A 57,671-nucleotide genomic window follows, 5' to 3' on the forward strand; every position below is an offset into this window, starting at 1 on the left:
AACACAACCGCCCCACCCACAACCGCTAACCCCCACCCCACCGACCAGCCAAAACAACGCTGACCAGCACAAACACCAACCGAGCCTTTACACGCCAGGACTACCTACAACCCACCCCGCCGCATCTGCGGCCGGGTTGGGCGTGCGAGCCGAAGTGGGACGGTTCTCCGGACACCTGAAGTTGTCTCATCGGATGACACCCTCGGCATGTCCTGCGTTCTACCGACTCGCAGCGGAATAGAAAGAAGATCATTATTTGCTGGGTTGATGACCTATAGCTGGGAGGTCACGTGCAGTTGTTCTTCGCGACCAGCGGAGATGGCGAGCTGGTGGTCTTCCACGAGGGCCGCCTGAACTTCGCGGCACTTCAGCAGCGGGCCCGGCGGCGCGGCCGGGGCGCGATCAAGGCCGCTAGGACGCCGTCGGGCCATCTGGTGGTGTTCGACCTGCTGGAGGCGCCCGGCGGGGAGGGGCTCTTTTCCCACCCCTGCCGGCATGGCAGGCTCCCCGCCATGACGAAGACGACCGACGCCGAGACCCGGCAGCAGGTGCTGGAGGACGCCGAGGCGCTGCTGAGGGCGAAGTACGACGGCGGCCGCGACTGGCTCGACCCGGTCCGCGTGATGCACGCCGTGCGCGCGGCCGCCGACCGCTACGGCCTCGACGACGCCGAGCAGGCGGAGGTGCCGGCCGACGACATCCTCGCCGCGCTCACCCAGCTCGACGAGGCCCGCGCCGCGCTGGACACCCTGGAGCGCGACCTCACCCGCGTCGCCCGCCGGCGCGGGGCCTCCTGGCAGCAGGTCGCCGACTCCCCAGGGGATCCCGCTCCAGCGCCGAGAGCCGCTTCGTGCGCCTGGAGAGCGACGCCGCCAGCTACCACCGCGACGCTACCCCGACCGCCAGCGGGCCGAGCGGGCCCGCGACCGCGCCGGGGACGCCTGGGCGCGGGCCAACGCGCCCCGGCTGCGCGCCGCCGTGCGGTCCCTGGCCTGCCTGGGCGACTCCTGGCCGCAGCTGGCCCGCACCCGTCCCCGCCGGGAAACTCGCCGCCTGGCACCGCGAACTCGACGGACCCTCCCTCGCCGCCCGGCTGCGCGCCCTGCGCCTGAACCTCGACTCCCCCGAACTGCCCGCCGGCACCCAGGCCGCCGCCCGCGACGAAACCCTGGCGGTCTTGGCCGACCTGCGCGCCGCCCGCCAGAACGAGGCCGGTTAGAGCTGTTGGGGCCAACAGATCCGACCGTGTCTGATCAGGTATTACCCAGTCCTCCGGGCTCCCGTCACGGTCGATCACTGGTGAAGGACGGAGGGCGGGAACGCCTCGGAGGTGTGACCTGGGCCCGGCGAACCGCCCGTCCCCAGCAGCATCAATGCCTTTTCGCTGGTCACGACCCTGGAGCGGGTCCCGTGAAGCGTCACGTCGGCAGCAGGTTCCCGGCGGCGAAGGCCCCGGCGTATCCGGCGCCGAGTACCACGATGCGGTGCTTCATGGCGATGCTCCTGTCTCGTTCGCGTGCCCCTTGAACGAGACGGCGCCCCGATTGCTGACAGAAGCGGAGCATGATGTGGGTCACGTACCGAGAGTGAGCGGTCGAGCCTCCGTCAGGCGCGCGAAACGGCTCGGTGGTCACCGGTCACCGTTCCTGGACGCTGGTGGATTCGCCGATGGCAGCCCGCCACGGCTCACCCAGACTGCGGTCTCAACCCATTGGGACACGCATTCACGGAGGCGACCCGTGCGCATGCTTGCTCGTTTATCCCGGCGGTCCGCTGCCGCCGCCGCGCTGGGGGCGCTGCTCTACGGCGGCCTCCTCGGCACCCCGACGGCCCCGGCCGCGGCCTCACCCGCCGCGGTCGCGAGCCCCACGGTCACCGTCCCGCCCGCCGGCGGTCACGGCTTCCCGTTCCTCGCCGCGGCGGAGGACCTCGGCTCGTTCGGCTACACCGAGAGCGAGTACTTCATCTCGGGCACCGCCACGTCGTACGCCAAGTCCGGCCTGTGGACCTCGGACGGCCGGTGGAACGTCCGCGCGTCCGGCACCGCCCCGTACAAGAGCCGCCTGCTGGTGCGCCGCCCCGCCGACCCGGCCGCGTTCAACGGCACGGTGGTCGTGGAGTGGCTCAACGTCAGCGGCCAGCTCGATCTCTCCCCGGACTACTGGTTCGAGCGGGACGAACTGCTGCGCCGGGGCTACGCCTGGGTCGGCGTCTCGGCGCAGGCCGTCGGGGTCAACGGCGGCCTGGGCGAGATCAAGGGACTGAAGGGCTGGGACCCGGCGCGATACGGCAGCCTGGTCCACCCCGGCGATGCCTTCGCCTACGACATCTTCTCCCAGGCGGGCCAGGCGCTGCGCACCCCGAACGGGACCGACCCGCTCGGCGGGCTCCCGGTGCGCACGCTGCTCGCCGACGGCGAGTCGCAGTCGGCGGGCTTCATGACGACGTACGTCAACGCCGTCCAGCCCGTGTCCGGCGTCTACGACGGCTTCATGGTGCACAGCAACAGCGCGATCGCCTCTCCGATCAGCGGCGTGCTCGCCGACACCCTGCTGATGCCGAACCCGTCCCGGATCCGGACCGACCTGCCGGTGCCGACGTTCGTTGTGCTCACGGAGACCGACGTGCCGGGCGCCGCGTCCGCACGGCAGCCGGACACCGACAGCGTCGTGCACTGGGAGCTGGCCGGCACCGCGCACGGCGACCAGTGGGCCTTCGACACCGGCGAACCGACCGTGCGGAAGTCGGCGGGCTCCGCCGCGCCGTCGGCCGACTGCGCCGCCGGTTCGGCCCCCTTCAACGACGGCCCCGGCCACTGGGCGATGAACGCGGCGCTGCGCCACCTGGCCGACTGGGCGCGGGGCGGTGCGCGGCCGCCGAGCGGCCAGCCGCTGAGCACCGTCCTGCGTGACCCGGCCACGGGCCTCGCCACCGGCGGCATCCGCCTGCCGGACGTCACGGTGCCCACCCGGACCCTCACCGGTTCGCGCGACACCACCGGCAGCGGTGTCTTCTGCGGCCTGTACGGCGCCCGCGACCCGTGGAACGGCGGCGCCGACGCCTGGGACCGGCACGACGACGGCGACCCGTCCGACCCCTCCTTCCCGATCACCCCGGAACCGGTGCTCAGCCGGCTCTACCCCACCCACGCCGACTACGTGGCCAAGGTGCGCACGGCCGCGCAGAGGTCCGTCGACGCCGGATACCTGCTGCCGGAGGACGCGACGGCCATCGTCGCCGCCGCGCAGGACTCGGGCATCGGCGGCTGACCCACCGGCCGTCCGGCCGTCCGCGGCCCTGCGCGCTGCGCCCCACCCCCGGAAGAAGGGGGTGGGGCGCAGCGCGGGGGCGGACGGCAGATCAGCGGTACGCGCCGATCGCGTACACCGAGATGCCGACGTCGCTGTACAGGGTCTGACGGCCGAGACCGATCCAGCCGTTTCCGTTGCAGGGTCGGTGACGCGTTCACGTACCCGCTCGGCGGCCTTGCGGGCGCGGTAGGCGGCCTGGCAGCACGCGGGGCCGCAGTAGAGCGCGTCACGGCGGTGGCCGTGCCCGAGGGCGAACCGCCGGCCGCACGAGGGGCAGCGCACGATGTGCTCGGTCTCGCGGCCCAGGGTGTAGGGCAGGCCGATCTCGACGGCCTCCTCGAAGTGGCAGCGCCAGCGCCGGGCGGCGGCCTTGCACCGCGCGGAGCGGAACCGCCTGTCGCTATATCCGTCGGCACCGCCCACGCCTACGTCACCGCCGTCACCGGACTGCTCGCCGAACGCACACCGGGGCCTTCTCAAAACGCTGCGCGAGCACGATCCGGACTTCGTCCTGCTGGACGGGACGCTCGTCGAGTGCGACAGCCCCGACCCGATCAACGAGGTCGTCATTCTCACCGGCCTGCGACCCGACCTTCACTAGCGCGCTCAGTCACACAGGCGGAAAGGTGCGGTGATGTCGGAAGTTCGGTCGCTTGAGTCGCTTCGGTCGCTGTGGCCGGGCGGGTCAGAGCGGGAGGGTTACCCGAGTGCCTGCATCGCGCTGGACGGCGGGCCGCCTTCGGAGCGCTCGGCCTTCCTGCCCTTGGTGCGCGGTTGCAGGGTCGCGGGGTCGACGGCCTCGGCCGGAGCGGAGCTGGCATACAGGCCGTCGGGTTCGCTGTCGCGGTCATGCGGGAGGAGCCAGAAGACACGGCGGCGGAAGGTGCCGGAAGCGCGGGAGGCTTCTGCGTCGCCCGGCGCGGTGACCGCCACCCCCCGGCCCCCGCCCCCGCCGCACCACGAGCGCCCGCCGCGCGGTCGCCAAGGGGCGCCCCTGATACGGCCGCGGCGACGTGTGGCCGCCGCGCCGGACTCGGTCGCCCTGCTGGAGGCGCACGGCACGGCCCGGGGCATGAAGTCGGCCTCCAGACCGGGAAAGACGAACGCCAGCCTGCCGCCCGCCGGGCCGTGCAGCGGGGCCGGCCGGAGCCGGCGGGCGTGCCGGCTCGGCCGGGAGGGGACTCGGCGGGGGTGGCGCCGGGCCGACCGCCCGGCAGCGCAGCGGCCACCCACTCCGGCGGCCGCGGGCCCCGCCTCGCCCCACCCGCGCGTCACCGAGCCCGAACGCGTTCTCCTGCTCGCGGCCGCCAGCGTGGCCGCGCTCGCGCCGCGCTGCTCAGCGACAACGTTCCGTCGAGCGGCCGCCGTCCCGTGCAGGCTAAAGATCTGTCCCCCTGGGGGGACACAACACGCCGGAATGTCAGCGTGACCGACATATCTGTCGGCGTGCAGATCCTGCCCTTCCGGTCCGGCTTCCACACGCCGATGCTCGCACCCGCGTCGCTCCTGCGGTCGATGGCCGCAGGGCACGCGCGAGGTGCCGAAGTAGGTTCCCCAAGTGTTTGAACTGGCATAAAATGCCACAAACCTCTGCCGGGACTGTGGCACCGCCGCGTGCTGTGCCGCAGCCGCTCCGCCTGGCCGCACACGGCCATGAAGAGGTGCGTCATGACCCGCTCGTCCAGTGGACACCCGGCAGCTTCCGACTGGCGCGATCAAGCATCGTGTGCCGGAGAAGATCCCGACATCTTCTTTCCCCTCTCCGACCTCGCAGCTCCTGGGACAGAGGCCGCTCTGGCCCGAGCGATATGCCGCCGCTGTCCGGTTCTCATCGCCTGCCGTACCTGGGCGATCGATCATGGCGAGGACGACGGCATCTGGGGGGCCACGACGGCCGCCCAGCGCCGCGCCATCCGACGCGCCACGGCGGAGACCATCCCTGCGGTCAGGCGGCGCGGTGCCGGGGCCGGGGCAGGCGCCGGGGCAGGGGCCGGGGCCGGGGAGGAGTCACTGCCCGATTAGCGCGGCGACGGTGACGCGGCGCCGAGCCGGAGGACGGCTCACGGCCTCGGCCGCTCAGCGGTTGAAGACCAGGCGGGGAGCCGCTGCGCCATCTCGCCGACCGGGCGCCACTACGTGCCCGACGGGAAGGTCACGTTGCTCGCCCGCGCGAACGGGTTGCTCTCGGACGCGGCCAGCGGGCTCCGGGTGCCGGCCAGGCTGCCGGAGGTCCAGGACCGGAAGTAGCGGCGCCCGTCGGAGCCGATGGCCTCCACGAGCAGCAGGTACTGGTTGCTGCCCTGCACCTTGTAGACGTTGCTCGCCTCGAACGTCGGCATCTGTTGCGAGCGGTGGACTGGTTCAGGGCGTTGACAGCTCGAACCGCGTGACGCGCACCGCGCCGCCGAGCGCCTGCGTGGCGTGGTCGAAGAGGGCGAAGCGGTAGCCCATGAAGAACCGCCAGTCGTTGCCCATGGAGAAGGCGGGTCCGAGTCGGGTGAAGGTGGTGCCGTCGGCGCTGTAGGAGAAGGTGCCGGGGCGTGGTGCGCCGGGGCGCATGTCCACGGTCGCGCGCAGCCAGATCCGCCCTCCGGGGACGGGCGCGCTCGCGACCTCGTAGCCGGTGCCCGTGGTGTTCCAGTTGGTGTCCATGGTCAGCCCGGTGACCATCACCAACCGTGACACGCCCCCGCCGCGTGTGACGCCGATCCACGCCGAGGAGTCCCGCAGCAGCGCGAGTCCGGCCCGGTCGCCGTCCCGTATGGCGGAGTGGTCGAGCTGGACGGTGGCGGTGGAAGTGGGGCCCTGGATGCGGTGCGTGAGGGTGTTGCGGGCCCAGTACAGGTCGTTGGTGACGGTGGCGGTCCGGAGGGTCAGCCCGTTCCCGGCCGGCCACTTGGTGTTGTCCGGGTTGTGGTTCCACTCCCCCCTCGGCTTGAGGGTCGTACCGTCGAAGACGTCGACGCCGGTCATGGGGGTGACCTGGCGGGGCGGAGGGGGCACGGCGGGACTGGGGTACGAGGTCCCCCATGCGCCGTCGACGAGCTGTACGACGGGCCAGCCGTCCGAGGTCCAGGTGACCGGGGCCAGGGCGGGCATCCGGCCGCCGGGGTAGGCGTCCACGAAGGCCAGGTAGTACCAGGCGCCGCTCTGCGTCTGCACCAGCCCGCCCTGGTGCGGGACGCCGCCGCCGGGGATCGGTCCGCGCAGGCCGAGGAGGACCTGTCGCATCGTGTAGGGGCCGAAGGGGCCGCCGGACGACTTCAGGACGTACTGGCCGTTCGCGGGGCGGGTCAGGAAGATGTAGTACTGCCCGTTGATCTTGTAGAAGCGTGAGCCTTCGAGGGTGCCGACGCTCGGCGGCGCCGTGAACACCTGCTGTGTGCGGACCTGGTTGCGGCCGTCAGGCGAGAGCTGGGCCACGCTGATGGTGGTGTTCCCGTAGGCCACGTACAGGGAGTCGTCCGTGTCGACGAGCGGCCCCGCGTCGTAGTAGGGCGTGCCGATGGTCGTCAGCCTGGTCCACGGTCCCTCGACGGCGGTGGCGGTGTAGACGTACGTCCGGGCGAAGTCGATCTGGCCGAGCCAGTAGAAGGTTCTGTTGCTCGGCCGGTAGGCCAGTGACGACGCCCAGATACCTCTGACATGGCCGCGGGCCCCGTTCAGGTCGTACTTGGCGCCGAAGTCGAGCACGGGCACCGAGTGGCCGGCGATCTCCCAGTGCACCAGGTCGTACGAGCGCAGGACGGGTGCGCCCGGTGAGTAGTGCATCGTCGAGGCAGAGGCGTAGTACGTGTCGCCGACGCGGATGACGTCGATGTCCGCGAAGTCCTGCCATATCACCGGGTTCGTGTACGTGGAGGCTGCCGCGAGAGCTGCCCCGTGGGGCAGGAGGGCGCCGACGGCCAGGCCGGTGGCGGCCGTGAGCACATGTCGGCGGGAAGGACCCTGTTGCGGACATGACATATCCGTCGACGGTGCTCTCCTCGGCTTTCGTTCGTACGGAGCACCCCGGCCGCTCGCGTCCGACATATCGAATGTGGGTCGACGCGTCGAGCAACCAGGATGATAGGCGACCGATTGCGCCCGTCAATACCCCTCGCAGCATTCGCCCAAGAGGTCGAAACATGGCGGCAAGAAAGATCCCTGAATGCGGGAGCCCTCGATCTGTCTACATGGGTGTGTCCGACGAGTACCGCAAAAACCTGCTGGAGGCTTCGCTGAAGCGCCGGCTCGGCGACGACGGGGACCTGACGTGATCAAGAAAATGGGCTACGAGTGGCGGCTGCGGCAGATCATGGCCGAGCAGGAGATGTTCCACACCTCGGATCTCGTGCCGCTACTCGCGGAGCGCGGGGCGAGCCTGCCGCGTGAGGAGGTCTACCGGCTGGTGACGCAGCCCCCGCAGCGGATGAGCATGGACACATTGGTCGCGCTGTGTGACATCTTCGGCTGTACCCCGAACGACCTCATCAAGCCGACGGTCGTCAACGCGCAGGTGAAGAAGACCGCGGGCGGCGAGGAGGCACCGCTGCCGCTGACGGAGCGCAGGACCACGATCCGGCGCCCGGGTGCGCCGTGAGGAAGTACCCGACCCCGGACCAGGTACGGCTGCGCGAGGATCTGGCCGGGCCCGTGACCGGATCATCGTCTCTCTCACGCGACGGAACCACCCTCGACGCCTCCCTGCGGCCGCTCGCCGATGTACTCAGCGACGCTCCCACCCCCTGCCCCGTCCTGGCCTGGCTGCGCCGAAGCCCCGCCGCGCGCCTCCTGGGCCAGCTGGTGGCCGCGCCCGACGAACTCGACCACCCGGCCCTGGAGGCGCTGCCCCAAGGACACGCCACCACCTACGTCCGCAGCCTGCTCACCACCGCAGGCCTACTTCCGCCACGCGATGAGAACATCGCCCTGCTCGTCAACTGAACGGCCCGCACGCTGGCCAAGCTCCCAGGACATCAGGCGACCCTGATCCGCCCCTTCGCCGAGTGGCACACCATCGGCGACGCCCGCCGGCGCTCGGCGCGCGGGCGCTACACCTACACCGCCCACAAGGGCGACTGCGCCAACATCCGCGCCGCCATCGACTTCCTCACCTGGCTGGACACCCAGCAACACACTCCCCAAAGCCTCACACAGGAAAACCTGGACATCTGGGCATCTCCAGGCGCACCCTGCGAGCCCGCTCCGTCCCTTTCATCCGCTGGGCCGGCGCCCGCCACCTCACCCAGGCCGGCCTGACCATCGAGCACCCGCTCTCCCAGCTCCCCGGCCAGTTCCAGATCGAGCAGTGGGCGCGGTCTGCCACCAGGTCGTACAGCGTCAGCCCGTCGCACAGGGATATATCCAGCAACAGCAGACGGTGCCCCAGAGTGCGGCGGCGCCACAGCGGCATCAGCTGCCGGTGCAGCGTCTCCGCCTCCCGCCGAAGGCGAGCCGGGTGCCACCCCCGAAGCCGAGGCCGCCGCACAGGCGCGTGTCGAGACGCTTGAACAGCTTGCCGTCACCGTCGACCTACTCGCGCCCCGTGTCACCGAGGCACGCACCCGCGCACACGAGGCCGACGCCCGAGCCGACACGCTGCGCAGCGGGACCGATCTGCTGGCCTCCATCCGCATCCCCGACGGCATCGAACAGCTGCAACGTCAGGCCACCCGGGCACAGACGGCCGCCCAGCAGGCCCGTGAAGCCGCCGACGCGGCCGCTCAAACCCTCTCCGACGTCACCCAAGAGGCTCAGTTGGGCCCTCAGCGCACCGATCTGACCCTGCCGCCCGGCAGCGCCGGGGGCGCCGGGGGCGCGTCGAGAGCCGCGGCCGGCGGCGCGTACGGGGCGGCGACATCTACGGCCGCGCACGTACCGTCCGCATGGTCCAGAGGTTCCGTGCCGCCTGCCGAGTGCGAACACGCCCCTCCGTCACCGCCTCACGTCCGGCGGCATGGGAGCCGGGGGGCCGTGGGGCGCGGAAGCCGGTAGGGCGTGCCGGGCACGGCCCTGGGGGCGTTGCGCCGTCACCGCAGGCTTTGGGCCCAGGCCGCGCATGGCCAGGACGCCGTGCGGAACCGCCGGCACCGGCAGCGCGAAGCCGCGCCCGGCAGGCGGGCTGCTCGGCGCGCGCTGGACGGCGGCGATCACAGGTTCCTCGCAGGCGGCGGCCACTGCACCGCGTGCAGGAGCGAACCGTTCGGGCGATCGCCTCGGAGGCCCCCCACCTTGTCGCGGGCCTCGTCGCCGCAGGCCGTCGCCTCGGCAGCGCAGGCGTGCGGGTCAGCCGCCGAGGAGTACGGCCAGCAGCCGCCGCGTGGTCGCCGCGGTGTCCGTCGCCTGCCCGGGACTGCGGGTCATCAGCAGGTGGTGGGTCGTGCCGACGAGCGCGAGCGCGATGGCGTCGGCATCGGTGCCGGCGGGGAGCCGGCCGGCGTTCTGTTCCGCCTGGAGGTAGGCGCTGACGGCGTGCTGGATCGCATCGAACGCGGGCGCGCCGGACTGGAAGCCCTCGCGGGTGTGCGAGGCGGCCGCGGGGCGGGTCATCGCCAGGCCCACCACCGCGGGCGGCAGGGAGTCCAGCAGCGCCCCGACGACCTCTTGGAGGTTCTCGGCGACCGTGGCCTGCCCCACTTTGGTCTGCAGGGCCTCGGCCTGGCGGGCGCTGCGCGCGAAGCGGTCCAGGACCAGTTCGGCGACGAACTCGTCCAGGCCGGAGAAGTGCGTGTGCAGGACGCCCTTGGCGCAGTCCGCCTCCGCGGTGACCGCGCGGCTGGTCAGGGCCGCGGCGCCGTCACGGGCCACCACCCGCTCCGCGGCCGCGAACAGCCGCTCCCGCAGGTCCGGAATCGCCACTCCACGAGGTGACACAACAGCCCCTCCCCTACGACCGATTGCAAGTATGGGCACTCGCCCATACCCTTTGGGCACTCGCCCATACTAGGGCCGGGGCGTCCTGCCGCGCCCCGGCGGGAGGGAGTTCACCCATGGGGCAGTTCGCCAACACCGCGCAGGCCGAGGCGTGGAACGGATACGAGGGCGCGCAGTGGGCCCGCAGTCAGGAGCGCTGGGACGCCGTCAACGACGGCTTCAACCAGCCCCTGCTGGACGCCGCGGCCATCTCCGACACCGACACGGTCCTGGACGTCGGCTGCGGAGCCGGACGCACTACCCGCTTGGCCGCCCGGCGCGCCGCGCGCGGCCGGGCGCTCGGCCTGGACCTGTCGAATCCGATGCTGGGCAGGGCGCGGGAGAGCGCCGTACGCGAAGGGGTCGCGAACGTCGCCTTCGTTCAGGGCGACGCCGAGGTCCACCCTCTGGACTCCGAGGCGTTCGATGCGGTCATCAGCCGGTACGGCATGACCTTCTTCACCGACCCGGTCGCCGCGTTCGCCAACCTCCACCGCGCGCTGCGCCCCGGCGGCCGGCTGGCCTTCGTCTGCGCGGCCGAAGCCGAGGCCAACGAGTGGCTCGCCGCGCTGGCCTCGCTCAAGCACATCCTGCCGCTCGGGGGCTTCGGGAAGGCCGGCGGCCCCGGTATGTTCTCGCTCACCGATCCCGGCCGCATCCGCGACCTGGTCACCGCAGGCGGATTCGTCGGGGTGGACGTGCAGCGCATCGAGGCGGCGGGGAAGTGGGGCGCCGACGCGGTGGACGCCGCGGCGTTCCTGCTGGACTCCGGTCCCGGGCGTCACCTCCTCGACCAGGTGACTCCGCCTGCACAGGAGGCGGCACGTCAGGCGTTGACGGCCGCCCTGCAGCGCCATGAGGCGGACGGCGGGGTGTGGCTGCGGAGCACTTCCTGGCTGGTCACCGCCGTGCGCGGCGGAGTAGCACGGAGCTGACCGCAGCCGCGCCCCGCCCCGAGCCGAACCGGGGCGGGGTGGGGCGGGGCGGGGCGAGTTCACGGTGCGGACCAGGCGGGCGATGGCCTGGGACCCTTCGGCGATCTTGTCCTGGGCCTGATCGCCGCCCTGGGCGATCGCGTCGGCCACCAGGGAGTTGAGTGGTCGTCCATCATGGTCAGGGCGAAGGACTCAAGAAGACCCGCGCCAACCAGAAAGCCGAGATTCGAGAACTTCGCCAACTGGTCACCAGGCTCACCCTCGCGGTCGCCGTTATGGCTCAAGAAGACGGAGCGCCAACCACGGAAGGTGCGCCCGTCTCCGACAACATCGTCCTCGCGTTTCCCAGAGAGACCACTTGGCAGGGCGGAAGTCACAGGCGCCAGCACGAGTTTCCATGGCTCCGCCCACCAGGGAGTCAGAGGTAACCGGCATCGGGCCGACGTCAGCCGGGGTGAGCAATGCCGGCTCTCGGCACGGCCGTCAGTTCGGCCATCAGCCGTGTGGTGACCGGCACGAGAATGCCATGACGCTTGGCTGCCCGTTGCAGCGCCCCGCCGACTGCGTCGAGTTCAAGCGGGCGGCTGACCTCCGCGTCGCGTTGCATGGACGACTTACTGCCGCTCGGGAACGAGTCGTACAGCGCCAAGACCTTCGCCGGGTCGGCCGGAGCGCCGCAGGCCCTACTCACCGAGGCGGCTTCCTCGACAAGGGCCACCAGTTCCCCGCGTCGCTTGGTCCGTACGTCCCCGATGGTGAGGCGGTATCTGGTCGTGAGCAGGGCGAAGGGGGCGAGGAAGGCCAGCTTCGCCCAGAGGGCGGCAGTCTCATCCTGGACCACGCGCGTGTCCACCCCCGCGTCCTGGAGCATCGCGGCCAACTGGTTGAGGCGTTCGTGGGAACCGGCCAGGTCAATCTGCGTGAACGGGCTGCCGTGCTCGATGACGCCGGGCGCGGTGCGAGTCGACTCCACTCGGATCACGCCCGGAGCGACCGACTGCGCGCCGTAACGAGCCCGCAGCGAGTCGGGATGCTCGATGCCGTTGAGCAGCGGCACAACCAGGGCAGCGCCAAGGGTACTGGGCGGAATCCGCTCAAGCGCCGCGTCAAGGGCTGTGTGCTTGACAGTGATCAGGCACAGATCGACCGGCTCCCGTAGTTCGGTGGCCGTCTCGACGCTCGCGGAGAAGTCGCCGAACTGCCCACTGCGCACCCGGATGCCGTCCTGGCGCAGGATTTGCGTCGTTGCTTCGCCGCCCACGCAGATCACCCGGTGTCCGGCGCGGGAGAGCACGGCGGCCAGGAGGCCGCCGACGCCTCCTGGCCCAAGTACCGCTACCGTCGACGGGTTTGGTGAGGCTTCTCCGGCGAGTCCGGAGCGTGGGGAGAGCACCGTGCGGCAGTCCTTCCATGCGGGACGACTCAGGAGCGGTTGGAAGCGGGTGAACAAAGTGAGCAAGTCGGCGCCACTGGTCTGACGGAATGCCGGGTCGACACGGGCGATGTCGAGTTCGTTCGCCGCTGACAGCTCGGCGAAGTCCCGTCGCATCGCAAGGTCGGGTGTGAAGGTCTGACCGGTGAACCGGTCGCGGAACACAGCCTCGGGATCCGCGAGTGTGGGATAAGAGGCTCTTCGGTCACAGCTGGCGTAGAAGTACACGAGCGCCTCGGCCTCGGCGCCGATCACCGCCGCCAGTTCCACACGGCGATCGGGTGGCAGGAGAGTCGTGGCGAACCCGTCGGTGCCGTAGAAGGCATGGCACAGGCCCGCGAGTTGAAGAGCAGGCCGGGCACCCCACCGGTTGAGCTGTTCCTGTACGCGTCGCAGGTGGGCGAGGAGGGTGCCGCCAGGGTGGTCGAGGGTCTCAGCGCCCAGCTCACTGAGCATCGAAGCAGCCTGGGTGGCTGCTTCGGGAGGTACGGACACGGGATCGGGCTCCTCTCATTGTTCGGCGGGTCGACACCCGTCCCCGCTCTCCGCCTTCGGTCCGGACTGGTGCGGGGAGCGGGGACGGGTTGCCGCCCTGGGCCCTGTGGCGATCATCGAGGAACACCTAAACCCCAGTCAATCCTAGGGTTTTCTATGTTTGACCTAAGGGATAACTTGGGGGCGTGACCCTTGATGACCTTCGTGTGTATATAGCGGTGTGCAGGACCGGGAGCCTGAGCGCTGTGGCCCGAGACCTCGCATGCACGCAGTCCGCCGTGAGCCAGCACGTGAAGCGGCTGGAACGGGAGACGGGCGCCCGCCTCCTGGAGCGCCATCCCCGCGGTGTCGTCCCCACCCCGGCGGGACGCATTCTGCATGCGGCGGCATCGGACGGCATCGCCGGCCTCGACCTTGCCCTGCGCCGTATCGACGAACTCGTGCGTGGTGAAGTCGGCTCTGTGCGGGTGGCGACGGGCGCGACGACAGTGCGGCACATCATGGCCGACGCCGTCGTTACGTTCCGAGAGCGCTATCCGAACGTGAGTCTGGAGTTCCAGACAGAGAGCTCCAGCAGCAGGTGTTACGCCACCCTGGCCACCAACACCATCGACCTGGCCTGGCTCACGCTCGGTGCCCCGGTCCGCGGCATCGAACAGCGCCCCGTCATAGAGTTGCCATGGGTTCTGGCGGTTCGGCCCGAGGACCCGCTCGCTGACCGCTCCCGTATCGAAGCCGCAGATCTTGCGGACATACGACACATCCGGCTGCCGGAGAATTCCTCCTCCCGCGCCCACCTCGACGCCGCCTTCGCCGAGCTTGGCGTCCGTATCAGTTCCGAACCCAGCGTCGCCGACTGGGACACCGCGATCCTCCTGGCCGAACTCGGCCTCGGCCACGCCGTCGTCCCCGCTCTGCCCAACCAGTACATCCACGGCGAAGCCAGTCCTCTGCGCTTCATCCCCATCCCCGACCTGCCACGGCTGTCGGTGGGCTGGGCCGTACGCCGCTGGGATGACCTCACCCCGCTCGCCAGGAACTTCGCCGACACCGTCAGCCTCAGCTGTACACGAAAGCTGTGAGTATCCTTCGGCCGCCACCAGGCAGGAGCTACGGGTGCCACGTGCGATACGAGCAGTCACCTCCGAGTCAGCCGGGGTGCCGGTCTTACCTTCTTGGTGGGTTCGGACCGATTATTCGTAAGACCGGCGGAGCCCAGGGGCTCCGGGTATGGCTCGTTGCCTGTTGCAGTCGGTATGGATTCGGCAACTTGGCCGCCCGGAGCCCCGCGACGACTCGACCACCAATTGGAATCGCGGCTCGATCGCTCCGTAAGACAACCCCTGCTCAACCACGGCCAACCCGTCGCCTACCTCACCGGCCGGGCCGTCCACCAGGCGTCCACCACCTACCGCGGCGAGGGCAAGACCGACGCCCGCCAAGTGGTGTTGCCCCCGGACCTTCTCGGGTGCGGGGCTCGCGTGCTGTTCGCGGTGTGGCTGCTACAGCTCGAACTCCAGGTGCCGGACGTCCGTGAACCGGACCTCCTCCAGGCTGCCGGCACGGCGGCCGCCGTCCTGGAAGTACACCTCCTTGAGCCCTTCGGCCACGATCTGCTGGAGCTGCTGGTCGCTGGCGCCGGCCTCCTGGGCCTCGAAGAGACGAGCGGCGTAGCGGGGCGGCAGGGCGACGGTCAGGTGCCGGACGCGGTCCTCGTCCGTCGACCCGATCGGCGCGGTGTAACCCATGCGTGCCTGGGTGTCGATGACGATGCCGCCGGTGGTCGCTGCCTTCTGCCGGGCCTTGGCCCGGATCTGCGGCTGCCACCGCTTCTTCACCTCGCGCTCCAGACGCGCGGCGAGGTCGGGGCGCGGCTTCTTGAGCTGGTCCTTCACGTACCGCTCGACGGTGCGCTGGGAGATGCGCAGCATCTGGGCGACCGCCTTGGTGCTCTTGAGCTGCCTGACCAGGTACCGCATCTGCGCGCCCGCGCTCTTGGGCACCGGGCGGGTGAACGCCTTCTGCACCGCGGTGTCCAGGCCGTCCCCGAACAGGCTCATCGCCTACTCCTACTCTCCGCTGTCGACGTCGGTGACGGTACCGTCCTTGATGTACCGGGCGAGGTTGAGCTCCGGTGCGTTGAACCGCTCGCGGACCTCCTCGCCCCACAGGACGTCCTGGGTGCCCTCGTGCTTGACCAAGCCCGGGTTGATGCCGAGCTTGAAGCCGCCGGGCAGCGGCTTGCCGTCCCGGTAGGGCAGGAAGTCCAGCGGTGAGGGCCCGTTGGCCGCGTAGACGACGCAGTCGGACAGGATCGCGACCGGGTACTGGCCGGTGAACGCCGCGTGCTTGACGATCTTGCGGTGGAGGTTGATCCGGGTGCGGGAGATGACCGCCGCGCGGATGTCCGGCCGCCAGGTGGACCGGGACAGGGCGCGCCACGGCTCGCCGGGCCGCCAGCCCTCGCCGCGCGGGCGCTCCCGCAGCTTGCCCAGGCCGCCCTTGACCGTCGCTTTGATCGCCGAGATGACGATCGCCAGGTCCGGGTCACGGTCCTTGTACCCGTCCATCGCGGCGAGGAAGTCGGCCGGAGACAGGTCGGGATCGACGCCGAGGTCGGCCATCGTGGCCAGGTAGGCGTCGCGCAGCCGCTGGTACCAGCCGTCCAGATAGCGGCCGTTCTCGTACCGCACGTACGCCTCGACCGGCGCCACGTCGTAACCCAGCTCCACCGCATACGCCACGGTGGGCGTCGCGTACCAGGCCGGCCCCTCCGGGCGGTCGCCCTTCGGCGTGAACGGGGAGGGCAGCAGGCTGCCGTCCAGTTCCACCCACTCCTTGCCGACCTTCACCCGCGACAGGTCGACGTGGGAGAGGTCGACCAGCCACGAGCCCGGCAGCTTCGGGTCGAACGCCGGGTTCCTGACGTGCGTCGGTGCGCCGAGGCCGACGACCAGGCCGTTGGCACCGGCGGCGAAGGCCATGTTGACGTCGATGCCGACCAGGTACCGCAGCGTGCACTCGGCATCCGTCATCGGCCGCGCCCAGTCGTACGCCTCCTCGAACAGCTTCTCGCCGGGCCCGCGGACGTGGAAGCGCGGCAAGTCCTTGAGGAGCGGGTGCCCGTCGGGAGCCTCACACGGCGCGCAGTCCACCGGGTCCTTGCCCAGCGAGCCGGGGTTGTGCTCGGAGTGCCGCTTCCCCGTCTCGTCGGGCTCGGAGGCGCGGGTCGGCGGATGCAGCGCGGTCATCAGCTCCAGCCCCGTCACAGCGGTCGATCCGCGCGGCGTCATCACCCGCGACGCGTACACGCCCAGGAGCCGGGCGAGGTCCGCCGGCGGGAGCTGAGCGGCATTGCCCCAGTGCCGGGAGTCGAGCGCGTTCCAGGAGGGGATGCACAACTGGACGCAGGCCCGCTCCGAGCCGGTGGCGGGGCGGTAGATCCTGGCCCACGGCCCGAAGCCGCGCTTGGTGAGCTTCCAGTCGGTACGGGCGAGCTGCTTGACGACCTTGTGGTTCTCCGGGATCCGCCCGGCGAGCCGCTCCTCGTCGGTGAGGGCGACCGGCAGGCCGTAGCGCTCCAGCGCGGCCTCGGTGAGCACGAGCAGCGGGTCGGCGTCCCTGCCCGGGCCGGACAGCCTCGGCTGACCCATCCTGCCCTCGGTGAGGGTCCACTCCACCAGGGACGGAAGGGATTTGGCGGGTACCTCCAAGACCAGGCCGCCGGTGCAGTACGCCAGGACCTGCCCGTCGGCGTCGACGTCGACGACCGCGAGCGGGCCGTTGGCGAAGCGGGGGTCGCCGCCCCCCGCCGGGGTGCCGGCCGGGGCTGCCTTCGTCGCGCCCGGGCGGCGCGACGTCGCCGTGCTCCTGGTGGTGCGGGCCGCGCGCGGGGCAGCAGCGGGGGCCGTGGCGGGGCGAGGCCGGCTGCTTTCGTCAGCGGTCACGGCCGCAGCCTCGGACATCTCTCCTGGCGTTGCCGGGCCGGTGAACGCCTCGGGCGCCGCCGTGCCCTCGCTCTCGGACGCCGCCATGCCCTCACTCCGGACGCCGGTGTTGGCCGGGGCGGGGTAGAGCTTGGCGAGCCCTTCCAGCAGCCGTGCGTACGCGTCGCGCTCCGGCGGGCGCGGCTCGGTCTTGCCGGACTCCCAGCCGCTGACCGTGGCCCGGCGCACCTTCAGCGCGGCGGCGATCTCGTCGATCGTCAGGCCGTGGGCCTTGCGCAGGCGCCTGCGCTCCTCGGGCGGCGGCAACGGGGCGCGGGACGCGAGCAGCGCGTCGACCGCGTCGAACAACTCGGACTGGGACTCGGGCATGGAGTACCTCCTGACCGACAGTGTACCCCACGAAGCGTACGGACAGCGTACGTATTGCGTACGGCACGCGTTCCTGTCGCGTACGCTTGTCGGACGTTCCGGGATGGTGTGACCGACGCCTCGCCGCCGGAGCCAGGCCCCGATCGCTTTGGAGCTGTAGCCCTTGCCGCCAGAGTGACGGCGTCGCGGAAGCCCCGGCGACGACCCGGGATGCGTCGGACCGCTGTGGCGGACGCCGGCGGAGGGCGGAGCCGGTGCGGTTGCGGCCCGTGGTCCGAGTCCGCGATGAGGCGCTGCCTCTCATCGCCCGGCTGTATACCGGGATCGGCCGATGTCTCTTTCATCGTCTGGGCACTGAGCAGCGGTACGTCGGCGGCGTGCGGGGCGCTCAGCGGTGTACGCACAGCTGTGTGCCTTATCGGACATCCAGGTGAGCTATCCGGCCTCCGAATGACGTTTTCGGTCAACTCCAATCATGCGTGCCGGCTGTGCCCGCATCCTGGGCTCCGGACGGCCCCATTGATCGTCAAGTCAACCGAAGTCACCCTTCCTTCAATTCGAAGATCCACCTGCTACGGTCGAGAAGAGAAGCGAACCGCCTGCGGGGGCAGGCATGGCCAAGGGGGGCGTCATGGCTGACATTCGTGACTTCTTCGACGGGTTAGCCGGATCGCCGAAACGCAATGAGAACCGCAGGAAGGTACTGCTGGCCATCGCCATCAAGGCCGACACCCAGGTCGGTATCGCCCGGCGCACCATGCTCTCCCAGGCAACGGTGTCCACCGCGGTCCGAGAACTTGAAAAGGAAGGCATGGTGACCGGTGCCCGGACGGACGGCGGGCGAGCCGGAAGGGTCTGCCTCGCACCCACCGAGTTGGTCGGCGTGGGGGTACACATCGGCTTCAACCACGTCACGGTGGCCGCACGCCGGCTCGACAAGGAATTCGACACGGTATCCGTCCGCGTCAACTCGGAAGGTGTGAGTCGGGGCTGGAACCGCGCGCGCCCCGCGGTCCAGGACCTGATCGGGGAGGCTGTCAGGGACACCGGCTGCACCCTGTCCGATGTCTTCTCGCTCGGCATCGCCGTGCCTCGGATGATCGATCCGCGCACGAACGAGTTCACGCGGCCCGTCCTCCATCCCTGGCGGACCGGTGACCACCCGGCACGGGACCTGGGAGAGTGGCTTGGCGTGCACGCGGTCATCGACAACGACGCCAACCTCGGTGCGCTGGCCGAGCAGACGTACGGTCAGCGGGAGCACGCGGAGACCGTCATCTACGTCAAAGTGTCCACCGGCGTCGGAGCCGGAATCATCGTCCACAACAGCCTGCTTCGCGGACGCGGCGGAATGGCCGGGGAGATCGGCCACCTCACCCTGGATCCGGACGGTGTGATGTGCCAGTGCGGGGGCCGCGGTTGCCTGGAGACCGTGATCGGCGCGGAAGCGCTGGTGCAGCGGGTCCGGCAGGCCCGCACCAGGACCGGCGCCGTGGACTTCGAGCACCTGGAGCACGTTATCCGGGCTGCCAGGGAGCACGACCCCGTCTGTATGCGCGTGATCAAGGACGCGGGCCGGACCCTGGGCTCCTTCCTCGCCCACGTGTGCAATCTCATCAACCCCGACGTCGTGGTCGTGGGCGGCCAGCTCACGGAGTGCGATCTGCTCCTGGAGGGCTGCGAGGAGTCGCTGCACCGCTTCGCCCTCCCCGGCGCAGTCGCCAAGAGTTCCGGCTTCGTCCTGGAACTGAGTGAGTTGGGGACAAGGGCCGAGGCTCAGGGGGCTCTCGTCCTCGGGCTGCGCGGTCAGGAAAGCCCGAACAGCACTGTCTGATCCGCACGCGAGCGGTGTGGCGCGGCGTTCGAATCCGGTCAGGTGCCTTTCCGGTGCTTGGTTCTTCGAAATCAGGGACATGCGATGAGCCGGCCGCAATATCGGCTTCAATTGCTTGAGCCAGGGTCATCGAACTGCACGCGGGACGCGCCGCGCACCAGGAAGCAGTCGGTGCCCACGCCATTCGCAGGTCCGAGGGGTAAGGGAAAAACCGCTGGTCAGGCAATGCGCTCATGGCTTGCCGGATCCCGGCTGCGCCAAAAGATCACATGGCATACTGCGGTCATGTAGACCGGTGGCCAAAAAGGCCACATCCTGTGCCTTGTTCTTGCTGGTGAGGCAGCCGTGCCCTTGACTCGAGGCGGCCCTATGTTCTATGAGACATTTTTCGAGCACTCGTCCGACCGCGCTGCCGAGGACGGAAACGGAACGCTCCCGGACGGGCCACCCCCGGACCAGGACACTGCCTATGTATCCCCTTCTCTCACCGATCTCGGACACGTCCGCGATGTGACCTTGGGCAGTTCCCCGAACGGCAACGCCGACGCCAACGCCCAGTACTACTGGTAGGAGTCGCCGTGGCCGTCTTTCCTGGCACGGCCGGCACGACCGGCCTCAGCGGCACGATCGGCATGACCGGCACGGCAACGGACACCGGTGAACTCGGCATCCGCCTGCCGACCGGACCGGCCATCGCCGGGATTCTGCCACCGGGCCCCCGCTTACCGGCGCCGGCGGCACAGGTGTGGGCCGCCGACCCCCGGCTGTGGTCGTGGGGTGCCTGGCACGCCGGTGAGGTGCGCACCGCGGCGGCCGAGCGGGCCAGGGTCGTCGCCGTGGGCCAGTGCCTGGCCGGATCCGCGCGAATGCAGGACGACCTGAGGCGTTCCGCGCACGACGGCAACTGGGAGCGACTGACCCGCTGGCCAGGGGCCTACCTGCTGCTCGTGCTGGAACACGGCGGCCGCTTCACCGCCTTCACCGACCCAGCCGGTCAGTTCCCGCTCTACTACGCACGCTGCAACGGCCGTACCGTCGTTTCCACACGCGCCACCGTCGTGGCCGCCGTGACGGGACGGGAGCAGACCCCGGACACCCTGGCGCTCGCGGCGCACCTCGTCTGTCCCGCGGTGCCGGAACTCCTCGGAACGCGGACGGCCTTCACCGGCGTGCACAGACTCGGTCCCGGCGAAGCCCTGCAGGTCGACTCCACCACGAACGCGGTCACCCGATCGGCCTACGCCTCACCCGCACCCGACGCCGACGCCCGCATGGATGACACCGCAGCCCGGCTGCGCGACTCCCTACGACAGGCCGTCACCCTGCGCGTCCGCGACGCGCCACGAATCACCTGTGACTTCAGCGGGGGCCTGGACTCCACCTCGCTGGCCTTCCTCGCAGCGCAGGCGGCGGAAGAGCCACTTGACGCCTTCGTCTATCACCATCCCGGGGCACCGGCGGGCGACCTGGAACACGCTGTGCGGTACGCCCGCGCATCGGCCGCCGTCCGTCTGCACCGGACCGTGGGCGGCGACGCCTCGCTGCCGTACGCCGCCCTGAGCGCGCGGGGACGGCCGGACCAGCCCGATCCGTCCACCGCGGTCATCGCCCGGCTCCGCTGCCGCCTGACGCACGTCGCGAGTCGTGGTGGCGGCGTCCATCTGACGGGCGAGGGCGGCGACGCCCTGCTGACCGCGCCGCCCTCACACCTCGGCGAGGTGGCCGCGGGCCGGGCGGTGCGCCGTCTCGCCCGTGACGCCCTCGCTTTGGGCAGACTGCGCCGCGTGGCCCCCGCCGGCATCACCCGCCAGGCCGTGCGGCTGGCCCGTACCCCGATCGAGCGGGCGCTGCACGACCTGACCGCACGTCTGGAGCAGCCGCTGGCGCATCCGCCGCAGTGGCTGGACGCCATCGCCTGGTGGCCGCCGCCCGGCCCCGAGGCGTCGTGGCTGACCACACGAGTCCGCCGTGACCTGGCCGAACTGGCCGTCGAGCGTGCCGGGCAGGTACGGCGGGAGGGGCCGGGGCCGGGTCCCGGCACGCGCGCAGCACTGGTCGAACTGCACGGCTCGGCCGACCTGCATAGTCAACTCGTCGATGTGGCGCGGCCTTTCGGGGTGTGGCCGCAAGCACCTTTCCTGGACGGGGCCGTCGTCCGAGCGGCGATGAGCCTGCCGACGCCGGGGAAGGCGGACCCCTTCACCGTCAAGCCGCTCCTAAGGGCCGCGCTGGCCGGCGAGGTGCCCGATGCCGTGCTGGACCGGCGCACCAAGGGCGCCTACGCAGCGGAGGACTACCGGGGTGTTCGCCGCGCCGCGGCAGACCTGCGTGTGCGGCTGGCCCGCTCGCCGCTCGCCGACCTCGGCATAGTCGAACCCGCACGCATCGTCGCCGACCTCGACGCCGCCGTGCACGGCTTTGCCGCTCCCTTCGCCGCGCTCAACCGCTTGCTGGGGTTGGACGTCTGGCTGGACGGACTCGGTACGGCCGGGGAGGCACCGTGAAGCGGCTGCACGTACCCGACTTCGTACAGGACAGCCCGGGCGACCACGGCGACGCCGTGCTGCTGGACACCCGCTCGGGGCACTGCTTCGCCATGAACCCCGTGGCGGCACTGCTCTGGCAGGAGTGGCGCCGCAGCCGGGACTTCGAGACGGGCGTTCGCGCGACGGCCCGCCACTTCCCGGAACTCAGCCGCGATCTGATCCGGCAGGACGCGCGGCAGCTCGCCGACGCCCTCCTCGAGCGTGGTCTCCTCACCGCCTGCCCCGCGGGCCGCCGGCCGGCCCCGCCCGCCGATGAGAGACTTCCAGCGGTCGCCGGGCACGGGTCGGCCGGCGGCCCGGAAACGGCCGAAACGGTTGACGGCCGGGCGCATCGCGCGCACTCCCTCGCCGGTGGCAGGCGGGCAGCCGGCGCGGCGGAGGTGACCATGGCGGCCGACCCGGAGGCGCATTCGCCCCGTCCGGGCCGCCTGCCCGCCCGACACACTCCGCCGCTGGGGCTGCTCGGCCTGCTGATCGCCCTGGTACTGATCCGGCTGCCCTTCCGCGTCCTCCTGCGGGTGGTGCGTTGGACCTCGCGCCACTGGTGCCGGCACGACGCCACCGGCGCCCAGGGTGCGGCGGCTCTGGCAGCGGTGCGACAGGCCGCTGCCCGCTATCCCGGACGCGCCGCCTGCCTGGAAACCTCCCTGGCCTCGCTCATGTTGCTCGCCCTGCGCAGACGCCGGGCGACATGGTGCATCGGCACGGCCGCCGACCCGTTCCGGTTCCACGCCTGGATCGAAACCGCGGCCGGCCCGGTCATGGCCGCAGACGAGCAGGGCATCGATGCCTTCCGCCGCATTCTGGCTGCGTGAATTCTTCGAATCCCGTCCCCTCGGGCGACAGGCGGAGAGATTACCGGGCAGTTTCAAGGACTGCGGTCGAGTCGGCACGGGGAAGGACTTCACCCGTCACCCTTTCCGCGCTAACCTGACAAGGAAAAAGGGCGGCTGCCCCATCGGCAACCGCCCTTTGCGAGAAACGGACACGTTTCTCAGATGCGCTCCAACAGCGCGTCAACCGGTGTCGTAGTTCCGTGTACCTGCGCCAGCACAACCCAGAGCACGAGGACGACGACGATGATGACCATCCGCAGCTGCTCCTGCTGCAGGGAGACCGAGCAGCGGGTGGTCATCGTCATCTTGACACCCATGATTCCGTCACCTCCTTCCCGCAAGTCACCGCCCCATTGCGTATTGCACGTCGTCATCCAGTGTTCTCCGCAACCCCCTTGAAATCAATCGGCCTTCCTGTGGCTCTGACGCCCTTACAGGCGCCTTACGCTGGCACGTTATCGAGAACGCGAATTCGAATCGGAGCAACTCCCCGGCACAGCTGCCCTCGCATCGCGGAAAACGAAAGACAAGACGGCCCGCAGCCCGTGACCCGCCTCGAACAGCCCCGCAGACAGCCGACGGAGCACCGGCACAGCACACCCACCCCGCAACGACACCACCCTCGGCGGAAGCCGGACACACCGCGAGCGCCGAATCGAAGACCGAACGGTCCCCGACCAGCCCCCCAGGTCCAAACAGATGGTCAGCCAGTCCGCTCGGCCCGCGCCAACCCTGTTTCACTGACCACCATGCCGCTCAATGTGATGCTAGTCACATTTTCGGGCTGGTCCTGTGCGCGCAGAGCTGCTGCTCGTGGAGGAGTGGAGGCCCAGCTGCTTAGGCTGCGTCGGGCGGCACCCGCCGGTTCCGCAGGCAGCGCGGGACCAGCACACGCGGATCAATCAGCAGGCACTTCGCGACCGCGCTCGGGCCTTCGTGGTCGGTGGTCCGGTCGGTTCGACACCGGCGGATGTCTGGCGCGGGCTGTGCTGAGGACGGCTGGAGCGGTCGCGCAAGTGCGGGGCCGGGGGGAGAAAGGGCCGGGCGCGAGGGGGCGGGCCACTCCGGCACGGCTGGTGGCAGCGGGAGGCGACCTGCGCGGGACAGGTGGCCGACGCTGATTCGGCGCCTGCGCCACCCTCACCGACGAGGACACCGGCCCCGTGCCGACAAGCCGGCCGCAGCCTGTCGAGCGCGTGCAGGTACGGCCCGCGGCCCGCACTCGTCCCGCGAGCACACCCACCGGCGGGCGGACCGCCCTTGTGAGAGCGTCAAGCCCTGGCCGACCGGGCCGCCGACGAGGCGCGATCAGTCGCCTTTGGCGACGAAGGGTGTCGCACGCCTGCCCGCTGACCGTCTGCCGGCCCTCGTCGGGCGAGCGGTGGCGTACGGCCTTCTTCACGTCCCTCTCGATGCCGTACCGACCCCCTTGTGCGCCGCAGCACTTACCGTCCCAACGGGTCGAGCCGCTACGGCTTCCCGGGCGCGCCGCACAGCGCTGCCGCCACGAGACCACCACCCGCCGGTGATCTACGAGACGCTCTCGCCCGCGTTTGCGAACGCGCGGCCGGATCAATCGAGATGCCTTCAGAGCACCTCACGGAAAGCCTGGTCGTACACGAGGCCGTACTGGCTGTCCGCCGCGCGGAGGAGGAGCTGTTCGTGATGTACGCGGAGGTCATCGAGGGCGTCCGTCGGCGGTATCGACTGGCTACTCCTCGGGCTCCCAGGCGATCAGCTGCTCGAACACCTGCTGGTCGCCCTCGATCTTCAGGTCGCTCAGCGTGAGGCGGCCCCAGACGAAGAGGAGCAACTGCTCGGCCGTGCCCGTGGCCGAAGCGGAGGCGGGCGCGGCGTCGTCCGTGAGGGGTGCGGGCCAGGCGCCGGTGGCGTCCAGCGTGAGGAGCCAGGAGCGGCCCTCGGTGGCGTGGTAGTGGATGGTGGTGGCCTCGTGCGGCCAGGCCGCCGGGGTGGAGTTGCAGGTGTCGAGAAACTCGGCCACGCCGTCGAGCGCGACATCCGCCGGCATCGGCTGCACGGCGCCTGCGGCGAGCTGGGCATCGTAGGTGTGCACCAGCACCTCGTGCACCCGGCGCCGGGCAACGCCCCAGGCATTCGCCGGCGACACGCCGGCGCCCCACCATGCCCAGCACTCGCGCTCCGGGCCAGCCTCGCGCAGGGCACTCAGCAGCAGCTCGTTCGACTCGGCGTACCAGGCCAGCAGCGCCTCGAGCTCGCGCGGCACCTTCGCGGCATCCTTGGCCGGCGGAGCCTGGGCCGGGCCCGCGGCCACGATCGCGGCCCACCAGCGCTGGCCCGTACCCAGGTGCTGCACCAGATCGAACAACGTCCACTCGGGGCAGGACGGCACCGGCGCGTCAAGGCTGGGCGCGGCGGCGACCGCACTGCTGAACGCGGCCGACCGCTCGTCGATCAGTTGCAGCAGGGCGGAATACTCGAGACTCTCTGTCACATCGCTTGCCTATCACCCCGGCTCAGCCAATCGCACCCTGTTTTGCAGGCCGTCAGCTGCGGGAGTTGGAGCACCCAATGGAAGCCTGGTCGTAGCCATATCCCCTTTTTCGCTGGCTCGTTGAACGAGGCATGGGGAAGGGGAACGGTCCTCCGTACATGTGCCGGATGACCTGTGGAGGCCGATCGAGCCGTTGCTGCCGGTGAGGCAGCGGTGGCCGCGCCATCCCGGCCGGCTGCCACTGGACGACCGTGGTTGCCCGCAGGGCGTCCCCGGTCGACCGGCGAGGAGCCCGTGCGCTGCCCCTTCAGTGCCCTGAAGACGTGCGCGAGGTGGAAGGGGTCGGCGCCGTTGGCAAGGGTTTCGCCGAGCACAAGGGTCGTCGATGTGCTCGGCGACGGGCGCCGGGGCCTTGTTGCCGGTGAACCACCAGACGGTCCGCTGTGTCACGTTTGAGTACGGCCGTCCGGGATCGTCAGGACAGTGAGCCGTGCGGTGGTCGCGGCCAAGCGGGGCGGTGCCGACACGGAAGATGGAACGTGCCGGCGTGCGAGGTCAGCAGTAGTTCCAGACGTACCAGACCGGAGCCCAGTCGCCGTGCGGGTCACCGTACGGGGCTCCGGGCGTGGTGTAGATCCACTGCTTGTTCTTGCCGTACATGCCTGTCGTGGTGTCCTTGGTCTGGTTGTTGTACCAGGAGCCGCCGCTGTTGAGTCCGTCGGGGATCTCCTGCATGTAGCAGTCCTTGTAGCGGAAGGCCAGCTTCTTGTAGTTGGCCTGCTTGTAGCCGCAGAAGTAGCCCTTGGGACAGTCCGAGGGGGCCGCGCTCACCCGCGGCTGGGCCGATGCGGTCGTCCCCGCTGCGAGGCCTCCCACCGCCAAGGCCGCGGCGGTGACGCTCATGACGATGTTCCTCCGTATGGACATGTGCGGGTTCCTCTCTGTCACGTCTGTCATCGCGTCCCCGGACGCGTGCTCCAGCGTCGAAGGGCCGGTGCCCTCCGGACTGCTGGGGAGCGTCTGGGACACTCTCCGGTGTGTCATCGAAGGTACGGAGGCTCCCGCCGCCGGGCGTCTAACGAGGGGTCGAGTTCTGGGGTCAACCACAGGCTGATGGGGCCAGGTGCTCAGACGGAGGTGGGATGAAGGGCGCGCCGGCAGGAGCGGAGCACGGACGTGGGAGCGTTCGCGGCGGTAGGGCGGCGTCGCGACCCGGCTTGCCCCTGCTGGCAGGGCTGGTGCCTACCGGCTTCGCTGGCATTGGCGGTCGACCGTTCCATCGTCCGGACTGCTCGTGAGCGCCCGCGTGCCGGGCAGGGCGGGATCGCCCGGCACGATCAGTCCGCTCTCGTAGGCGATGACGACGGCCTGGGCCCGGCTGACCAGGCCTAGTTTGGTCATCACCCGGTTCAGGTGGGTCTTGACGGTCCCGACGGTCACCACGAGTCGCTGAGCGATCTGCTCGTTGGTGAGCCCCTGCCCGACGAGTTCGAGAACGTCGGTTTCCCGGGCGGTGAGTTCCGTGAGGGATGCCGGCTGCTGCCGTGACTCCGTCGCTTGGCTGGCGAAGGTCTCGATGAGTCGGCGGGTGACGCTCGGGGCGCACAGCACCTCGCCGTCGGCGATCAGGGAGACGGCGGCGAGGAGGCGTTCAGGCGGAGTGTCTTTCAGAAGGAACCCGCTGGCTCCGGCCCTGAGCGCGGCGTAGACGTACTCGTCGAGGTCGAAGACGGTCAGCATGACGATCTTCGGCTTCGGCTCGGCTGCCTGGGCCAGGATGTGCTCCATGGCGGTGATGCCACTCATGCCGGGCAGGCGGATGTCCATGAGGATCACGTCGGGGCGCAGTGCCGCGGCCAGCTCGACGGCTTCCTCGCCCGTGGCGGCCTGCCCCGCCACTTCGAATCCGCGGGCTGCCGTCGCAAGCGCTGCGAGCCCGGCCCGGATGAGTACCTGGTCGTCCACAATGAGCAGCCGTGTCATCGCTGCCTCTCCCCCTCATGTGCTCCAGGGGAGTGGTCAGCTGCCCCCGGTGGTGTCGAGCGGGGCCAGCGGCAGGGTGAAGACGACCTCGAACCCTCCCTCGGCTCGGGGACCGGCCCGCAGCGACCCACCGCAAAGTTTCGCCCGTTCCCGCATGCCGAGCAAACCAAGCCCGCTCGAAGGCAGGGCGGCCGGTGCTTTTCCGCCTTCGTCGCTCACCCGTCCCCGCAGGCGGTCGCTGGCGAACTCCAGGCTCACAGTGGCCCGGGCCCCCTGTCCGGCGTGTTTGACGGTGTTGGTCAGCGCCTCCTGGATGATCCGGTACGCGCACAGGTCGACACCCGAGGGCAGCGGGCGCTGCTGCCCGGACACCAGCACGGTCACCTCGCACCCGGCCGATCGGGCTCGTTCCACCGGCTCGTCCAGGTGCGTCAGGCCGGGCGCCGGCCGATAGAGACGATCGGTATCGCCGACGTCCGGCCCCGTACGCAGGACACCGAGCAGGCCGCGCATCTCCTCCAGGGCCTGCCGGCTGCTCGTCCCGATCGACACCACCGCCTGCCTTGCGGCCGCGGGGTCGGAGGTGAAGACGAATTCGGCCAGGCCCGCCTGGACGGCGAGCGCCGACAGGTGATGGGCGACCACGTCATGGAGTTCCCGGGCGATGCGCAGTCTCTCTTCCGCGACCGCGTGCCGTGCGCGCAGTTCCTGTTCCCGCTCCAGTTGTGCGGTCAGCTCGGCCAGCTGGGCGTTGCGCTGGGCAAGGTGACGGCTGCCAGTGGCGAAGACCCAGACGATGCCGACGCCGATCGCAGCCTGCGCCACCGACAGCTCCAGTGACAGGTGTGCCGCCAGGCCGCTGCCCACCCACGCCGCCGCCGTCACCGCGGCCGCCCAGGCCGCCCGGCGCACCGGTTGGCGCGCGATCACCGTGTAGCAGGCGAGCAGCGGTCCCCACAGGTTCACCGACGGCTGGAAGCCTGCGGCGGTATATGCCACGAACGCGCCGCACGAGACGGTGAACGCCAGCCACGGGGTCCGCCGTCGCGCCGCCAGGGGAAGGTTCACCGCGAGGCTGAGCGCGACCGCGGCGAAACCGAACGGCGGCCACCCCTCGCGCTGGTAGCGGGCCTCGTAGCCCTGCCGGGCGTAGACGACGGTCACGATCGCCAGGGCCCCCGCCAGAGCCGCGTCGGTCACCAGAGGGTTGACACGCCCCCGCACTCTGCCTGCCAGCATCCCCGTAGGGTAGAGCCGCCCCGCCTTGGGCGTCGTCCATCCTCGGGTGGACGGCGGAGGCCGGCAGCCGCCACCCTGCGGCACCGCGGGGGGCTTCGGCGCCGGTCGTACTCGGTCCTGCGCTCAGGGCCGTCGTCCGGACCTCCCGCTAGCATGCGTGCGCCAGTCGAACTCGCCTCTGTGCTTGCGTGCGGGGCCTGTTGGGGGTGGCAGCAGGTGGGGGGGACGAGCGCCGGGACATGCTCCTGTACGCGATGGTGCACGACGAGCCGTGACTTGCTCGGCGGGACTCGGGCAGACGTCCGAGGAGAGGCTGTCCCGGATCTCAAGGGAACCGGGACAGCCTCGTCAGGGCATTACCGGCTTGTTCAGGTCGCGGAGCCAGTTGCCCGGCCGTGCTCGCCGGAGGCTCCGGCGACGCCGGCGGTGGGTGCGCTGTCGGGATCGCGGTCGATGAGGTCGTTCGAGGTCGGCCGTCCCAGGAGCCAGGTCAGCAGCGGGCCCGCCATCGCGGTCGTCACCACGGCCATGACCACCATCAGCGAGTAGAGCTTCTGCTGGAGGAAGCCCAGCTGCAGACCGACGTTCAGGACGATGAGCTCGGTCAGGCCGCGCGTGTTCATCAAGGTGGCCAGTGCGGCGGACTGCCGGAGCGGCATCCGGTTCAGGCGGGCCGCGGCGAACGCGCCGATGAACTTCCCGCCCACGGCCACGAGCAGGATCAGTCCCAGGTCACCGAGCCCACTCGCATCGAGCCCTGAGAGGTCGACCCGGAGGCCGGCGACCAGGAAGAACACCGGCAGAAGCAGGGTGCTGCTCATCTGGCCGAGACGGTCGTGCACGTCATGGCGGAGCCGCTCGGTGCCGGAGCGCGGAAGGATGGCACCGAACAGGAACGCGCCGAAGATGTAGTGCAGGCCCACCCACTCGGTGGCGGCGGCCGACAGCAGCAGGCCGGCGAGGATGAGCGCGAAGACCGTCGGGCTGAGCCGCAGCGACGTCTGCCGGTCCGCCCACCGGCGCAGGAGCGGACGCAGTACGAACAGCATCCCGAGCAGGTAAGGGATGGCGAGGAGAATGCGCCACTGGTCAGGGCCCGCCGATCCGCTGATGGCGACGACGGCGGCGAGCAGCGACCAGGCGAGGACGTCGTCGATCGAGGCACAGGCAAGCGCCACCACGCCCAGTGGTGTGCGGGTCATACCACGGTCGGTGAGGATGCGGGCCAGCACGGGGAACGCGGTGATCGACATGGCGATGCCGATGAACAGCATGAACGCTGTCTCGTCACCGCTGCCGTGCTTGTCCATCAGGTACAGGCCCAGAGCAGTGCCGAGGCCGAACGGCAGGATGATGGAGCTGATGGAGACGGCGGGGGCGATGGCCCCGCTGCCCCGGATCAGTGCCACGTCCCACTCGAGTCCGACGATGAACATGAAGACCGCGACGCCGACCGCGGCGAGGGCACCGAGCAGGGGCCTCGTCGTGTCGGGGAACAGCGCGTCCGATATGGCACCGTGGAAAAGGGTCGGTCCCAGTGCGATGCCGGCGAGGACCTCGCCAATCACCGCGGGCTGGCCCAGGCGTCGGGCCAGCGCGCCGAGTACGCGCGCCAGGAGCACCATGATGGCGAGGCCGACGAGGAGTGATGTGGTTTGTTGCGTGGTCATATGTCCGGAATCCGTCCTTGGCAGTCCCGTCCGCGTTCTCTCCGAGAGCGGCGGCGGGCAGGATGGTCAGGTGAGCGGTCTGGAAGGCGGGCAGGCGATCCGGTCCGGCGGCGTCCGGGCGCATCGGGCGCAGTGGGCACAGAAGGATGAAGCCGCCGGAAGGAGGGTGCGGACGGTGAGGGGTGGCGGGCGGCCAAGGGCACGCACGCGTGGCTAGGCGAGTTGTTCAGAAGCTGCTGCCGCCGACTGCACCGGGGCGCGGTACGGCGCTGGTGTCACGTCCGTGACACGTCGGGACACTCACCGCTTCGAGCCTTCGCTGGCATAGCCGTACACACAGTTGGCTTCCTCCCCCCGGAGAACCGAGCGCTCCTGCACCGGCCCGCGCACAGAGCGCTCATCGTAGGAGCGACCCTGGCGCGACCGGGACCGCACGGCCCGAATGTCCGGAAGTGGATTCTTGCTGGCCGAACAGGCCCCGTTGACATCCGCAGCCCCCCCTCCCGGACTCCGGTCGGGGCCGGCGTCGTCAACAGTGCCCGGCCCGGCGCTTCCACGCTGTACGCACGCCGGTCCGCTCGCGCGGCCAGGCGCGGCGCGGCTTCTCACAGGGCTGGTCGCGTCGCACGGCCGACTCCAAGCACATCCGGAGGATGGAGACGGGCAACCGCTTCGTCTCGATCAGCACGGCCGCTCCGCCGTGCACGGGGGCCGTTCCCGCAAGCGCTGGCTCCCCACCCGGCCGTACGGGTCGGCTGGGAGCGGTTGTCGCCGGGGCGCCGGCGTGCGGGTGTCGGTGTGACGCCCTCGGCCGGTGGTGAGGTGGTCATCGGGTGCCCGGGCCGCGGTGCAGGCGGGAGGGTGCGCCTGCGGACTGGGCGCCCTCCTCACCGAGGGCCATCGTGTCCTCGTCCGACAGCTCCACGACGTACACGTGCCCCTTCTCGCAGGTCAGCGTGGAGGATGAGCGGTCGGTGGGGTGGCTCGTGACCGCCTCCAGGGTGACGGTGGTGCCGCGCACACCCCGCAGTTCGAGGGCTTCGGTGCAGCCGACCTCGCGTTCCGTGCCGGCCTCGGTGACGTTGCTGACCTGCTTGCCGGCGAGTTCTCCGACGGCGGCGGTGTGCAGGGTCAGCGTGACCTTGAACGACGTCGTGGCAGGTACCAGTCGTCCGTCGGCGTGGGGGTTGCCCGGCCCGGTGCCGGTCCAGACGCCCGTCCACTCGCGCGGGAGCGTAGGCACGGTCGCCGAGGCGGAGGACGTGGGGCGCCCGGCGTCCTTCGTGTCCGGTCCCGCCTGGTCGTCGTGTCCGTCGAACGGGTACAGCACCCCGACGAGGGTCACCGTGAGGGCCGCCGCCGCAGCCGCGGCGGCGATCCACCAAGTGCGCGACGTCGACGTCCTGGACGGCTTGGCCCCGGTGGTGGCGGCCGGTACACCGGTGAGGCCGCTCGGCCCTGGGGTGGGGCAAGGTGGGGGGCCGAAAACACCTGCCGGGCCCGCATCGGCCACGGGCGGCGGGGCCGTATGGCCGGTGGGCGGCGGGGCCGTATCGTCGGCGGACGGCGGGGTGGCGGTCCGGCCGGGCGCTGCTGGAGCCGCCATGCCGGTGGGTGCCGTGGCGATGGGCGCGGGGGCGATGGGCGCGGTCGTGATGGGCGCGGGGGCGATGGGCGAGGTGATCAAGCGCGCCACCTCCGCCTCGCGGGCCGCGAGTTCGTCACCGAGGCCGGGTGGCAGAGCCTGTTTCCAGACCAAGCCGGACCGGCAGGGCAGCAGGTCGGTCAGTTCGCTGCTGTCGGGTCGCTGCTCGGGCTGCTTGGCCAGGCAGCGTCTCACGACGGGCAACAGCTCCGCCGGCAGGCCCTCCAGCTGAGCCTGCTCGTGCACGATGCGGTACAGCAGCGAGGCCGCCGAGACCTCCTCACCCGGATGCTGGAACGGGCTGCGCCCGGTCGCCGCGAACACCAGGACGCAGCCAAGGGAGAACACGTCGCCCGCCTCGGTCACGACGCCGCGGGACACCTGCTCCGGGGCCAGGTAGCCAGGTGAGCCGACGACGCCGCCGCTGTGGGTGTGCCGTGAGTCTTCGGCCGCCCGGGCGATACCGAAGTCGATGAGCATGGGCCGTTGCCGGCCCAGCAGTATGTTGGACGGCTTGATGTCGCGGTGCGCCAGTGAGCAGGCGTGCACGGCCGCGACAGCAGCGGCCAGTTCGCCGGCCAGCGCGCGCAAGCTGACCGACGGGAGCGGCCCGTGTGCCACAACCCAGTCGGCCAACGACGGCGCCGGGACGTACTCCGTCGCGAGCCATTGGGGGCGGTGGCCGGGCGGACTGAAGTCGATGACGGAGACGGTGAACGGTGACCGGACGAGGTCGCTGTTGCGCACCTCTCGGGCGAACCGTGCCTCGAAGTCGGGCGCTTCGGCCAGATCCGGGCGAACGGTCTTCAACGCGAGCGGCCGTCCGGCCGTCGTACGGGACAGATAGACCTGACCCATGCCTCCGGCGCCCAGGCGTGCCAAGATCGGATAGCCCCCGACAGCAGCCGGATCCATCGCTTCCACCGGTCTCACGTGCCCCTCCCCCGGTCTTGCCGTCTCGCCCCCACAGAATCGTCACCGCGCAGATCCTGCGGGCGGCCAGCAGGATACGCGGACGGCATGAGGGAACAGCCTGGCAGAGGCGAACAGTGACGTGTCGGCGGCGCGTGTCGTGCCCCTTCGGGAAGCGTGAGGATCCGGGTTCCCCGGAGCCCTCCACAGGTGAGCCCTAAAAACGCTGTTCGCCCTCACCGTGCTGCCGGCGCTGCCCTCTCACCCGCCCAACGGCGATAAGACGCTCCTCGGAACGCGATCCACCCGTCCGGGGCCTCCTTGGGTCTTCGGTATCCACCGCGCACGGCGCTCGGCGCCCGTGAGCCGTCTCGGCGTCGGCGACAGGCGGCGGGGCGTCGGTGGCCACGGAAGCGGGCGGGCACGGCGGTGAGGATCTGGGATCCCCGGTGGCCGCCACGCATGCGGGCGAAGACGTGCTCGACGCGGGCTCGGACCTGCTTGTGGGACTTGTTGTGTTCCCTTTTCCAGTCCGGGAGCCCAGCTGGCGATCTGTTCGACGGAGCCTCTGCCTGGATGGGTGAGCAGGTAGTCGGTGCCGTAGTCGCCCTCCAGGTTGCGGTAGATCACCACGGCTCCGGGGCCGTCTTGCGCCGGCACCCTGAACACTGGCCAGCATTCATGATCGAAGAGGACCTCGGACAGGGCATCGGCATCGGCGCCGTCCTCACCGAACCACTCCGGAACCGGGCGCTCGGTACACCCCCCGTCGCTGCACATCGCCAAGAGGTAGTTCGACCAGAAACCCGGGTGGAACAGCAGTGACTCGCCCGGCACCAACGGGCCGACGTCATATCCCTTGATCAGCACCCCTCGATCCTGTCACCAGCCACTGACACGGTCCGATCCGGGGATCAGCAAGGGGTGCCGCCCAGTTGCGGGACAGCCCTTAGGCGACGGCCATCACGATTTCCAGGCCATGCTGTCCCACCCAGCCGGCGCCCGCGGCTCGCGCCACCGGCAGCACCGGGCCGGAGTCTCAGACGACGACGTCGACCGTGCACCGGTGATGCGCAGGTTCAACAACACCGGGCCGATGCGTACTTGCGGGGCGCTGATGGTGGTGTCTGAACCTGGTTGTGTCGGATTTCGTGACGATCCGTCTCTGATTCTCACTCAGGCGAGTCGATAGGATCCCGGCATGATGGAAAATCCCGTGGCCGCGCTGTCGGAGGCTGAGTACCGACGCGTCTGGGACCGCTTCTACGATGACTTCAGCTTCCGGCCGAGTACGAGTCCGTTCAAGTGGCCAGCCATCAAGGAGCCCGTCGCGTCGATCACCTGGAGCCTTACTGCGCTTGACGACGATCCGGGTTACGAGCGCTTGGACCGCATGGTCGAGGTCGTCGAGAAGGGGTTGGCCTCCTGCGTTGGCCCGCAGGGCACCCTGCTCGCGCTCGACTGGCAGCACACGTCGTATCGCTTCGCACCGCAGAAGGTCGGTCGTCCTGGGCAGCCGGCTTGGCCTCTGAGTCCGTACCCCGACGGGGATTACTACATCTACCTGTCGGAAGACTTCCGCTGCGGCAGTTTCGGGCACCCTTGGGAAGAGTCCCTCTGCCTATTCGGTGAGGAACTCCTCGACGCCGTAGCCGCAGAGGTCGACACGGTCCTTGGCTCACCGATTCGCAGGTCCGGCAAGGCGGTTTCCGACTCAGGGGTCTCGTAAGAGGGCGTGCCCGCAGCATGGCGAAAGAGCTGCCGAACGATCGGAGCGGTCCGACCTTGGTCGCGGGTGGACATCAGGGTGCCGTCCACGATCAGCACTCGTTTCACTAAGAGTTGAGCAGCTGTGGGTCTTGCGCTCGACAATCGTGGTCAAAAGGGCGTCCAGAGTGAGCGCTGATCTTGTCCCTGACGACCTGCGGGGGCGGATGGCCCCCACTACTGTCGCCCGTTCCTGAACGGCGCCGCCGTTACCCCGGACGGTTCTCAAAAGGGGGGGGTTCACGTCGGCCCCTCACCCGTCGACCGCGCCCGCCCCGGCTCCAAGCACCACCTGATCGTCGGCCGTTACGGAACCCCGCTCGCCGTCACCCTCACCGGCGGCAACCGGCACGACGTCACCCAGCTCCTGCCTCTACTCGACGCCATCCCACCGATTCAGGTCCTTGGCGGCGTCCCCGCCGCAAGCCCCGGCACTGTTTGCCGACCGGGGCTACGACTTCGACAAGTACCGCCGCGTGCTGTGGAAGCGCGACGTCAACCCGTGATCGCCCGAGGCGGCGTCGCCCACGGCACCGGACTGGGCGAGGTCCGCTGGGTGGTCGAGCGCACCTTTGCCTGGCTCCACCAGTTCAAACGACTCCACACCCGTTACGAACGACGCGCCGACCTCCACCAGGGCCTGTGCCAACTGACCCGCAGCCTGATCTGTATCCGATGTCTATCCGGCCGCTCCAAGTGATCGACTAGGAGCCCGAGCGAAGCCCCAAGGCGCTGTGCTGAATCAGGCCGGCCGGGGCATCGGCAGAAGGCGACTTCCGACGGGTCAGCTCCACCAGCTTCGATCGGAGGTCAGGCGCTGGTTCGCCGAGCACAATGGCGCTGATCACCAACTCAAGCATGACGCAGTCGTAGGCATCGTCCGTGCCTCCATAGCGCTCGGCATCGCGTTCAACCACGGCACTGGCGATCCGCCATCCACCGCCATCAACCGGCGCGAAGGTCGCCGCGAAGACTCCGTAACCGGTCCAGCTCCGATACAGGTAGACAACCTCGCCCTCCACGAGGACGTCCCACTTCTCATCCATGTCCCGTGACACGTAGCCGCGTTGGATCCGCTCCCAGTCTTCATCCGACCAGATCCGCCGGGGCAGCTCCGGCATCGGCTGAGGATCTGATATCGGCTGAGGATCTGATATCGGCTGGACACCACCGGAAACCGTGGACCGAGTTACGCGCTCGTCAGCAGGCATGGAGTGATCCTACGGACGAAACCGAGCGCGACAGCACACTCTTCGGCGACCTCATGGTGAAACCGCCTGTGAGTCCTTCGCGAACCGTTTGGAGCGAGCGCGAGTTTCGGGCCGAGGTGGTCGATGATGAGACCGGCCGCGGGCTTCGACTTGCCCTACGCGGCGCCAGTCGCCTCAGGGTCAGGTTGGTCCGCCAGTGTTCGGCGACCAGTAGCGCACGGTCCGCCGGCGGCAGCCTTTACGGCCGCCCGAGACTCACAGCGTCGGCCCTCCTCCCTCCGCGGCTGGGTCACCAGCTTACTCAAGGGCGGGCGGACTCCGCCCCGTGAACGGGGCCATCGAGGACGGCTCCCCCGCCGTGATCACACCAGCCACCCATAGATCATTTCAATTGCCGACACCCCTCCCCACGGTTGATCCTGGACACCCGGCAAGCAAGGGGGTACGAGATGGGGCTGATGCTCTTCCCGGGCGACAACGACGTGGCGAGCCCAGACGTGTCCTGGTCCTACACCGGCTTCAACATGTTCAGGAAGTGGCTCGCCCAGGTCGAGGGGCTCTCACTCGCCGAGATGGACGGCTTCGGCGGGGACCGCCAGTGGTCCAGCGTCTCCACCACGCTGGCGCCACTGCTCAGCCACCCGGACGACGAGGGAGACCTCACGCCTGCCCAATGCGCGGCGATGTTGCCGCGGCTGGAGGAAATCCTCGACCAACACGAGCCCGACGACAGTGACCCCGTCCTCCGACGGCGCACCGAAGACGTCAGCGAGTTGGTCGCCGTCCTGCGGATCTGCGTGGACAAGGACGTTGAGCTCATCTTCGGCTAGCTCCAGGAACATGGAGCGACCCGCCTTTGAGGGGCCGGCTCTGGCTGAAGCGCAGGGCCAAGTACGAGTGAACGGGCAGAGCTCTTCGCGAGGTGTCGCCGAGATCAGAAGCACAGCACCACGTAGGTTGGAAACGCGTTCCCTCGACGCCTCCTCGTAAGGCATGATCACGGACATGGCGGAAGCGAAAGTGGATCAGTTGGCGCGACGGTGGGACGAGTTCAGGACCTTGCGCTTTCCTCCGGGCTTCTACCAGCGAGAGCCCGAGGGTGAGTGCATGGTGATGATGGACACGATGCTCGCCGGCTGTGTCTCCTCAGCCATCAACGGGCCCTTGGACGACCGGTACCGAGACGTACTGCGGGAACGCACCGCGGTCCTTGAAGAGATCCTGCCGTCTATTGGTGATGACGAGTACGCAACCAAGTACTTCACTCACTTGCACGGGATGGCCGTGCTGGCGGCCGAACTTGACAAGGCCCGAAGCGAGTAGTGCCGCCGGGTCCTGGTCCCCGCCGCTGCCAGCGCGCCGGACACGGTCTGAAGGACATCGGCGGGCATCTCTCGCTTCCTGCGGGCCTGGTGGACGGCGTACTCGATCAGGCGCCCCAGGGCCCGCACGGAGGAATCCGAGCCAAGCAACGGCACGTCCGCTCTCCCGCGGTCTGCCGGCCGGCCCGAGTGCGTCGCCGGGGATGTCCGGTGCCTGCACAGTGGCAAGGCGAGTCGGCGGGGCGGTCTGGGCTTGCAGGCGGTCCGGGATCGTCTTCTCGTGATCGCCGGGACGGGTGGTGGCGGTGCGCCACACAGTGGTGATCAGGTCGAACATTGCATGGTCGGCCAGGCACCCCGCGGCGGACCGGTTCTCCGTGGCCGCAGCGCAGGCGGCGCGGGCGGCGTGAGCTCGCGCAGGTCGCCCTGAGGAGAGAAGACGGAGCCCTGCGCAGATAGCCCGTCGTTGCCTTGGCAGTGACCTGCTGCCCGGTCGCGTTGTAGGTGCACGAGACGGTCTCGGAGGACGATCGCCACCGCGGGCTGGGCCGTCTGGTACTGCCCCGGCGCACGATCTGCTGCCGGCTCCTGCTCTTCTTGGTCGGTCACCTGCACACATGGACAGACTCAGTCACCACACCCCGCAGCGGTCGACTCGGACATCACCGCACATCCAACCGCTACGACCATCAACCCGGCCAACCAATGTGGTCAGAGCACTGACGGTCCGGTTCAACGCGCTGACCCCGCCGTCGGCCGCCGGCCAGCCGGACATCTTCGCGCTCGCCCACTCCCTCGGCACCAGCCTGCTGATCAACAACCCGCTGGCCGGGGTCCCATCAGGAGGAGAGGTCGGGGATGCCCATGAGGCGCCGCATTTCGCTCCCGTTGATGATGATGATCGGGGTCGTGAGTCGGGAACCGATCTCCACCAGCGCTCCCTCGATGCTCAGGATTGCCGCCGTGAGCCGCGCTCGCCCGATCAGCGAAGCCCGCGCCAGGCTCTGGGAGAACAGCAGCCGCATCGAAGACAGGACACCCGCCAGCTTCGCCACCGCGTCCCGGCCGTCCAATGGGAGCTGGCGGATCGAGGTGAGTACGGACTGGAGGGCGGGCTGGCTGGAGGGGATCAGCCGCGGCTCGATCCCGCGGGCGGTCAACTGAGCCGCCATGGCGTTGATCTGGTTCGTGACCAAAGCCGCCTGCGTCCGACCGATCTCCGGTCCCAGCCCACCCTGGCCGAGCACCACCCCCTGGAACCGAGTCGGATCGGTCTGCCGCAGAACGGCCGCTGCATCGCCGGTCTCGCGAGCGATCCGTAGATAGTCCCCGGATAGCCGCAGCACCGGCTCGACCAGCGCCCGAACACGTACGCCGAGGGCCGGCTCCACGCCCTGGATTCGGTTCAGGGCGAGAATCGCGGCGTCACGGCGGGTCTCGATGGCCTGGGCGGTCTGGAGCACGCTGCCGAGGTGGTTGAAGCCGCCGGGACCGATCACGCCGCCCTGCGCCTCGAACAACGCGGCCTCGTGCGAGCCCTGGAAAATCCCGTGCAGGGCGCCCCGCGAGACCCGGAAGACTTCCAGCAGCGACTGCGCGAGCTCCAGGAGCAATTCCTCGTTGACGTTCACGGCACCGCTCCCGTTCGCTATGTGCTGGTCAGCTGATCGACGGTGGTCTGCAGCTCTCCGTCGTCCAGCACCGGCTCCTCCTCGACCGGCGGCTCCTCCTCGGCCGGCCGGTACGAGAGAGGCAGCGAGAGGATGGTGACGGCCCGCACTTCATCGAGCGCCGGGGCGATCTGCTCCTCCAGGGCGATGATGGCGGGCCCGCCGGGATCGACGCGGCCATCCACGACACCGGTCACAGCGTTCTGGAAGTTCTCGATTGCCGCTACGGTCAGGGGCCCGACCCGCCCGTCGAGCTCCAGCGCGCTCAGCCCATGGTCCGCCCGGAAGACATTCAGCAATGCCTGCACGTACTGTGCCTCGCTGCGCAGGTTGGCGCCGCCGACTCCGACCGACTGGGTGATGGGCATGTGCTGCTCCTCTCCACGGCCTGCCCGAGCACCGTAGGGGCGGTCCGGCGGCCCCGACGGGTGCGACATGGCATGAGTGTGGCGAAAACACCTGAACGGCAGCCGTCAACGACCCACAGCTCACGGGCGCAGCGTGGGCGCCGGGCGTGGCTCCCGGGCGAGAGGAGAGTGGAGGAGTGGGTGTGCTTCACATCCAGCCGGGCCCGGAGCGGCCCGCAGAGCCGGGCGACCGCCTCGGCCGGTCCACGACCGTGATCGAGTGACACCCAGGGATGACGGAAGACGAGGCATGACGGGCGGGTCGCGGCATCCAGAAGTGCAACGCGGACCGGGCCCTGGCCCAGGACGAGGCGCAGCTGCTGTGACGTCGCCTGAGAACAGGTCTTGCCCAATGCTCCGCATTTCTACGGCATTCTCGGCCGATCCGACGGAATTGTCGAAGTAGCCGAGGAAAGGATGCCTGCCGGATCTGATCGGTTGATCGGGGAGCTTCTCGCGTCCAGGAGGCGTTCTTCTCCTTCCCCTGGTGTCTGTGTGGGTGTCGCGGCCGAGGGCCAAGAGCGTAGTAGCGGGCGCCCATCTTGTACGGCCCTGAACGGTCGAGGTAGGCGCTGGTGTAGCGGAAGGGCTGCTGGGTGCCGTTGTCGGAGGGCGTGGCTGGCCGCAGGGCCGTAGGGGGTAGCCGGCGGGGCGCTTTGCCGTGGTGTCGACCAGGCCGATAACCGAGTTGGGGGCGTCGGTGAAGGTGGCGGTGTCGCGGCTCAGGCGCTGGGTGTTGTCGGTGCCGGCGCAGGTCTGGCTGGTGGTGCCGGACTGCGGGTAGGCGGCGAGCTGGGTGAACAGCGTCCATGAAGCGCTGGTCCGGGTGTCGGTGGGGATCACGCCGAGCGGAAGGCCCGCGCCTGGTCCGGTACCGGCGAACCGGCGGCCCGCCGGAACCAGGGTTCGGCGGGTCGCCGGGAGCCGGAGGGCTCCGGGCTCAGCACGGACGGATCAGCACAGGCAGGGGTCCGTCCCCCAGCCGAGACCCGTGACGTCCGTGTCCCGCAGTGCACCGGAGAAGGCCTGGACCTCGTCCACGTCACCGTGGAGGTACTCGCCCCAGCCGTCACCGGTTCTGCCCCGACCGATCTGGAGGGCACCGGTGCTGTGCCAGCCGTTGGGGAGGCTCGCGGTCGCCTCGGCGTTCGTCTCACCGTCGAGGTAGAGCCTGACCGTGTCGGTTCCGTCGTCGTAGGTCACGGCGAGACGGTGTCCCAGCCCCTCGCCGCCGTCCGCGCCCTCGATCTGGGACACCACCGTCTCGCGGGCTCCGGCCTCGTCCTTCTCCGGCATCACCAGCTGCCAGGCGTGTGTGGACGGCTGGTAACGCAATTTGAACGCGTCCGCGTGTTCACCGGCCTGCGACAGCACGGTCATCGGGTGGACCGGTTCGGAGTCTGCGAGGCGTACGACGACACCAAGGGTGAAACTGTCCCCGGTGTCCACGACGGGTTCGTCGGCAGCGGCGTATCCGGATGAGCCGTCCAGGTGCAGATGCCCCTCGCCGACGAGGGTCGGCGGCCCGTAGGTACAGTCGGGTTCGATCTCCGGGAGACAGGCGTTGCCGGAGTCACGGTGGATCGAGGCTCCCCCGCCGAGCCGCAGCGGCGCGCCGTCCGACTGCTCGGGGCTCGCGCCGTCCACCTCCGTCTCCAGCGACCAGTGGCCGAGTGACTCCGGCTTTCGCTGCGCCAGTTCGGCCACCTCGCCCGGTACGACGACCCGGTCGTGTACCTGTACGTCACCGATGTCGCCCTGCCACCGGTCGCGGTACCCGGTGGCACCCTGCGCCCGTCCGATCTGGAACGCGCCGGACGTCCTGGTGGGAGTCGCCTCAACCGGGCTGCCGACCTCGTGACCGTTGACGTACAGGTGTGCGCGACCCGTCTCGGCGTCGTACAGCCCGAGCAGGTGCGTCCACTCCCCGGTCTCGGGCGCGCCGCCGGACACCGTCGCGCCCCCGATCGTGAACGACCAGCCGGGCACACTGCCCGGGGTGCGCAGCCCGAGGGTGAAGCCGGGCTGCACGTCCGCGTCCTGGCTGGCGACGGTCATGGCCCGGCTGGTCTCCGCAGGGCGCGCCCAGGCGCTGACCGCGAAGGACTCGCCGGTGTCGGTGACCGCGGCGTCGGGGGTGAGGAAGCCGTGGCCGCTGCCGTCGAGGCGCACTGTGGAGGTGATTCCGGTCCCCGCGGGTGCCGGGCCGCCGAAGGTGACTCCGGTGCCGGCCCGGGCGGGGGCGCCCGTCTCGGCGGAGGCCGTGCGGGAGCCTATCGGGTCGTCCAGCTTCCAGCGGGCGACAGGGGGACGCCCGGACTTCACATTGAAACCGTACTGCGACTCTCCGCTGGTGCGGCCCGACCGGTCGATCGCGCGGACCGTCAGTTGCTTGGGCCCTGACGTCAGCGGCAAGTACGGGATGGTCACGGCAGCGCCCGGCCGCTCGGTGGACACGGTGCCATGAGGGCCGCCCAGGAAGCTGTACGTGTACGACACCACGTCGTCGGAGGGCGAGTCCACGGTGAAGTGTCCGTAGACGCCGACCCCATCCACCCAGAACACGTCCTCGTTGCTGGGGTATTCGGGGGAGCTGATTGCGGCCTTCTCGGGGTTAGCGTCGTCGTACACGAACGAGCAGACCGAGCCGTCGCCCTCATCGCTCCATGCGGACTTCGCCTGGCCGTCATTGGCGCGGACATGCCAAGATACGACCGTGTTCGCGGGTATGTCGTTCGGCAACGTCCAGTAATGCCGCGAGCCCGACGACAGGGTGGTGGTCGTGTAGGAACGGCGCTGCTCCGCCCCGGCCGCGTCCGTCCACCAGGCTTCGAACTCGCCCTGCACCGGGCTGGACTCGGAAGGCTGGTTGTCCTCCTCCGGGTCGTACAGCACGGCACTGAGCCTGGGCGGCGCCGACACGTACGGTGTGTGGTCACCGGTGGCGCAGGCCTTGCCCTGTGACTGCAGATCCTGGACCAGCGGCCGCTTCGGCGGCAGGTTGTCCGCCGCGTACGCAGTACCGGAAACAATGGCCAGCAGTGCTGCCGCGCAGCCTCCCACCACCGTCCGTCTGCTTCCGCCTGTCCTTGCGAGCCTGGTCAAGTAGGCCTCCTCCGTGAGCGATCGACGACCGTGGTCGACACGAACCGCTCGAAGCTAACAGCCGACACTGACAGCGCCGAAAGGGTTTTCCGTCAGCTCCGTGTGACGAAGCTTCGCCACGCGGTGTCATGGAAACCTGGAGCAACGTGTGCCGCAGCCCGGCACAAGGCGCTTGACGGGCGGACGGTCAGGGCGCGGGGAGTGTGAAGACCAGGAACAGCACAGCCAGTGGCGGGACCAGAGCGGCCAGAGCCGCCCAGAGACGGGCCGCGGACCAGCGGCGACGCCAGGGCAGCAGCCACGCGGTGAGCAGGGCCGCGCCGGAGAGCGGGCCACCAATGGCGAGCATGCCGTGGATCCAGGCCAGAGCCGTCTCCAGAGCGGCTGAACAGTCGTCGGGGCCACAGCTGTCCGTCGCCATCTGCGAGAGCCCGCCGAAGACCAGGGCGAGCGGAGCGAGCGGGACCATCAGAGCCGTGGCAACCGCCGGGACCACCCAACCCCGCGGATCCGGGTCGTTCCCGCCAGGCTGAAGCGGTGCTGGTGCTGTATGCGGCATCGTCGTCATGGGCCCAGTGAACCCAGACCACCCTGCCCGCCACACCAGCCCGGATACTCATGTCCGGACCCGCACCACTACTCAGAAGACACCAGGATGGCACCCGGCAGGTGTCACTCGCTTGGAGAGCATGCGGCGTCCTGCGACTGCATCTCTTCAACAAGACAGAGCATTTCGCTGGGACCCTGCCCTGACCGGCGGCCACGGGCGGTCGCCTTGCGGGTGCAGTAGGCGGGACCAGCCGGGGACCTGAGCGCGGCCGGGTCACCGCCGCGGCCGCTCCGGTGTACCGGTGCGCCGGCGGACCTCCGCCGTCCGTATGCCCTCCGTACCGGCAGGGGCCCGTCCGGTCTGTCACGGCCCGGCTGATGGACACGTCCTCACAGATCCACCGGCGGCTTCGGGGGCTTGTGGCACACGCTACCTCGGCTTCGGGAGTAGCCACCGCGGCCGGGAAGGTCGATTCTGTCCGGCCGCTGCCGCCGTTCGGACGTCAGGCGGTCCTACGGGCTCTTGGGCGCCGGCCGCGGCGTCACTGCGGCCGATGCGCCGCCCCCCTCTTCCCGACAGCCACCTGCTCCCGGGAAGCGGGGGCCGTCTCAACCGTTCACCATGTGCAACCTTTGCTCTTGCTCGGTGGTCTCCTTTCCGTCAACCCCGCACGTCAGGGCGACGCCCCGGGCGATGCGGTGATCAACTAGCACCAGGAGAATCGGCGTGCACCAGCGCCTGCGTATCGTTTTGGCCACCGCCACGGCGGCAACGCTGACCAGCGGACTGCTCACCGCCGCAGCGGGCACCGCCGCCGCGCTCGTACCCGGAGCGCACGGAGACTTCAACGGCGACGGCTACCGCGACATCGCCGTCGCCGCACCCGGCGGCTACGTGGGAGGACGCTCGGGCGCCGGCCAGGTCGTCATCGTCTACGGCGGTGTCAGCGACCCGTCCTCCGCCAGGAGCGTCGTCATCAGCCAGGACAGCACGGGTGTCCCTGGGACCGCCGAGAGCGGGGACGGTTTCGGCGGTGCCATCGCGGTCGAGGACTTCAACGGCGACGGCTACGGTGATCTCGCCGTCGGCAGCCCGGGCGAGGATGTCGGTACCGACACCGACGGGGGAACCGTCGCCATCCTGTGGGGTTCCGAGGCCGGCCTCACCAGCGGTACCACGATCGCCGATCCTGCGCCCTCCTCGCACGACAAGTTCGGACGCGTGCTGGCCGCGCTCGTCGACAGTGACGAGAAGCCGGACCTGGCCATCGGCTCTACCACGCCCACCATCGACATCTACCGGGGAGGCTTCAGCAAGTCGGGAGCCACGGGCGGCAGCTACCGGTTCGTGCCGCCGTCCTGGGTCACGACAGCCCCGGTATCGCTCACCGCCGGCAACTTCGGAGGCGGCGACGTGATCGCCGACCTCGTCGTCACCGGACCCACGACGTACTTCGCTCTCGGCTCCGCCTCCGGCCTGAACAGCGCCAGTGCCACCAAGCTGCCTTCCGGCAGCTCCGCCGCGATCGGTGATTTCGACCACGACTGGCACTACGACATCGCCGTCGGCTCCCCCGATGAAGGAGCGGGCGTCGTCCGCGTCTACAACGGCGCCGAGAGCGCGCCCTCGGCCACCCCCTCGTACACCATCACGCAGGACACGCCCGGTATCCCCGACACCAGTGAGACGGGAGACCGCTTCGGCGCCTCGCTCTCGGTCAGCCGCGCCGGTTACGGCTACCAGAACCTCGCCATCGGCGCCCCCGGTGAAGGCCTGGGCAGCGCCACCGGGACCGGCGCCGTCACCTTCCTCTACGGCGGGCCCGAGGGACTCATCGGCGCACGGCCCATGGCCGGCACGGATCCCCAGTTCTTCGCCCAGAGCAGCACGGGAGTCGCGGGCAGCGACGAGACCGGCGACCAGTTCGGCGGTGCCGTCCAGATCGCCGACACCAACAACGACCGCAACGAGGACCTCATCGTCGGCGTTCCCGGTGAGAACACCGGTGACGGCGCCGTCGCCTACCTCCACTCCGACGGGGGCATCGCTCCCAGCGGCACTCCCGGCATCACCCCCGCTGGCACCGGAGTCTCCACCACCGGCTCCCCCAACCTCGGGCGTCACCTCGCAGGCTGATCCCGAGCCGACCGCGTAACCGCGGCTGAGCGGCTTTCACACGCTGGCCCCAGGGGGTTCAGGCCACCGGGGACAGCGTGTGAGATCACTGGTCATGGAGCCGGAGCCTAGCCATGGGCCCCTCATCCCGTCGGCCGGTCCCCCTCCCGTCCGCTGCCCTGCGGACCAGGTAACCCGCTCAGGGACCAACTAGCTCGCTCATGAGCTGACGATCGCTCGCCGTCACAGCACCGGCCCCCGGGTAAGCAAGTCACACCCATACCGTCAAACGAATACATATTCGGCATCTGTATTCGTGGCCGGCCCGACCACGGTGGGTCCGGTCCGTCCCGGGTCGTTGTCGGGGGTGGCGCGTGGTCGGAGGCTGCGGGCGAACGGTGCGCTGACGCATGTCGTCCTGGAGCATGGCGGTGGCCTTCAAGAGCATCTGTCGCCGTCTACGCCACCGGACGACATCGGTCGTCTTTCCCACCCGGAGCCGGCCTTCCGGTGACGGGCGGGACTGACGCGGAGGGGAGCGCCGGCGCCGCGTATGTGCCCCGGCATGCGGGGAACCCGGGGCCCGGCAACCAGTCCGTGCCGACCTCAGACGGGCCGCGCCCGCCGGGCGGGAACCGGTATGACAGACCTCGACGACACCCTCGACCTCCACTTCATCGGCAACGCCACCGTCCTGCTGCGGTTCGACGGGCTGACCCTGCTGACAGACCCCAATTTCCTGCACCGCGGCGAGCGCGCCCATCTGGGATACGGACTGGTCAGCCGCAGGCTCACCGAACCCGCCGTCGACGCCGCGGACCTGCCCCGCCTCGACGGCGTCGTCCTCTCGCACCTGCACGGTGACCACTGGGACCGCCGTGCCGGAAGCCACCTGGACCACTCGCTCCCGATCGTCACCACACCGCACGCCGCACGCCGGCTGCGCACCCTCCAGGGCTTCCACCGGGCAGGAGGCCTGCGCACCTGGGAGAGCTGCACGCTGCGGCGCGGCACCGCGCAGGCCCGCATCACCTCCCTGCCCGGACGGCACGCCCTGCACCCCGTACTGCGCCGCCTGCTGCCGCCCGTCATGGGCAGCATGCTGGAGTTCGGCCCGACCGCCGGGCCGGTGCTCCTGCGCCTGTACATCTCGGGCGACACCCTGCTGTACGACGGCCTGGAAGAGATCGCCCGCCGCTTCCCCGCCGCCGACCTGGCAGTCCTCCACCTGGGCGGCACGCAACTGCCCGGCGGCTTCGTGGTGACCATGGACGGCGCGCAGGGAGCGGAACTCGCCCGGCGCCTGGACCCCCGCCGGGTGCTGCCCGTGCACTACGACGACTACACCGTCTTCCGCTCACCGCTCGATGACTTCCTCACCGAGGCGCACCGGCTGCAACTGGACGAGCGGCTGCTGTCCTGCCCCCGCGGCCGGCACGCCCGCCTGGTTCCGGGTGGCGACCGGCCCACCATCGGCTGACCGGAGCCCTGCTTGCCGCAACGCGGCCACTTGCCGGGAATGGGGCCCACACGGCCCCCCGGCAGCACCGACGACCCGATCCGCGCTGGTCAGCCGACGCCCCCCTCTGACGCCAGCTGCTTCGCGGCGGCCAGGATGCAGTCGCGGGGCACCAGCACCACGGACTCGTCCTCGCCGATCGAGGCGCCCACCTCGTTCATCCGCTCCTCCTCCGGCGCGGTCAGGAGGTGGAGCTTGCCGATGACGAGGAAGTCGCCGTCCTCCAGCTCCAGGACGTCGGGGCAGTTGTTCGCTCCGACGGACCCGCGCTCGGCGGGCGTCGATCCGATACGGCGCATGGGACTCCTCACGGTGACACGATTGGTGTTATGGACACCAATACGGACTGGGCGTACCGGGTGTTCGAGCCGCACGGGTCCGAGGGCTGGCGCCCCTACGGCAGCGACCCCGATCGGTGGCACGGCGCGATCACCGCTCCCGACACGGACGAGGGAGCCAAGCACGCCATCGGCCGCATCGTCGGCGACCTCATGACCGAGTGGGAGCGGACCGGTCTGACCCACGCGATGCACGTGCGGGTCTTCCTCTGGCACGACGAGGCGGGCGAGCTGAAGGATGCCGACTTCGTCGTGGAGGTCCGGCCGCGGTGCGACTTCGACGCAGCCTGACCACTCCGGGCCGACTACGTGTGAGCGACGCAGCAGCGCGCTCGGGCTTCCGGCGTGACGGCCCCGACCGCGCCGCCGCGGCTCTCCGCCCGGTGGCCGGAGCCGATACGGTCCGGCCCCGGCCGCTCGCCGACAGCACGCAGTGGCGCTGGAGTGGCGAGGGCCCGGCGGCGAGCAGCATCCGGTGGGTGCGGGACGGGTGAGCGGGGCCAGGCCGACGCGCTGCGCGCCGGTCCTGTCGGCACCGGGCGGGCGGTGGCCGGTGTCCTCGCTGGTGGCGGGTGGGCATGTCCTCGTCCATAGACAGCGCGCGGTGTCGGCGTGCGTCGCGGCCGGCGCCGTAGACGAGCCGCAGGCGGGCGGCGAGGTTCTCCAGGGCGCCGCCCAGCAGTGTCCAGTAGCTGGAGCGCGACGGGGCGCGCTCCCACTCCCTGATCGCGGACGTGCGAAGAGGCGGGGCCGCCGGGTACGGGCACGGCGACACAAGGACCTAAGAGAGAACCCACTGGGGTGGGTGGCCGGGGTCGGCCGGGCAGATGAAGACGTGCAGGTCCCGGTCCCGGCCGAAGCGGAGCCGTGTCGGCTGGGCGAAGGGCGGGCCGCCCTTGGTCGATGCCTTCTCCCGCAGGGACGGGTCGCGGTCCTCCCACGGTGCCCAGCTGCGCGAGCCGGCGTCCATCTCGTCACCGCCGGCGGTCAGCAGCAGCCGCATCGGGGTCCCGCAGCATTCGCAGCCGATGGCCATCGGGCCCGTCGACGCCCAGCTCGGGTAGCCGCCGACCCGCCAGCCGGGCGGGATCGACAGGTCGAACTGGTAGCTGGGGGCGTCGGGGCCGTGTTCCGCCGCCTGGGCGTCGTCCCACGCGTCGATGCGAGCGATCAGAGAGGCGGGCAGCGTATCGTCCTCCGCCCAGGGATAGGTGTCCACCTCTTCGGGATGCAGGACGCACGGCTCGGGCAGTTCGTTCTCCCATCGCAGCATGGGCACTTCGGGCGGGGCGGCGAGGAAGCGTTCCGCTCGCTCGGTCTCCGCAGCCCGCCGCCACCGCAGGTGGTAACGGCGCTCCAGGTACGGGCCGTGGGTGAACGGGCAGCGGAAGATCTGCACCAGGTCCGCACCGTCGGGCCCGGCCGCCAGGCCCGGGACGTGTCGGCGGAAGAGCTGGGCGAGCGCCACGTACGGCACCGGGCCGTCTTCCCCGGGCGTTTCGGCACCGGGCCACGGCCGGCGCCGGGGTCGTCCGCCCGCGGCCCGGGCCCTGCGGATCTCGGCCGGTACGTACCCCTCGGTCTCGGGCCGGTGGGGCTCGTGGCAGACCGGCCACGGCTCGCCTTCCGGCCACAGCATCGGCCCGCCGACATGGCTTTCGCGCATGCCGGGCCGACCCGGCCTGGGGTGCAGCCGGGTCGTCCGGCCCCGGTAGGCGGCCAGTTCCGGGAACACGGCCTCCACGTTCACAGGTCGGGGCGGCGTGGTCCTCGTCATGCGCAGACCATACGCGGACCGGGAAACGTCATGCGAAGGCGTTGCCGCGAGGTTGGTGGATCACGGGCCGGCCCCGGAGCCGACGCCACGGTGTCCACCGTTCTCGGACCCGTGTGCTGGTCAGGCTGGTCCCAAGGGGTTGATGCGGCGGCGCCGGGTCCGGGCGGTCACGTAGCCGGTCAGGCCGCCGAGGACCACGCACAGCGGGGAGTACAGCAGCAGGTCCCAGTGCCGGAAGGCGGCCGGCGCGTCGCCCAGGGCGAGGCCGGAGACGACCATGCCCCCCAGCCCGCGGATCGACATCACGCCCAAGACCGTCCACAGCCCGACGCGGACCAAGCGCGAGCCGGCCAGACGGTGCGCCGGCCGGGCGCCGGTGAGGACCAGCCAGGAGGCCAGGAACAGCAGGAGCGCGACGGCCAGCGTCGACGGACGGGACGGCAGTTGCGACTCCTCCACCCCCACCACGGTGGACGCGAACTCGTCCGGCGAGTCCAGCGGCCAGGCGGAGAACGTCCACACCACATGCAGGGCCCCAGCCGCAAGCAGCGCCGCACCGGCCACGGCAGCCGCGACCCGAACCCCGAGGCCGGTAGGTGCCGTTGATGCAGCGTCCGGTCGTCGTGGTCCCTCCGCACGCACCGCCGGTCCGAGCGCCCATGCCACCAACTTCATCCCGCAACCCCTTCCCAGACAGTTCCGTACACTACTGTACGGATGTTCCGTACAGTAGTGTACGGAACATGGGAAAGGGCAAAGTCAGCAGGGAAGACTGGACGATGGCCGCGCTGCGGGCGCTGGCCCGCGGCGGGGTCGCCGGGGTGGCGGTGGACCGGCTGGCACGCGAGCTGGGAGTCACGCGCGGCAGCTTCTACTGGCACTTCGCCGACCGAGAGGCCCTGCTCGTGGCAGCCCTGGAAACCTGGGAACTGCGTGCCACCACCGACGTCGTCTCAACCGTCCGAGCCCTGGACGACGCCTGGGCCCGGGCCCGCGCCCTGTTCGCGGAGGCCCTGGGCAGCGAGAAGATCGCGGGTCTCGAGCCCGCCCTCGCCGCGCAGACCAGCCACCCGGCCATCGCCGAGGTGGTCGCCCGTGTCACCGAGGCCCGACTGGCCTTCCTGACCGAAATCTTCACCGACCTGGGCTTCAGCGCGCAGGACGCCCGCCACCGAGCACTCGCCGCTTACGCCGCCTACCTCGGCTGGCTCGAACTGCGACGCACCGCAGCCTCCCTCGCACCCGAGACCCAACCCAACGAACCCGGTTCCTCAGTGGCGCTCGACCACCTGGTGGACATGATCCTCACACCGCCCCGGCCGGCCGCTCCCCCGGCCGCCAAGACCGGACCGACCGCGCCGAGTACGGCCCCCCAGGAGCCCGAGCGATCGAACTAGCGGGACCTGATGGTGCCGCACACAGACCGGTCCGAGGCGTCGGCTCGGTGGACTGCCGCCGTCTTACGAGACGTGAACTCGGCCTGTGTACCTGCCCGGCATACGGGCGGGCAGGCCCCAGTAGCGTGATCCCGAGCAGACCACTTCGCTGCACGCATGAAGGGACGGCCGAAGCCTCATGATGTCCGACCGGCGGCCTCCGGATCCCGTCGGCACGGCTCCTGGTCGCCAGTCATGGCGCAGCCAGTCCCTCCGTGACGACCGGCTGCCATCATTACATGGCCACCGGCGCCGCCGCCCGGCCAGCCACCTCACAGAGAGCAGAACCCGCGTGTTCCAGGAAACTCCCATCTACAGCCGCCTTGTTGCCGAACGCGGTGACATCCCCATCCAGGTGCGCCACGAAGCCGAACGTATACACCGCGACCTCGCTCACGTACTGCCCCCACTGCCCGCACCCCACCCGAGCGGACCGCACAACACGCCCGGCTCCAGAGCTCCTGACACCGCCCTGCACATCTAAGGCACGGGCACGAGGCACACGAAGGCCACGCCGAGGGCCGACGGCCCTGACGACCACCACCCTCGCCTCGCGGAGTGTCCCTCCGGCACGCGCGAGGTGCTCGGCTGCCCGGGGCACCCGGGAGCGACGCGGCGGCTGCCGAAGCCGGCCACCAGGCCGCGCGCGCTCGGCAGGTGGCAGACGGCAGGCTCGAACCCCGCCCGCCGTGCGAGCTTGACGGGGTTCCCGCCTCGCACCTGCACACCTCGGGCCGGCTCAGAGCACGGCACGGGGACGATGTCGCCGATGCGACCCGAGTCGCTTCCGTGGCGGCGGGGAGCGCCGTCATGATCTCCCGCAGGTGTGATCATGACGGCGCAGGGACGCGACTCGGCGTCAGGCCCTCACGGGGCCGCCTGTACCGGGTACCGCGCGCCAGCTGGATCCGAAGGCGGAGCAGTAGGCGTAGGACCAGTGGTTGTTGTTGGTAACCACGCCCCTGGCCGTCTTCGTCGAGTTTCCGTTCGAGCATTTCACCTTCGCGTAGTACGCGAAGGCCACGTCACAGGCAACTCCGTAGGAGTTACGGTCAGCCCATTCCGCACCGCCGATGCACCATGAGGGAATGCTCGCCGTGCTCTGCGGTGTGGACTGGACCGCCTGGACGGGGATGGAGGCCCCGAGTGTGAGGGCGGCTCCGGCGACGGTGGCTGCGAGAACGTGACGTACACGCATGAGCATCTCCTTGTCCGGGTGAAGGCGGTGAGCTGGGCTCGTACAGCCGAGCCAGCAAGGCAGTTGCAGGAACACGATCAGCGGTGCCGTCTCGGTATGCCGTGGCGACGGTTCGGCCGACCGGGCACCTCAGAGACTGCTGACCGCCTGCCGCCCACAACAACGGCAACGGGCTGTCCCGGACGGACGCGGGCTGTCCGGGCTGGTCAGAGCGTTGTCCGGAATGCGTCCCGGACGGTGAGGGCATGGCGAGAACCGCTACGGGCCCCGGCCTCGGCCAGGCGGGCGGCGATCCGCAGCCGCAGGCCGGCCTTCACTCGCCGGCAGCCGCAGGCCGGCCTTCACTCGCCGGCAGGCGCCGGTCCGGCCGTACCTCGGGCAGCTCACCGCGTAGGATCACCGGCCGAGGGGTGGTGGCATGACCATGAGGCACTACCGGTGGTGCGTGGCTGTCGCGGCGGCACTGATGGCGGCCGGCTGCGGCGGTGGCGCGGAGAGCGACAGCGGGAACGGCAAGGCGGTGGCGCTCACCAAGGAACAGGTACGGCAGACGTTGCCGGACGGCGAGGCCATGCCGGGCTGGAAGGAGTCCGCTCGGCCCACGGCCGTCGAGATGGACAAGCTCTACCGTTCGCAGGCCTGCCCCATCAAGGACAACGCGGGCTGTGAGAACTCCCGTTTCTTCGGCGCCTCGACCTTCCGGCACGACGACAGCGCCGCCATCGTCACCTTCCTGGTCATCGCCTACGACAGCGAACAGGCCGCCCGGGAGGCGTACGACGTGCTCTGGGACGGCTACTACGGCAAGCGGGCGGGACAGAAGGCCAGGACGTTCGGGATCGGCCCGATCGGTGACGAGCGCGACGCCCGTTTCGGTTCCTCCGGCTACCGCGGTGAGCCCGGCGCCGTCACCCAGACCCGGGTCGGGACGACGCTGCTGTGGATCGAGGCGGCTTCCCCGGAAAAGGGCGGCATCGACGAGGACCAAGTCCGGGAGCTGGCCACCGTGCTCGCCGAACGGGCCCGCCAGGCCCAGGACGGGGACGCACCTTCCGCCGCGCTCGACGGCTGACCGGGCGGCCGACCCGGGACCCGCCTTGCTGTCGGAGAGCCGGCACATGGCGCGGCATCGCCAACCGCCGTGGGCAACAGCCCTGCCGCCAGCCAGCCGCTGCGGGCAACAGCCCTGCCGCTACCTCGCCGCCGTCACCCTGGCCGGTGCACACGTCTTGCTCGGCACCTGATCGACCAGTCCCCCGGGGGCGGCCGCCAGGCCGGATCACGTGGACGTCCGGTCGACACCCGGTGCGGGGAGGTGCGCGGTCAGGAACCCGGGCGACGGGACGCGGCAATTCCGCCTTGGCGGGGGTGAATTCGTGCAGCCGCGCGCCGGTATCAAGCCGCGGACGGGTGACGGCCCGCTTGAGGCCACCGAGGAGGGGCAGCGCATCGTCATGCGTATCCCGCTCGAAGTCGGTGGTCGGCTCGTGGTCGAACTGACGCCGGACGAGGCCGAGGCCATCACCGACGCGCTCGAGGGCATCGTCAACGACGGTGAATCCACTCCGTGCGTCGGGGCCAGTCTGAGGCCGCGGACGGGTGACGGCCCGCTTGAGGTCACCGAGGAGGGGCAGCGCATCGTCACGCGTATCCCGCTTGAGGGCGGTGGTCGGCTCGTACTCGTACTGACCTCGGACGAGGCCGGCGCCCTCACCGACGTACTCAAGAACGTCGTCGGCTGACGTGAGTCCCTGGTCGGGTGATCCTCGGGCGGGCGGACCACGCGTGGTGGGGTCAACGGGTCACCGCAGGTCACCTCTGGGCGAGGGCAGCGCTCCCCCGCCGTGGTCAGGATCCAGCGCACACCCGGGTGGCAGGGCTCAGAACGGCGTCGTCGTGGTCGCCGGTTTCAGGTGGCCCCATGTCGTCGTGCAGAGGTGGCTGGCTCCGTGCTCATCGCGTCGGCACACAAGCCCAGCCCGCTACGTCGGCGGTCAGCCGGGGCCGAGGGAGGCGCGGGCGGGGTGTTCTGCGCCGAACTCCTTGTGCAGCCACAGTTTGAAGGGCGGAGGGCCGTTGCGGGTGCGGCGGGAGAGGAAGCTCCGGGTTTGCCGGCGTGCCTCGGCGGCGGACAGTGCGCCGTCGTGGTGGCGCCGCAACACGTCGCGTACGCGCCGCAGTTCCGCATCGTCGGCCGTGGGGTCGGTGCCACCCGCACCGCCGGGCGAGGGCAGGGTGGGCAGCCGTAACACGGCACGCTCGGCCTGAGCGGTGTCCGGGAGGAACAGGAGCATCGCGGCGTCACGCAGCAGGACTTCGGCGTGCAGCAGTGCCGCCTCGGCCGGGACCGAGGCGGACTCGGCGGCCCGCCGGGCACGGGCGAGGGCGTGTCCGGCCTGTTCGAGGGTGTCGTTCGTCATCTGCAGGGCCGCGAGGTCGACGAGCGTCTCCATGACGTGAGGGGCACTGCCGTGGCGCTCCCAGTGGTCCGCGGCGCGTCCGAGCATTTCCACCGCGGTGGCCGAGTCGTTGACGGACGAGGCCGCCCAGGCGGCGTTCCGGCAGGAGACTGCCGCGTTCGTCCAGTCCTCGACGGCCTTGTACAGGTCTTCGGCACGGCGATTGGAGGCGATGGCGTCGAACATCCTGGAGGCGGCGAACTCCGCGCGGGCGCGTTCGAAGAAGGCGGACGCGCGGGTTTCGGTGTCGGCCCAGCGCTCGGCCAGATCGGTCGCGGTGCGTCCCCATCGCAGGGCACGCGCGGTGTCACCCGTCTCCCGGGCCAGTAGGCAGGCGTTGATCGCGACGGGGACGGCCCGTGCCTCGCGGCCCATGGCGATCAGGACGTCGGCGGCACGTTCCGCGGCCACCAGGGCCGCGGGAAGGTCCTCCCCCTCCCACAGCAGCAGACTCACCTTGAAGTCGGCTTCCGCCGCCCAGGCGGTGAGGGCGTGCTCGCGGGCGATCTCCCCGGCGCGCCGGGCGGACTCCAGTGCCGCTTCGGCAGCGCTTTCCGCGAGGGTGTCGGCGTTGAGGAGGCAGGCTTTGACGGCTTCCTCGGGCTGGCCGTGGCGCAGGTGGAGGTCGACCCGTGTGCCGTTGACGTCGAGGACCGCGTCGAGTTCGCCCCGGGCGGAGTACAGCACGTGCAGCCCGACGGCCAGATCGGTCGCCAGGTCCAGCCATCGGTGGTGCTCGGCGAGGTGCAGCGCGGAGTGGAAGCGGGTCGGGTCGAGTTCCCCCGACAGGTCGGCGTCCCGGCGCTGGTCGTTGACCTCGGTCAGGCGGTCACGCAGGTAGGTCACCGAGCGGTGCTGGAAGTCGTGTACGTCTTCTTCCGGTTCCTCCTGGGCGAGCCGTTCCTTGGCGAAGAGCAGCACCAGGTCGAAGAGGCTGAACGTGGCGAGCAGCCGGCCGTCGAAGGAGCGGACCGCTCGCTGTCCGGCGAGGCTGCGGTCGACCAGCCGGTTCAGCAGCTTCTCCTGGTCGTAGGCGGGAGTGTCCAGGCAGTGCCCTGCCTCGGGCCCGGTGAGCGCGAACCCGGGGGCGGCCGCGATGAACCGGAACGTACGGGCGACGTCGGGTCCCAGGATGTCGTAGCTGAGTCCGATCGCAGCACGGACCGCGCGGTCGCCGGCGTCGAGGTAGTCCAAGCGCGTGGTCTCCCGTTCCAGCAGTTGCAGGAGGTGGTCGGGAGACAGGTCGGGCCGGCCGGCCATGCGGGCGGCGACCATGCGCAGCGCCATCGGCACGTCCGCGCACAAGTCGGCGATCCGGTCCAGGGTCTCGTGCTCGGCGCCGGTCGTCCCCGGGTCGCGGTCCTCGTCCCACCCGGTCAGCACCTCGATGGAGGCCGCGCGGTCCAGCGGAGCGACCCGGAACACCAGTCCGGGGTCGGCGTACCCCTGCACGCTGTCGCGGGAGGTGACGATGGCGCCGCAGGTGGCAGGGACCTTCACCAGCGGCGCGACGTGCTCGGCGTCGAGGGCGTTGTCGAGGACGAGCAGGACGCCGCGGTCCCGCAGCGCGGCGGTGAACGCCTCGAACAGATGGGCGTCGCCACGGGTACCGCCACCGAGGTCGAGCCCGAGCGCTTCGCTCACCCTCCTGACCACGTCCCGGGGGTGCTTGCGAGCCTCGGGGACCAGCCCGGCCAGGTCGACGTAGCAGACTCCGCCGGGGAAGGCGGGAGCGAGTGCGCGGGCCGCCTCGACGGCGACCGTGGAGGTGCCGACGCCGGGCTGGCCGGACAGGAAGGCCGTCGCCTTCGCACGGCGGCCCATGCGCCGGTCGACCTTGCGGACGACTTCGGCGACCAGGCGGTCGCGGCCTGCGACGTACGGGTCGGGGTCGGGCAGCCGGGTCATCTGCGCGGCCAGTGCCGACAACTCGGCCCGGTGGTAGTACGACGCCGTCGCGGCGCGCGGCGGGATCGACGAAGCCGATGGTCCGGTGGTTCCGCTCGCCCCCGACGACGGTCCGGCGCCCTCCTGCGGTCGGTTTCCCGAGCTGTCGTCGCCGGTGAGGGTGCGGGCCAGGACCGCCTCGGTGGAGGTCGAGCGCAGCGGCGGGAGTTGTGCCTCCAGGGCACGCAGGAAGGCCGAGAGGGGCAGGGTGTGCCCGTCGGTGAGGGCGGCCGCCAGGTTGCGACGGCCCGTGTCGGCGAGTTCGGCGAAGAGCGGTCCGCGCACCTCGTCCGCCAGGACCCGCCGGAAGGACGCCAGGAGTTGCCCGGACGCGGACTCCTCCGCCTCGTCGGCGGCTCCGCCGAGCGGTCCGGCCCACCGGCGGAGAGCCTCCTGGTGCCCCGTGGTGGAGCGCAGCAGTACCCGGGGGTCGAGTCCGCGAGCATGCAGCCGGGCCCGGAAGTCGCGTACCGGGACACCGTCCGGATCGTCTGCGCCGGCCTTCCTGATCAGGTCTTCCACCAGCGGTCCGAGTCGTCCGGCCCCGCGGCAGGCGTCGTCGAGGGCGGTCAGGACCCGGGCGGCCTCCAAGGCCGCCTCGCGCGGACCGCCCCCGTTCCCCTGGGTTCCCGGTGGCGGGGGTCCGGGCGCGGACAGCAGCGGGCGGCCGTACACCGGACCGGGCGGGAGGCTCGGGGGGTCTTCACCGGAGACGGCCGCTCGACCGGAAGGTACCTCTGCACCGGAAAGAGCCACTTGACCGGAAGGGACCGCTGCACCCGAAGGAGCCACTTGACCGGAAGGGACCGCTGCACCCGAAGGAGCCACTTGACCGGAAGGGACCGCTGCACCGGAAGGGGTCACGGCACCGGAGACGGCCGCTTGACCGGAAGGGGCCGTTTCTCCGGAGGGGGCCGCCCACAGGACGGTCTCCGGCTCGCCGGCGACCAGGACGATCCGGCGGACGAGGGCGAGTCCGCCGACGGTCCGCAGCAGGTCGGCCAGGTCCTCGGTGCGGGCCACCCACACCGAGTCGCGCAGCCAGCCGTCGGTGCTGTTGTAGCGGCCCGACACGACTCCGGCCACGGCGCCGTCCGACAGGCGCAGTACCGGCGCACCGCTCATGCCGGGCATCAGCGACGTCGACGTCAGCCGGCCCAGTGCCACCCCGCTCCCGCGGACCGTTCCTCCCTGCCAGACGCCGGTGGCGTCCAGGTGCCGGTACTCGTGGCCCTCCTCGTCCTCCACCTCCGACACCCCGGTGACCACCACGTCGGTCAGGAGGGCGAAGGTGTCCGTGGGCACGAGCCTCGGCACCGGCCCGGGCAGCGGCTCGTCGCGGCGCAGTACGGCCAGGTCGTGCGCCTCGTCGACGGCCAGCACCTCCGTGGCGCAGGCTGTGACCGAGCCGTTCAGCGCGTCGGTGCTCACAAGGTCCCCGGGCCGGTCGCAGCCCAGCTTCTCCAGGATGTGGCAGGCCGTGACCACATAACCCGGCGCGATCTGGAAGCACGTGCCGGCGGCCTCACCCCATGCGCTCAGCACCCTCCCCAGGTGCCGCGCGATGCGTGCATCCCCCATCGGTCCCCCGTTACCGGGCCTCTCCCTCGGGCGCCTGCGTGGGCGTTCGCGAGGCGTCATACACCACCCGGACCAGCAAGGACGCCTCGCTCGCCGCCCCGGCCACCACGACGTTGCCCTGTGCCGAGAACTTCAGGCCGAACTCGATCTCCAGCGACTCGGGCCGCGCCGCGCGCTGCCCCAGGCGGTGGACGGCGTCGGCGGCGGACGCCGCGATCTCGACGAGCGCGTCGCGGGCTCGATCGAAGGCGTTGACGACTCGGTCCCCCGCGTCGGACAGTCGGGACGTGGACTCGGATCCGGCCACCGGGATCGTCTCCACGAAGAGTTCGACGTCACCAACGCGAGTCGGAAGTATGCGACTTGCCATGGATACAAGTTGTCACACTCCAGCCCCTCGCGATGCCGGAATGCGCACACTTCCCCAGCAGCCGTCTCGTCGAACAGGCCGGAACGCCGAGCGGCGCCTCGGCCCGCCCCTGCGGGCCGGTCGATGCGCGCAGAGGTACAGGGGCCGGGGCGGGGTCCCGGCCTCGGCGTCACGCGGTACGCCGTCACCGGCGCACCAGGCCGGCACGTGGTGCCGGACGAGTCGCACCTCGCCTACCGTCGCCACTACTACGGCGAACCGATCCGGCCGGTAGAATGGGTTCTGAAGGTGCCCGTCCTCGGCCGGCAGGACCTCACCGCCCAGGACTTCCGCATCAGTCAGCTGTTCGAGGGCGTCGTCGACGTCGATGCGCTCGGC

General features: G+C 70.5%; 44 protein-coding genes and 9 pseudogenes. 24 read left to right on the plus strand and 29 right to left on the minus strand.

What is annotated here, in order from left to right:
- Positions 1–290: 290 nt before the first annotated feature.
- Entirely contained in the window at positions 291–1,112 is an 822-nt protein-coding gene (locus ABZ576_RS18990; RefSeq protein WP_360741561.1) for a hypothetical protein, read from the plus strand.
- A 306-nt stretch (positions 1,113–1,418) separates the two neighbouring features.
- Here ABZ576_RS18990 and ABZ576_RS18995 read toward each other — a convergent pair whose 3' ends face one another.
- Complete coding sequence (locus tag ABZ576_RS18995) at positions 1,419–1,577, minus strand: hypothetical protein (RefSeq protein ID WP_360742133.1); 159 nt, start codon at positions 1,575–1,577, stop codon at positions 1,419–1,421.
- 168 nt (positions 1,578–1,745) lie between these two features.
- On the opposite strand from ABZ576_RS18995, the gene ABZ576_RS19000 reads away from it, so the two are divergent.
- Entirely contained in the window at positions 1,746–3,269 is a 1,524-nt protein-coding gene (locus ABZ576_RS19000) for an alpha/beta hydrolase domain-containing protein (RefSeq protein WP_360741563.1), read from the plus strand.
- Positions 3,270–3,713: 444 nt separating this feature from the next.
- Positions 3,714–3,852, plus strand: a pseudogene (locus ABZ576_RS19005) (IS5/IS1182 family transposase); the annotation flags it as partial.
- A gap of 158 nt (positions 3,853–4,010) precedes the next feature.
- On the opposite strand, the pseudogene ABZ576_RS19010 reads toward ABZ576_RS19005, so the two are convergent.
- Positions 4,011–4,220: pseudogene (locus ABZ576_RS19010) on the minus strand (DUF6009 family protein); the annotation flags it as partial.
- A 759-nt stretch (positions 4,221–4,979) separates the two neighbouring features.
- Between ABZ576_RS19010 and ABZ576_RS19015 the strand changes: the two are divergent.
- Positions 4,980–5,333, plus strand: a complete 354-nt coding sequence (locus tag ABZ576_RS19015) for a WhiB family transcriptional regulator (protein WP_360741565.1) — start codon at positions 4,980–4,982, stop codon at positions 5,331–5,333.
- A gap of 116 nt (positions 5,334–5,449) precedes the next feature.
- On the opposite strand, the pseudogene ABZ576_RS19020 reads toward ABZ576_RS19015, so the two are convergent.
- Together ABZ576_RS19020 and ABZ576_RS19025 are read right to left on the minus strand one after the other, a co-directional pair.
- Positions 5,450–5,641: pseudogene (locus ABZ576_RS19020) on the minus strand (non-reducing end alpha-L-arabinofuranosidase family hydrolase); the annotation flags it as partial.
- Positions 5,642–5,672: 31 nt separating this feature from the next.
- The gene (locus tag ABZ576_RS19025) at positions 5,673–7,277 is read right to left on the minus strand and encodes a family 43 glycosylhydrolase (protein ID WP_360741567.1); all 1,605 of its coding nucleotides are present in this window, start codon (positions 7,275–7,277) and stop codon (positions 5,673–5,675) included.
- Between the two features lie 289 nt (positions 7,278–7,566).
- Here ABZ576_RS19025 and ABZ576_RS19030 point away from each other — a divergent pair, with 289 nt between their 5' ends.
- Both ABZ576_RS19030 and ABZ576_RS19035 read left to right on the plus strand, forming a co-directional pair.
- The gene (locus ABZ576_RS19030) at positions 7,567–7,893 is read left to right on the plus strand and encodes a helix-turn-helix transcriptional regulator (RefSeq protein ID WP_360741569.1); all 327 of its coding nucleotides are present in this window, start codon (positions 7,567–7,569) and stop codon (positions 7,891–7,893) included.
- Positions 7,890–8,237: a hypothetical protein gene (locus ABZ576_RS19035; RefSeq protein ID WP_360741571.1), complete on the plus strand. Its 348-nt coding sequence runs from the start codon at positions 7,890–7,892 to the stop codon at positions 8,235–8,237. The genes ABZ576_RS19030 and ABZ576_RS19035 overlap by 4 nt, the downstream gene beginning before the upstream one ends.
- Before the next feature lie 821 nt (positions 8,238–9,058).
- Here ABZ576_RS19035 and ABZ576_RS19040 read toward each other — a convergent pair.
- Positions 9,059–9,217 (minus strand): annotated as a pseudogene (locus ABZ576_RS19040) (DUF6153 family protein); the annotation flags it as partial.
- Between the two features lie 361 nt (positions 9,218–9,578).
- Complete coding sequence (locus ABZ576_RS19045; RefSeq protein ID WP_360741573.1) at positions 9,579–10,166, minus strand: TetR family transcriptional regulator; 588 nt, start codon at positions 10,164–10,166, stop codon at positions 9,579–9,581.
- A 116-nt stretch (positions 10,167–10,282) separates the two neighbouring features.
- Between ABZ576_RS19045 and ABZ576_RS19050 the strand changes: the two genes are divergently transcribed.
- The gene (locus tag ABZ576_RS19050; protein ID WP_360741575.1) at positions 10,283–11,140 is read left to right on the plus strand and encodes a class I SAM-dependent methyltransferase; all 858 of its coding nucleotides are present in this window, start codon (positions 10,283–10,285) and stop codon (positions 11,138–11,140) included.
- A 445-nt stretch (positions 11,141–11,585) separates the two neighbouring features.
- Here the strand turns inward: ABZ576_RS19050 and ABZ576_RS19055 are convergent, their stop codons facing one another.
- Both ABZ576_RS19055 and ABZ576_RS19060 read right to left on the minus strand, forming a co-directional pair.
- Entirely contained in the window at positions 11,586–12,533 is a 948-nt protein-coding gene (locus tag ABZ576_RS19055) for a 2-dehydropantoate 2-reductase (protein WP_360742092.1), read from the minus strand.
- A pseudogene (locus ABZ576_RS19060) lies at positions 12,525–13,028 on the minus strand (DUF6817 domain-containing protein); the annotation flags it as partial. The pseudogene ABZ576_RS19060 and the gene ABZ576_RS19055, both read right to left, overlap by 9 nt.
- A gap of 224 nt (positions 13,029–13,252) precedes the next feature.
- Here ABZ576_RS19060 and ABZ576_RS19065 point away from each other — a divergent pair.
- A complete protein-coding gene (locus ABZ576_RS19065) occupies positions 13,253–14,149 on the plus strand; it encodes a LysR family transcriptional regulator (RefSeq protein ID WP_360741577.1) in 897 nt (298 codons plus the stop codon).
- Positions 14,150–14,569: 420 nt separating this feature from the next.
- On the opposite strand, the gene ABZ576_RS19070 is transcribed toward ABZ576_RS19065, so the two are convergent.
- A complete protein-coding gene (locus tag ABZ576_RS19070) occupies positions 14,570–15,127 on the minus strand; it encodes an XRE family transcriptional regulator (protein WP_360741579.1) in 558 nt (185 codons plus the stop codon).
- 9 nt (positions 15,128–15,136) lie between these two features.
- Positions 15,137–17,383, minus strand: coding sequence for a helix-turn-helix domain-containing protein (locus tag ABZ576_RS19075; RefSeq protein ID WP_360741581.1), 2,247 nt, complete (start codon positions 17,381–17,383; stop codon positions 15,137–15,139).
- A gap of 613 nt (positions 17,384–17,996) precedes the next feature.
- Between ABZ576_RS19075 and ABZ576_RS19080 the strand changes: the two genes are divergently transcribed.
- The 4 genes from ABZ576_RS19080 to ABZ576_RS19095 all read left to right on the plus strand — a co-directional run bounded on the left by ABZ576_RS19080 (position 17,997) and on the right by ABZ576_RS19095 (position 22,578).
- On the plus strand, positions 17,997–19,217 hold the full coding sequence (locus ABZ576_RS19080) for an ROK family transcriptional regulator (protein WP_360741583.1): 1,221 nt from the start codon (positions 17,997–17,999) through the stop codon (positions 19,215–19,217).
- A gap of 369 nt (positions 19,218–19,586) precedes the next feature.
- On the plus strand, positions 19,587–19,787 hold the full coding sequence (locus ABZ576_RS19085) for a lasso RiPP family leader peptide-containing protein (protein ID WP_360741585.1): 201 nt from the start codon (positions 19,587–19,589) through the stop codon (positions 19,785–19,787).
- A gap of 8 nt (positions 19,788–19,795) precedes the next feature.
- Positions 19,796–21,721 (plus strand): albusnodin/ikarugamycin family macrolactam cyclase, encoded by a 1,926-nt coding sequence (locus tag ABZ576_RS19090; protein ID WP_360741587.1) that lies wholly within the window; start codon positions 19,796–19,798, stop codon positions 21,719–21,721.
- The gene (locus ABZ576_RS19095; protein ID WP_360741589.1) at positions 21,718–22,578 is read left to right on the plus strand and encodes a lasso peptide biosynthesis B2 protein; all 861 of its coding nucleotides are present in this window, start codon (positions 21,718–21,720) and stop codon (positions 22,576–22,578) included. The genes ABZ576_RS19090 and ABZ576_RS19095 overlap by 4 nt, the downstream gene beginning before the upstream one ends.
- A gap of 179 nt (positions 22,579–22,757) precedes the next feature.
- On the opposite strand, the gene ABZ576_RS19100 is transcribed toward ABZ576_RS19095, so the two are convergent.
- The 8 genes and pseudogenes from ABZ576_RS19100 to ABZ576_RS19135 all read right to left on the minus strand — a co-directional run.
- Complete coding sequence (locus ABZ576_RS19100; RefSeq protein ID WP_360741591.1) at positions 22,758–22,916, minus strand: hypothetical protein; 159 nt, start codon at positions 22,914–22,916, stop codon at positions 22,758–22,760.
- Between the two features lie 1,394 nt (positions 22,917–24,310).
- The gene (locus ABZ576_RS19105; protein ID WP_360741593.1) at positions 24,311–25,072 is read right to left on the minus strand and encodes a maleylpyruvate isomerase family mycothiol-dependent enzyme; all 762 of its coding nucleotides are present in this window, start codon (positions 25,070–25,072) and stop codon (positions 24,311–24,313) included.
- Between the two features lie 555 nt (positions 25,073–25,627).
- Positions 25,628–25,999, minus strand: coding sequence for a hypothetical protein (locus tag ABZ576_RS19110; protein ID WP_360741595.1), 372 nt, complete (start codon positions 25,997–25,999; stop codon positions 25,628–25,630).
- 315 nt (positions 26,000–26,314) lie between these two features.
- Positions 26,315–27,055, minus strand: a complete 741-nt coding sequence (locus tag ABZ576_RS19115) for a response regulator transcription factor (RefSeq protein ID WP_360741597.1) — start codon at positions 27,053–27,055, stop codon at positions 26,315–26,317.
- A gap of 36 nt (positions 27,056–27,091) precedes the next feature.
- Entirely contained in the window at positions 27,092–28,294 is a 1,203-nt protein-coding gene (locus ABZ576_RS19120; RefSeq protein ID WP_360741599.1) for a sensor histidine kinase, read from the minus strand.
- A 368-nt stretch (positions 28,295–28,662) separates the two neighbouring features.
- Complete coding sequence (locus ABZ576_RS19125; protein WP_360741601.1) at positions 28,663–29,964, minus strand: cation:proton antiporter; 1,302 nt, start codon at positions 29,962–29,964, stop codon at positions 28,663–28,665.
- Between the two features lie 826 nt (positions 29,965–30,790).
- Positions 30,791–32,524, minus strand: a complete 1,734-nt coding sequence (locus ABZ576_RS19130; RefSeq protein WP_360742094.1) for a protein kinase — start codon at positions 32,522–32,524, stop codon at positions 30,791–30,793.
- 455 nt (positions 32,525–32,979) lie between these two features.
- Positions 32,980–33,060: pseudogene (locus ABZ576_RS19135) on the minus strand (IS5/IS1182 family transposase); the annotation flags it as partial.
- Positions 33,061–33,722: 662 nt separating this feature from the next.
- On the opposite strand from ABZ576_RS19135, the gene ABZ576_RS19140 reads away from it, so the two are divergent.
- Positions 33,723–34,250 carry a DUF2716 domain-containing protein gene (locus tag ABZ576_RS19140; RefSeq protein ID WP_360741603.1) on the plus strand — a complete coding sequence of 176 codons (528 nt, stop codon included), beginning with the start codon at positions 33,723–33,725 and terminating at the stop codon, positions 34,248–34,250.
- 282 nt (positions 34,251–34,532) lie between these two features.
- Positions 34,533–34,988, plus strand: a pseudogene (locus ABZ576_RS19145) (IS5 family transposase); the annotation flags it as partial.
- 4 nt (positions 34,989–34,992) lie between these two features.
- Here ABZ576_RS19145 and ABZ576_RS19150 read toward each other — a convergent pair.
- Positions 34,993–35,409 (minus strand): hypothetical protein, encoded by a 417-nt coding sequence (locus ABZ576_RS19150; RefSeq protein ID WP_360741605.1) that lies wholly within the window; start codon positions 35,407–35,409, stop codon positions 34,993–34,995.
- Between the two features lie 179 nt (positions 35,410–35,588).
- Positions 35,589–35,874, minus strand: a pseudogene (locus ABZ576_RS19155) (transposase family protein); the annotation flags it as partial.
- 74 nt (positions 35,875–35,948) lie between these two features.
- Between ABZ576_RS19155 and ABZ576_RS19160 the strand changes: the two are divergent.
- Entirely contained in the window at positions 35,949–36,329 is a 381-nt protein-coding gene (locus ABZ576_RS19160) for a hypothetical protein (RefSeq protein WP_360741606.1), read from the plus strand.
- A 175-nt stretch (positions 36,330–36,504) separates the two neighbouring features.
- Positions 36,505–36,822, plus strand: coding sequence for a hypothetical protein (locus ABZ576_RS19165; protein ID WP_360741608.1), 318 nt, complete (start codon positions 36,505–36,507; stop codon positions 36,820–36,822).
- An 838-nt stretch (positions 36,823–37,660) separates the two neighbouring features.
- On the opposite strand, the gene ABZ576_RS19170 is transcribed toward ABZ576_RS19165, so the two are convergent.
- The 4 genes from ABZ576_RS19170 to ABZ576_RS19185 all read right to left on the minus strand — a co-directional run bounded on the left by ABZ576_RS19170 (position 37,661) and on the right by ABZ576_RS19185 (position 42,472).
- On the minus strand, positions 37,661–38,452 hold the full coding sequence (locus ABZ576_RS19170) for a hypothetical protein (RefSeq protein WP_360741610.1): 792 nt from the start codon (positions 38,450–38,452) through the stop codon (positions 37,661–37,663).
- A gap of 17 nt (positions 38,453–38,469) precedes the next feature.
- A complete protein-coding gene (locus tag ABZ576_RS19175; RefSeq protein ID WP_360741612.1) occupies positions 38,470–38,859 on the minus strand; it encodes a peptidoglycan-binding protein in 390 nt (129 codons plus the stop codon).
- A gap of 993 nt (positions 38,860–39,852) precedes the next feature.
- Positions 39,853–41,964 carry a LamG domain-containing protein gene (locus ABZ576_RS19180; RefSeq protein WP_360742097.1) on the minus strand — a complete coding sequence of 704 codons (2,112 nt, stop codon included), beginning with the start codon at positions 41,962–41,964 and terminating at the stop codon, positions 39,853–39,855.
- A gap of 226 nt (positions 41,965–42,190) precedes the next feature.
- The gene (locus tag ABZ576_RS19185) at positions 42,191–42,472 is read right to left on the minus strand and encodes a hypothetical protein (protein WP_360741614.1); all 282 of its coding nucleotides are present in this window, start codon (positions 42,470–42,472) and stop codon (positions 42,191–42,193) included.
- 807 nt (positions 42,473–43,279) lie between these two features.
- Between ABZ576_RS19185 and ABZ576_RS19190 the strand changes: the two genes are divergently transcribed.
- Both ABZ576_RS19190 and ABZ576_RS19195 read left to right on the plus strand, forming a co-directional pair.
- On the plus strand, positions 43,280–44,689 hold the full coding sequence (locus tag ABZ576_RS19190) for a hypothetical protein (protein WP_360741616.1): 1,410 nt from the start codon (positions 43,280–43,282) through the stop codon (positions 44,687–44,689).
- A 619-nt stretch (positions 44,690–45,308) separates the two neighbouring features.
- The gene (locus ABZ576_RS19195) at positions 45,309–46,148 is read left to right on the plus strand and encodes an MBL fold metallo-hydrolase (RefSeq protein ID WP_360741618.1); all 840 of its coding nucleotides are present in this window, start codon (positions 45,309–45,311) and stop codon (positions 46,146–46,148) included.
- Positions 46,149–46,237: 89 nt separating this feature from the next.
- Here ABZ576_RS19195 and ABZ576_RS19200 read toward each other — a convergent pair whose 3' ends face one another.
- Positions 46,238–46,486, minus strand: a complete 249-nt coding sequence (locus ABZ576_RS19200; RefSeq protein ID WP_360741620.1) for a hypothetical protein — start codon at positions 46,484–46,486, stop codon at positions 46,238–46,240.
- A gap of 30 nt (positions 46,487–46,516) precedes the next feature.
- Between ABZ576_RS19200 and ABZ576_RS19205 the strand changes: the two genes are divergently transcribed.
- Complete coding sequence (locus ABZ576_RS19205; RefSeq protein WP_360741622.1) at positions 46,517–46,816, plus strand: hypothetical protein; 300 nt, start codon at positions 46,517–46,519, stop codon at positions 46,814–46,816.
- A 490-nt stretch (positions 46,817–47,306) separates the two neighbouring features.
- Here ABZ576_RS19205 and ABZ576_RS19210 read toward each other — a convergent pair whose 3' ends face one another.
- Entirely contained in the window at positions 47,307–48,302 is a 996-nt protein-coding gene (locus ABZ576_RS19210; RefSeq protein WP_360741624.1) for a hypothetical protein, read from the minus strand.
- 120 nt (positions 48,303–48,422) lie between these two features.
- Positions 48,423–48,977 (minus strand): DUF3995 domain-containing protein, encoded by a 555-nt coding sequence (locus ABZ576_RS19215; protein ID WP_360741625.1) that lies wholly within the window; start codon positions 48,975–48,977, stop codon positions 48,423–48,425.
- 68 nt (positions 48,978–49,045) lie between these two features.
- Here ABZ576_RS19215 and ABZ576_RS19220 point away from each other — a divergent pair, with 68 nt between their 5' ends.
- The 5 genes and pseudogenes from ABZ576_RS19220 to ABZ576_RS19240 all read left to right on the plus strand — a co-directional run bounded on the left by ABZ576_RS19220 (position 49,046) and on the right by ABZ576_RS19240 (position 52,678).
- Positions 49,046–49,699 carry a helix-turn-helix domain-containing protein gene (locus tag ABZ576_RS19220; protein ID WP_360741627.1) on the plus strand — a complete coding sequence of 218 codons (654 nt, stop codon included), beginning with the start codon at positions 49,046–49,048 and terminating at the stop codon, positions 49,697–49,699.
- 331 nt (positions 49,700–50,030) lie between these two features.
- Positions 50,031–50,222: a hypothetical protein gene (locus tag ABZ576_RS19225; RefSeq protein WP_360741629.1), complete on the plus strand. Its 192-nt coding sequence runs from the start codon at positions 50,031–50,033 to the stop codon at positions 50,220–50,222.
- 1,132 nt (positions 50,223–51,354) lie between these two features.
- Entirely contained in the window at positions 51,355–52,008 is a 654-nt protein-coding gene (locus ABZ576_RS19230; protein WP_360741631.1) for a hypothetical protein, read from the plus strand.
- Between the two features lie 322 nt (positions 52,009–52,330).
- Positions 52,331–52,483, plus strand: a pseudogene (locus ABZ576_RS19235) (DUF3117 domain-containing protein); the annotation flags it as partial.
- Positions 52,478–52,678 (plus strand): DUF3117 domain-containing protein, encoded by a 201-nt coding sequence (locus tag ABZ576_RS19240; RefSeq protein WP_360742100.1) that lies wholly within the window; start codon positions 52,478–52,480, stop codon positions 52,676–52,678. The pseudogene ABZ576_RS19235 and the gene ABZ576_RS19240, both read left to right, overlap by 6 nt.
- Positions 52,679–52,930: 252 nt before the next feature.
- Here the strand turns inward: ABZ576_RS19240 and ABZ576_RS19245 are convergent, their stop codons facing one another.
- Positions 52,931–56,923, minus strand: a complete 3,993-nt coding sequence (locus tag ABZ576_RS19245) for a trypsin-like peptidase domain-containing protein (RefSeq protein WP_360741633.1) — start codon at positions 56,921–56,923, stop codon at positions 52,931–52,933.
- A 10-nt stretch (positions 56,924–56,933) separates the two neighbouring features.
- On the minus strand, positions 56,934–57,293 hold the full coding sequence (locus tag ABZ576_RS19250) for a CU044_2847 family protein (RefSeq protein ID WP_360741635.1): 360 nt from the start codon (positions 57,291–57,293) through the stop codon (positions 56,934–56,936).
- Between the last annotated feature and the right edge of the window lie 378 nt (positions 57,294–57,671).

The organism is Streptomyces sp. NPDC013455 (genome assembly GCF_040632975.1).
GTDB lineage: Bacteria > Actinomycetota > Actinomycetes > Streptomycetales > Streptomycetaceae > Streptomyces.

Excerpts from the sequence above, each read along its gene's own strand:
- ABZ576_RS19130 (WP_360742094.1), bottom strand. The coding sequence starts at position 32,524 with ATGGATCCGGCTGCTGTCGGGGGCTATCCGATCTTGGCACGCCTGGGC.
- ABZ576_RS19175 (WP_360741612.1), bottom strand. The coding sequence starts at position 38,859 with ATGCCCATCACCCAGTCGGTCGGAGTCGGCGGCGCCAACCTGCGCAGC.
- ABZ576_RS19230 (WP_360741631.1), top strand. The coding sequence starts at position 51,355 with ATGACCATGAGGCACTACCGGTGGTGCGTGGCTGTCGCGGCGGCACTG.
- ABZ576_RS19025 (WP_360741567.1), bottom strand. The coding sequence starts at position 7,277 with ATGTCATGTCCGCAACAGGGTCCTTCCCGCCGACATGTGCTCACGGCC.
- ABZ576_RS19185 (WP_360741614.1), bottom strand. The coding sequence starts at position 42,472 with ATGGTCCCGCTCGCTCCGCTCGCCCTGGTCTTCGGCGGGCTCTCGCAG.
- ABZ576_RS19080 (WP_360741583.1), top strand. The coding sequence starts at position 17,997 with ATGGCCAAGGGGGGCGTCATGGCTGACATTCGTGACTTCTTCGACGGG.
- ABZ576_RS19120 (WP_360741599.1), bottom strand. The coding sequence starts at position 28,294 with ATGCTGGCAGGCAGAGTGCGGGGGCGTGTCAACCCTCTGGTGACCGAC.
- ABZ576_RS19215 (WP_360741625.1), bottom strand. The coding sequence starts at position 48,977 with ATGAAGTTGGTGGCATGGGCGCTCGGACCGGCGGTGCGTGCGGAGGGA.
- ABZ576_RS19165 (WP_360741608.1), top strand. The coding sequence starts at position 36,505 with ATGGCGGAAGCGAAAGTGGATCAGTTGGCGCGACGGTGGGACGAGTTC.
- ABZ576_RS19200 (WP_360741620.1), bottom strand. The coding sequence starts at position 46,486 with ATGCGCCGTATCGGATCGACGCCCGCCGAGCGCGGGTCCGTCGGAGCG.
- ABZ576_RS19085 (WP_360741585.1), top strand. The coding sequence starts at position 19,587 with ATGTTCTATGAGACATTTTTCGAGCACTCGTCCGACCGCGCTGCCGAG.
- ABZ576_RS19210 (WP_360741624.1), bottom strand. The coding sequence starts at position 48,302 with ATGACGAGGACCACGCCGCCCCGACCTGTGAACGTGGAGGCCGTGTTC.
- ABZ576_RS19150 (WP_360741605.1), bottom strand. The coding sequence starts at position 35,409 with ATGCCGGAGCTGCCCCGGCGGATCTGGTCGGATGAAGACTGGGAGCGG.
- ABZ576_RS19075 (WP_360741581.1), bottom strand. The coding sequence starts at position 17,383 with ATGCCCGAGTCCCAGTCCGAGTTGTTCGACGCGGTCGACGCGCTGCTC.
- ABZ576_RS19245 (WP_360741633.1), bottom strand. The coding sequence starts at position 56,923 with ATGGGGGATGCACGCATCGCGCGGCACCTGGGGAGGGTGCTGAGCGCA.
- ABZ576_RS19050 (WP_360741575.1), top strand. The coding sequence starts at position 10,283 with ATGGGGCAGTTCGCCAACACCGCGCAGGCCGAGGCGTGGAACGGATAC.
- ABZ576_RS19070 (WP_360741579.1), bottom strand. The coding sequence starts at position 15,127 with ATGAGCCTGTTCGGGGACGGCCTGGACACCGCGGTGCAGAAGGCGTTC.
- ABZ576_RS19250 (WP_360741635.1), bottom strand. The coding sequence starts at position 57,293 with ATGGCAAGTCGCATACTTCCGACTCGCGTTGGTGACGTCGAACTCTTC.
- ABZ576_RS19205 (WP_360741622.1), top strand. The coding sequence starts at position 46,517 with ATGGACACCAATACGGACTGGGCGTACCGGGTGTTCGAGCCGCACGGG.
- ABZ576_RS19015 (WP_360741565.1), top strand. The coding sequence starts at position 4,980 with ATGACCCGCTCGTCCAGTGGACACCCGGCAGCTTCCGACTGGCGCGAT.
- ABZ576_RS19100 (WP_360741591.1), bottom strand. The coding sequence starts at position 22,916 with ATGGGTGTCAAGATGACGATGACCACCCGCTGCTCGGTCTCCCTGCAG.
- ABZ576_RS19000 (WP_360741563.1), top strand. The coding sequence starts at position 1,746 with ATGCTTGCTCGTTTATCCCGGCGGTCCGCTGCCGCCGCCGCGCTGGGG.
- ABZ576_RS19140 (WP_360741603.1), top strand. The coding sequence starts at position 33,723 with ATGATGGAAAATCCCGTGGCCGCGCTGTCGGAGGCTGAGTACCGACGC.
- ABZ576_RS19195 (WP_360741618.1), top strand. The coding sequence starts at position 45,309 with ATGACAGACCTCGACGACACCCTCGACCTCCACTTCATCGGCAACGCC.
- ABZ576_RS19115 (WP_360741597.1), bottom strand. The coding sequence starts at position 27,055 with ATGACACGGCTGCTCATTGTGGACGACCAGGTACTCATCCGGGCCGGG.
- ABZ576_RS19125 (WP_360741601.1), bottom strand. The coding sequence starts at position 29,964 with ATGACCACGCAACAAACCACATCACTCCTCGTCGGCCTCGCCATCATG.
- ABZ576_RS19110 (WP_360741595.1), bottom strand. The coding sequence starts at position 25,999 with ATGTCCATACGGAGGAACATCGTCATGAGCGTCACCGCCGCGGCCTTG.
- ABZ576_RS19160 (WP_360741606.1), top strand. The coding sequence starts at position 35,949 with ATGGGGCTGATGCTCTTCCCGGGCGACAACGACGTGGCGAGCCCAGAC.
- ABZ576_RS19220 (WP_360741627.1), top strand. The coding sequence starts at position 49,046 with ATGGGAAAGGGCAAAGTCAGCAGGGAAGACTGGACGATGGCCGCGCTG.